Source organism: Georgenia sp. EYE_87 (genome assembly GCF_023148685.1).
In the GTDB taxonomy this organism is placed as follows: domain Bacteria; phylum Actinomycetota; class Actinomycetes; order Actinomycetales; family Actinomycetaceae; genus Georgenia.
In genome coordinates this window covers 170950-228216 of the sequence record NZ_JAHXNL010000005.1, presented here as the reverse complement: position 1 = coordinate 228216, position 57267 = coordinate 170950, and the positions used below count along the sequence as shown (strand labels likewise).

The window sequence follows — 57267 nt, the reverse complement described above, 5'->3', positions numbered from 1 at the left end:
TGGACGTGCTGTGTCTGCCCACCCTGCGCGAGGGCATGCCCAACGTGTGCCTGGAGGCGGCGGCCATGGAGATCCCCGTGGTCACCACCACGGCCACCGGCGCGGTCGACAGCATCGCCGACGGCGAGACCGGCCTGCTCGTCCCGCCCGGGGACGCCGCCGAGCTGGCCCGGGCGCTGCGCGCCGTCCACCACGACCCGGTGTTGGCCCGGCGCATGGGCGCCGCCGGCCGCCGCTGGGCCAGCACCCACTTCTCCCGCCCAGACCTGTGGGCCGGGCACGACAGATACCTGCGGCGCCAGCTGCCGAAGGAAGGACGCGACCGATGAGCGAGCACATCTTCCTCTCCCCGCCCGACTGCGGCCCCGCCGAGGCGCAGGCGGTCCAGCGGGCCCTGGCCTCCGGGTGGGTCGCCCCGCTCGGTCCCGAGGTGGACGCCTTCGAGGCCGAGGTGGCAGCCCGGACCGGCCGGCGCCACGCCGTCGCGCTGTCCAGCGGCACCGCCGCCCTGCACCTGGCGCTCCTGGGCGTGGGGGTCCGGCCCGGGGACGTCGTCCTCACCTCGACGCTGACGTTCGTGGCGACGGCGAGCGCGGTGCGCTACTGCGGGGCCGAGCCCGTCTTCGTCGACAGCGACGAGAGCGGGAACATGGACCCGGCCCTCCTCGACCGCGCGGTCACGGACCAGCGCCGGCGCCGCCGTCGCATCGGCGCCGTGCTGCCGGTGGACCTCCTCGGGAAGGTCGCCGCCTACGAGGAGCTGCTGACGGTGGCCGCCGAGTCGGGCATCCCCCTCGTCTCCGACGCCGCCGAGTCCTTCGGCGCCGTGCGCCGCGGCCGGCCGGCCGGGTCCTTCGGCCGCGCGGCGGCGATCTCCTTCAACGGCAACAAGATCATGACCACCTCCGGCGGCGGGGCCCTCGTCACCGACGACGGCGCCGTGGCCGCCCGCGCCCGGTACCTCGCCACCCAGGCCCGCCAGCCCGTGGCGCACTACGAGCACACCGAGATCGGCTACAACTACCGGCTCTCGAACCTGCTCGCCGCGCTCGGCCGGGCCCAGCTCGCCCGGCTCGACGAGATGATCGAGCGGCGCCGCGCCCTCCGGCTGCTCTACCGCGAGCTGTTCGCCGGCACCCCGGGCGTGGAGGTGCTCGGCGCCCCCGACGGCTCCGACGTCGACCTGGCGGCGCTCCACCGGACCGGGCACCAGCGCGCCGTCACGCGCGACAACTTCTGGCTGACCACGGTGCTCGTCGACGCCGCGGTGACCGGGTGGGCGCCGGCGGACCTCATCGCCGCCCTCGCCCGCGCGGACATCGAGGCGCGCCCCATGTGGAAGCCGCTGCACCGCCAGCCCGTCTTCGCCCGCAGCACCGTCTACGGCGGGGCGACGGCGGAGCGCCTCTTCGCCCGCGGCGTCGCGCTCCCGTCGGGCTCGGCGCTGGACGCGGCCGGGTGGGCGCGCGTGGCGGAGACGGTCCGGACGTTCCTCGAGCGGCGGGCGCCCCTGTCCGAGCCGGCCGCCCGTCCGCTGCCCGGCCGGCCGCTGTCCGGTCGGCCGCTGCCCACCCGGGTGCCGGCGGGCAGCCGGCCCCTGCGTGCGGCGGGTGCGCGATGACCGCCGGGGCGGGCGGCGGGCCGGTGACCGTGGTCATCGGCTCGGCGGGCCGGCGGCTGTACCTGATCGAGTGGTTCCGCGACGCGTTCGCACGGCTGGGGCTCGACGGCGAGGTGGTCGCGACCGAGCACGACGCCACCAGCGCGAGCTTCGGCTTCGCCGACCGCGGCGTGGTGATGCCGGCCTACAGCGACGCCGAGTACGCCCCGGCGATGCTCGAGCTCTTCCGCCGCGACCGGCCGACCCTGTTCCTCTCGGTCAACGACTACGAGCTCCAGGTGCTGTCCGAGGGCCTGGCCGACGAGCTGCGGGCGACGGGCTGCGCCGTGCTCGGCCTGCCCCGCGCCGGCCAGGAGCAGGCGACGGACAAGTACCTCATGTCCCGGCTGCTGAGCCGCGCCGGCGTCGCGGTGCCGCGCACCGTGCTGGGCTCGCGGTGGGAGACGCTCGTGGCGGACGACGGCGCCCCGGGCACCCAGTACGTCGTGAAGCACCGCTTCGGCTCCGGCTCGTCCGGGCTGCGGCTGACCGACGCCGACGGCCTGGCCGCCGCCGTGGACGAGGCCTCCGGCTCGGCCACCGACCTCCACGGCCGCCCCGCGCTGCGGGCGCGCGACGCCGTCGTCGTCCAGCCGCGGCTGATCGGCCAGGAGTTCGGAATCGACGGCGTCTTCGGCCTCGGCCACCCGTCCGGGGTCCTCCGCGGCACGCTCGCCCGCCGCAAGGTCCGCATGCGCTCGGGGGAGACGGACAAGGCGGTGACCGTGGACCCGGCGCCGTTCGCGCCCGTCGTCGCCCGGCTCGGGGCGGCACTGCGCCCGGTCGGCGTCGTGGACCTGGACCTGATCCGCGACCGCGAGGGCCTGCTGTGGGTCATCGACGTCAACCCGCGCTTCGGGGGCGGCTACCCGTTCATGCACGTCGCCGGGGCCGACGCGCCGACCTACCTGCTCGCCTCCGCCCTCGGGCAGCGCCCGGACCCGGCGCTGCTGCGCTACGAGACCGGGGTGGTGGGGGCCAAGTACGAGTCGATCCGGCGGACCGGCGCGCTGGTCGAGCCGACGGCGGGCGGTGCATGAGGTGACGTCGACGGGGCGGGGGGCGCACCGCTGCACGGCGCTGCCGGTGCTGGTCCTCGCGCTGTGCCTCGCCACCGTGCCGTCCGCCGCCGCGGGCGGGTCGGTGGCGCTGACCGGCGCCGCCGTCGCGCTCAGCGCCGTGGCCGCCACCGTGGTCGCCGTCCACCTGCGCCTGTCCCTGGTGGAGCTGACCGTGATCGCGCTGCCGGTCCACTTCTACCCGCCCGGGCAGGGGTCGCTGGTCAACCTCTCGCTCGCCGACGCCGTGCTCGCGCTGCTGCTGCTCGCCGCCGCCGTGCCCGAGTGGCGGCGCGGCCGGGCGGCCGCCGGCCCGGCGCGGCCCACCTGGCCGCTCCTGCTCGGCTACGCCCTCGCGCTGCAGCTGGTGCTGTGGGCCTCCCTCGTCGAGCCCGTGCTCGGCGGCGGCGCGGACTTCCTCGGCGGCGCCGTCGCCGCCGCGAAGATCGCCCTGGCGTGCGGGTACCTGCTGCTGCTCTACTCCGCGGCGGCGCCCCGCCTGCGGGCCGGGGACCACCGCCTCCTGGACGTCTGGGCCGCCACCGCCACCGCGAGCGCCCTGATCGGCATCGGCGCCAGCGCCCTGTACGCCGTCGGCGTCGACCTGGGCCTGTCCTACTTCTGGCGCGCGTCCGGCACGTTCGAGGACCCGAACGCGTTCAGCGTCTACCTGCTGCTCTCCCTGGGCGTCGTCATCGCGGCCCACCGCCTGCGCACCGGGCGGCCGTGGTCCCTCAGCGTCGTCGTCATCGTCGTGGCCGTCCTGCTCTCCGGCTCGCGCGCCGCGCTCGCGGCGATGGCGCTGGCCGCCGTCGTCACGGTCCTGCTCACGCTCGGCACCCGGGCCGGCGTCGCGTTCCGGCGCCTCGCCGCGGTCACCGCCCTGCTCGGCGTCCTCGCGGTCCTCGTCCTGCCGGACCAGTGGGTCGGCGACGTCCTGGAGCGCGCGACGAGCGTCTTCACCCCGGACGACGGCGCCGCCCCCGACGCGCGGTTCGAGCTGTGGTCCGTGGCCCTGCAGCAGTGGGCGTCCAGCCCCGTGCTCGGCGTCGGCGCCGGGCAGTACATCCCGGTGGCTCAGCAGATGCTCGGGCCGCAGATGGACACGGTCCCGCACAACACCTACCTCGGGTTCCTCGCCCAGACGGGCACCGTCGGGCTGCTGGTCTTCCTGCTCGTGCCCGCCCTGGTCGTGGTGCGCACGCTGCGCGCCGCCTGGGCCGGCGACGCGGGCGCGCCGTACCTGCTCTTCTCCGTGCTGTGCCTGCTGGTGCAGGCCTTCACGCTCAGCCTGGAGAACGCCCGCCCGATGTGGGCCGTGCTCGGGCTGGTCCTGGCGATGTACGACCCGGCCGCCCCCGGTCCGGAGAAACCCCACCATCCCGCCACCCCGCACGGGCGTGGTCTGCCACACTCGAGTCCCGCCCGAAGGGGTCTGCGATGGAGCTGAACGGAATCCTGCGCGTGCTGCGCAAGCGGTGGACGAGCGTGCTCGTCACCCTTGCGGTGGCGGTGCTGCTCGCCGTCGTCGTCACCGCCCTCATGCCGGCCCGGTACACCGCCACGGCCAAGATGTTCTTCTCCGCCCGCGCCGGCCAGTCGATCACCGAGCTGAACGAGAGCAGCACGTTCGCCGCGAGCCAGATGAGCTCGCTCGCGGACATCGCCACCTCCCCGCTGGTCCTCGAGCCGGTCATCGAGGACCTCGAGCTGGACACCACGCCGCCCGAGCTGGCCGAGTCGTTGAGCATCACCGTCCCCGAGGGCACGGCGATCCTGCAGATCGCCGCCACGGCGCCGACCGCCGAGGGGGCCGCCGACCTCGTCAACGCGGTCGCCGGCGAGCTCTCCGACGCCGCCGACGGGCTCTTCCCCGCGGCCGAGGACGGCGCCGAGGCGGTGCGCGCGACCATCCACACCCCGGGCGCGGTGCCGACCGAGCCGTCCGTGCCGAACGCCCCGGTCAACCTCGTCCTGGGCGTCGTGCTGGGGCTGCTGGTCGGCGTCGGCGTCGCCGCCCTGCGCGAGGCGCGGGACACCCGGGTGCGCGGCGAGCGCGACCTCGCCGACGTCACCGACGCCACCGTCCTGGCCCGTCTCGGCCGGGCGGACGAGGGCGACTCCCCGGTGTTCATGCAGACGGACCCGAACGGCCAGCGCGCCGAGGCCGTGCGCGCGCTGCGCACCAACCTGCACTTCCTGACCGCCACCGGCTCGACGCGCACGATCGTCGTCACCTCCGCCACCGCGGGGGAGGGCAAGACCACCACGGCGGTCAACCTCGCCGTCGCGCTCGCGGACACCGGCAGCTCCGTGCTCCTGGTCGACGCCGACATGCGCCGCCCCGCCGTCGCGCGGACCCTCGGCCTGGAGGGCCGCGCCGGGCTGTCCACGGTGCTCATCGGCCAGGCGAACCTCGAGGACCTCGCCCAGCGGTGGGGGGACCGGCCGCTCGACGTCCTGCCCGCCGGGCAGGTGCCCCCGAACCCGAGCGAGCTGCTCTCCTCGCTGCCGATGGCGGACCTGCTCGCCGAGGCGGCCGGGCGCTACGACGTGGTCATCGTGGACAGCCCGCCCGTGCTGGCAGTCACCGACCCGACGGTCCTCAGCACGCTCGCCGGCGGGACGCTGATGGTGGTGGCCACCGGCCGGCGGCGCAAGACCGAGCTGCGCGAGGCGCTCGACCGCCTCGACCACGTCGGCGCGCGGGTGCTGGGCCTGGTGCTCAACCGGGCCGACGTGGGCAAGGAGGACACGCGCCGGTACGAGGAGTACGTCGAGGACGGCTCGGCCGCCCGGGGCCGTATGGGCGCGGGGTGGGGCGCTATCGACCCCGCGCTCGCCGGCAGCGACGCGACGCCGGTCCTGGGCGACGCCGGGTCGGTCCGCCGCGACGCCCGTCCCGCGTCCGGCGCACCGGCCGCCGGCACGGGCGGGCCCGCGGGGTCCGCGGCCGTCGCCTCGCCGGCGGCGCCCAGCGCGACCCCGGAGGGCGAGGCCCCGCCGGCGCTCGCCGACACCGCGGACACGCCCGGTGACCCGGGCGACCAGTGGTGGGCCGACGCCGACGCCGAGTTCATGTCCGCCGAGGAGCTGGCAGCCCCGGGCGACCGGGCGCCGGACGACGACGCGGGGCGTGGCCGCAGCAACGGCCTGCCTCCCCGCTCGGACGACCAGAGCCGACGACCTGCGCCGTGGGGCGCCTGACGGAGGAGGCGCTGTGGGGGACAGACCCGTCAGGGTGGGCCTGATCAGCACGACCCCGCACGTCACCACCTACACCAAGGGCCTCATCGACTGGGCCGCCCGCCAGGACGACGTCGAGGTCACCCACCTCGTCCTGGCCGCCGCCCCCGCGGCCGACAACGCCCCCGCGCGCGCTTGCCTGCCGCTGACGCTGCGGGCGCTGACCGCGCTCGAGTCGGCCGTGCTGCGCCGTCTGCGCGGCTTCCGCGACCACGGCCGGGTCGTGGACCTCGGCGAGCTGGTGCCGCGGGTGACCCTGCAGGCCGAGGCAGGCCCGGACGGCACCCTCGCGTTCGACGACGCCGCCGCCCGGACCGTGCGGGCTCTCGGGCTCGACGTGCTCGTCGCCAACGGCACCCGGCTGCGCGGGCCGGTCCTCGACGCCCCTCGGCTGGGCACGCTGGCCGTGCAGCACGAGGTCGACCCGCTCGGGCCCCCGGGGTTCTGGGAGGTGCTGCACGGCCGCGCCTCGACGGGGTACTCCATCCGCCGGCTCACGGCCGACGGCGGGAGCGTCGTGATCCGCCGCGGACGCACCTGGACCGGGCTGTTCGCCGAGCTCAACCACGCGATCGTCATGCAGCGCTGCTACCACCACCTCCAGCTGCTCCTGAAGGAGCTCGCGCGCCACGGCGCCCCGGCGGTCGAGCCCCGACCCCGGGCCGCCGCGCCCCCCGAGCCCGGCGAGGGACGGTCCGGGCCCGAGCCGGCCACCACCGTCGACTCCTTCCGGTACGCCGCCCGGGTGGCCGGCACGGTGACCCCCAAGCTCATCGACAAGGCGCTGGGACGGCCCCGGTGGAACGTCGCCTGGGTCCGCGCGCCGTGGCGCGAGGCCGGCACCGCCCCCGCCACGGAGCTGCCGCGCCGGCGCGGCCACTTCTACGCCGACCCGTTCGTGGTGGCCCGGGACGGGCGGCACTTCCTCTTCACCGAGGACTACGAGCGCGCGGTCGGCCGGGGCCGGATCTTCGTGCACGAGATCGCCGAGGGCCGCAGCCGCGAGGTGGGGGTGGCCCTCGCCGAGCCCTTCCACCTCTCCTTCCCGTACCTCTTCGAGCACGACGGCGAGCTGTACCTGGTACCCGAGAGCGCGGAGGACCTCTCGATCCGGATCTACCGGTGCACGCGGTTCCCGCTCGGCTGGGAGCTGGTGCGCGTGGCCATGCGCGACGTCGACGCCGTCGACACCCTGATCTTCCCGTTCGGCGGGCGCTGGTGGCTGCTGACCTCGATCGCACCCCCGGGCACTGGCGACTACTCCGCCGAGCTCTTCGCGTTCCACGCCGCCTCGCCGCTCGCCCAGGAGTGGCACCCGCACGCGGCCAACCCTCTCGTCATGGACCCCCGGCGCGCCCGCAACGGCGGCATCGTCCTCGACGGCGGCGCCGTGTACCGGGTCAACCAGCGCCACGGGTTCGGCACCTACGGCGAGGGGGCGGCGGTCAACCGCATCGTCGAGCTGACCCCGACCACGTTCGTCGAGGAGCCGGTCACCGGCATCTCGCCGAACGCCTCGCGGCACGTGCGGCGCACCCACCAGCTGCACACCGACGGCGAGTACACCGTGTTCGACTACGTGCGCACGCCGCGCCTGCGCCCGCCCGTCGTCCGCCGCCCCGCGTCCCGCCCGCGCCCCGACGGGCTCGTCCGCCTCGCGGACCCGGGCGCCTGACCGGCACGGGTGCGGCGCGGCCGGCGGGCCTGGGCGCGGCGGTCGCGGGGCGAGGCGCGAGCCGGTTCGCGGGCGTCGCGCACACCCGTTCCGGTCACGCGGGGAAAGCCGTCCGTATAACCTCGGCCCATGGGGGCCGCGGGGGTGCTGAGCGCGCGGGTGCCCGCGCGTCGCACCCAGGGCGACCACCTCAGCATCTTCGTCCGCCAGCTGCCGTTCGCGGCGGTGACCCTCGTGATCATCCTCGCCGTCGCCGTCTTCGACAACGAGCTCCTCGGGGACGACCGGTTCTTCGCCGCCGTCGTCCTCACCGTCACCGCCACGGCCCTCTCCCTGCTCCTGCCGTGGAGCCGGCTGCCACGCTGGAGCACCCTCGCCGTCCCGGTCATGGACATCTGGGCCGTGGCCTTCGCGGAGGCCGCCGGCTTCGAGTCCTACGTCCTCGTCCTCCTGCCGGCGCTGTGGATGGCCACCCGCTTCGGCCGCACCGGCGTCGCGATCAGCATCGGCCTCGGGACGGTGGCGGCGTGGGGGCCGGAGCTCCTCGCCGGGGCCGAGCTCGCGGTCACCGACCTCAACCGTCAGGTGCTCGGCCCGGCCGTCCTGACCGCGGCGGGGATCTACCTGCACCTCTCCGAGAAGCGCTCGACCGCCCGGCGGCACCTGCTCGCCCGCCAGAGCGCCCTGATCGAGGAGACCCTCCGCGACGCGCGGGCCCAGCAGCTCCTGCTCGGCGGGATCCTCAACACGATCGACGTCGGCGTCGTCGCCATGGACGCGAACGGGCGGGTGACCCACATCAACCGCGCCCACGCCAGGGTCATCGCCGGGCGGTACCGGGTGGGCGACCCGGTCGAGGTGCACGCCGGTATCGACGGCTACCGCGCCGACGGCGTCACCCCGCTCGGGCGCGACGGCTCCCCGCTGGTGCGGGCGAGCCGCGGGGAGAGCATCGACCGCGAGCTGACGTTCTGGGAGGAGGGCGACGGCAGCCGCCGCGCGTTCCGGGTCTCGGCCGCCCCGCTGCTGGACGAGGACGGGAACTGGGCGGGGGCCGTCGTCGCCTATCAGGACCTCACCGCCGAGACGAGCGCCCTGGCCCAGCGCGAGGACTTCGTCTCCTCCGTCTCGCACGAGCTGCGCACCCCGCTGACGTCGGTCCTGGGCTACCTCGAGCTGTCCCTCGAGGAGCCCGGCGTGCCCGAGACCGTCCGCGGCCACCTGCGGGTGGTGGAGCGCAACACCGAACGGCTCCAGCGCCTCATCGGCGACCTTCTCACCGCCGCCCAGACCCGGGCCGGCGAGATCGCGCTGACGGCGGTGTCGGTGGACCTGCGGGAGGTGGTGGCCGAGGCGGTGCAGAGCCAGGGGCTGCGTGCCGCCAACCGGGGCGTGCTGCTCGAGAACCGGGCCACGGCGCCGTGCGTGGTCCACGGGGACCGCATCCGACTGAACCAGGTGACGGACAATCTCGTCTCCAACGCCATCAAGTACACCGAGCGCGGTGGGACCGTGACGGTGACGCTCGGCGTCGAGGGCGACGAGGCGCACCTGTCCGTGCAGGACACCGGCATCGGGATCTCCGCGGACGACCAGGAGCACATCTTCGACCGGTTCTACCGGGCTGCGACGGTGCGGCGCGGCGCCGTGCCGGGGACGGGGCTCGGGCTGCACATCTCGCGGCAGCTCGTCGAGGCGCACGGCGGGCGGATCGAGCTCACCAGCGCCGCCGGGAAGGGGACCACCATGGACGTGTACCTGCCCAGGGAGCGGCGATGAACCTGGACATGACAACCCTGCTCGTCGTCTCCTCCCTCGTCATCACCGTCACCTCGGTGCTGTTCATCGTCGAGGCGAGGTCCCGCGACGGCGACGAGGTGGACCGGCTCTGGTCCCTCGCCTTCGCCGCCGCCCTGACGACCGGCCTGTCCTACCTGGCCTCCGCCGTCGTCCCGGAGCTGTGGTGGGCGAACGCGGTCGGCAACGTCGGCAGCGTCCTGACCACCGGTGCCATGTGGAACGGCATCCGTGCCCTGCAGGGGCGCCGGTCGCTCGTCCAGGTCTCGGCCGGGGCGGCCGGGCTCGCCGGGCTCGTCGTCGTCGTCGCGGGGCCCGACGGCGGGGCCTGGGCCGGCGGGGCCGTCATGCTGGCAGGCACCGCGCTCGGGGCGCTGGCGGGCGGCGCGACCATCCTGAGCAGCGGCCCGGAACGGCGCATCCGGGCGGCCGTGCTGCTCGGGACGGTGCTGGTCGTGGCCGGGGTGTTCTACGCCTTCCGGTTCGTGGTTTTCGTGGCTGCCGGTCCGGAGTCGCCCCTCTTCCGCACCTACGCGGGCACCGAGGTGAGCACCCTCGTGGTGGTGCTGCTGATCACCGGGGCCGCGTTCTCCATGGTGGTGGTGCGCGGGACCCAGGCCCGCGCCCGGCAGGACGAGGCCCACAACTTTGACCCCATGACTGGGGCGCGAACCGGTGTCTCCTTCATCCCGCGGGCCACGGCCCTGCTCCGGGCGCACGAGGTGGGGAGCGCACCGGTGGCGCTCGCGGCAGTGACGCCTGAGGGGATCGACGAGATCGCCGTCGCGTTCGGCCGCGAGCACGCCGACCGGGCGCTCGTGGTCTGCGGCGAGGCCGTGCAGGTGCTCCTGCCGAAGCGGGCGCTCATGGGCCGCGACGCGATGGACGGCCGAGCGTTCCAGGTGCTGCTGCCCGGCTGGACGGCGGAGGAGGCCACGGCGTGGGCCACCGAGGTGCGCAAGGAGATCCTCGAGTCCCCGCTGGAAGTGCCGGGCAGCCGGCTGCGGCTGGCCGTGAGCATCGGCATCACCACCGCCCGCACGAACGGCTACGACCTCGACGGGCTCTGTGACGTCTCGCGGAAGCTCTCGCGCGGCGCGGTCGACGGGGGCGGGAACCGGGTGGTGGCCGAGGGCGCGAGGAGCGAGGTCCGCTAGCTCGCCCGGCCGGGCTCGGCCGTGAGGACCGCCATCTGTGCTGAGAACCGCTGCACGGAACGGGGTCCTCACCTCCGATGGTGGTCCTCGGGTGGCAACGCCTGCCAGGCGGGGACCTGCCGACGGGCTACCAAGTGCCCAGGTGCACAAGCGGACATGCGGCGATGCGGGCAATGCGGCTATGCGGTGATGCGGTGATGCGGCCATGGGGCCGACGTGGATCGGGATCTTGAGGCTTTCTTGAGGTGACATGAAGGTGCACTGAACGGTCGGTTGAGGTTGACGGAGGAATCTCCTCTTCGGCAGGTACGGCAGACCCTGTGCCGAGATTCCGGATCGACGTCGACAAGGACTTTCCATTTCATGAGTAGCAACGCCGAGGCCCCACGCTCCCGCTCCAAGCTCACCAAGGCGCTCGTCGCCACCGGCGTGGGCGTCGCCCTCCTGGCCGGCGGGGGTGGCACCTTCGCCACTTGGTACGACTCGACCACGACCCAGGGCACGACGATCACGTCGGGTGACCTCGGCCTTGGAGCCGGTGAAGGCGACTGGTTCAACTCGAGCAACGAGGCCATCGACATCGACCAGTACCGCGTGGTTCCCGGCGAGAAGCTCGTCTTCAGGCAGATCGTGACCATCCACGCTACGGGTGACCAGCTGACGGCCGTGCTCAAGCCCAGCTTCTCCAACCGAATTGACGGAGGCAACGAACTCTCGAAGCAGCTCGAGGCGACCGCGAAGTTCGCTGTGGGCACTGATATCGCGCCGACAACGGGGCGAATCATCACGGCTGCGGACGACGGTGCGACCCTAGCGGTCACGTTGGAGGTCACCTTCCTGGACCTCGGTCCGCGAGCCAACGGCACCACGGCTCAGGAGCAGTCGGCCGCGCTTCAGAACATCACGATCGAGCTTGAGCAGACCGCACTGACCGCCGACCCCGCGGCGACTGCGGCGCCTGGCGTCTGACGCCCATAAGCCCTCCGCGGGGCCGTCCCCCGACTCCGCGGAGCATGCCTCCTCGGGGCTCCCCCCAGCCCCGAGGAGGCCCCCCTTCTCGGTCCACCGAGCGCTCTCCTCGGAGCGACCCCCTGCGATTCCGAGAGAGCGATCTCTTCCTCCAGTGATGAAGGCCCAACAGATGACGACCGCCCGGCTCTTCAGCGCAACCGCCGCCGTCGCGGCCGGTCTGGCGCTGCTCAGCTCGGGCGGCGGCAGCGTCGCGGGCTGGTACGACGAGCTGGAGATCCCCGGCGTTGCGGTCAGCAGCGGCGAGCTCTGGGTCGAGGAGGTCAGCACCTCCGCGACCATGGTCGGCACCACGGTCGTCGTCGAGGCCACCTCGAAGCTTCACGTGGGCGGTGACGCGCTGGCAGCGGACCTTGCGCTGGACGTCGTCGGCCTCACCAAGCTCGACGGCACTTCCGCAGACCTCACCGTGGTCACGGACCCGGCCGGCCGGCTCAGCGCCTCGGCTGCCGGCCCGTGGCGGGTCGACGAGAGTTCCGACGAGCTGACGATCACGGCCCGGATGACACTGCCGGTCGCCGACGCGAAGGCCCTCACCGGCCAGCCACGGGTGATCTGGACCCTGGAGCAGACGGCGCCCGGCGAGGGGTGGTACTCCGAGGCGGTGCACGACGTTTCTCTTGCCGGGCTGTGGCCGTCGGCGCCCGTCTTCCCCGAACTGGGGTGCACGCCCGGCGCCAACGGCTACATCACTCTCACCTGGACGTGGGCAGGTGCCGAGCCGGACTACTGGGAGGTCGTCAGCCGCAACAGCCCGGGCAACAACCCGGACGTCGTCCGGACCATCGACGCCGACGGCCGAGTCACCTACACCGTGACCGTGCCGACGCAGAACGAGAACTGGGTCTACTCCGTCCGTGCGACGTACCAGGACGGCACCACGGAGGAGACCAGACCTGTGGTCCGCACCTGCGCCGTCGCGAACCAGAACGGAGGCTGAGATGACAACCACGCTGCGCCGTGCCCGCAGTGCGCTGCTCTGGCTGGTCCTCGGCCTCCTCGCAACGCTCGCCCTCGCGATCGTCGTCGTGCCGCGCGTCATGGGCTGGGTCCCGCTGACCATCCTCAGCGGCTCGATGGAGCCAACCATCCCCACCGGGAGCCAGGTGGTCGTCGCGCCGGTCGAGGGCGACGAGGACGCGCAGACGCTCCAGATCGGCGACGTCGTGACGTTCATGCCCTACCCGGACGACCAGACGCTGGTCACCCACCGCATCGTCAGCCGCTCCGTCGGCACGGACGGCTCGGTCTCGTTCACCACCCAGGGCGACGCCAACGGCGCGGCCGACCCCTGGGAGCTCACCGCCACCCAGCTGCGCGGCGAGGTCAGGTACCACGTCCCGTACGCCGGCCACGTGGCGACCCTGCTGGACGGGAATCAGAAGAGCACGGGCATCGTCGCGGTCGCCGCCATCCTCTTCGGCTACGCCGCCCTACAGTTGGTGACGGCGATAAAGGACGCGCGCCGGTCGAAAGAGCACTCGACGCTGGACGATGCTCCGACGACGGACAAGGCCGAGAACGACGAGCGCCCGGTCACGCACCGGGCCGAGAACGACGAGCACCCGGTCACCGACCGGGCCGAGGAGGAGGTTCGCCCGTGAGTGCCATCCTCGATCCCGTGGCGCTCCGCGCGCTCGAGTCCGACCTCGGGCCCGACGCCGCCCGGGACTTCGCCGGCCGGTACCTCGCGGAGCTCCCGGCCCGCGTCGCCCGCCTGCACCGCGCCGTGCGCGACGGCGACATCGAGGACGGGTACGCGGCCGCGCTGAGCCTGAGCTCCACGTCCGGGATGGTCGGGGCCGTCGTCGTCGCCCGGCTGGCGCGCCGGTTCGCCGCCGCGGCGCGGCACGGTCTGGGCTGGCCGGCCGTCCGCACGCTGGGCGACCTCTCCGCCGCCGCGAGGGTGACCCGCACCGAGCTCACGGCCACACTCGACGTCCCCGGCCCACCCTCCCGGGCGGTCTACCGCCTCCCGGGGTGAGGCAGCCGGTCACCCAAGGATCAACCGGTGGCGTACTGCCCTGGGGCCACGCGAAGGTGTGTGCTTCCTGTTACGGGAGAGGAGGCGTCATGACGCCGCTGCACACGCTCCACGACATGGCCGCCGACCTCGGCGCGGATGTCGCCAGGGACTTCGCGGACCTCTACCTCGCCGCGCTCGACGGCCGGATCGTCCGGCTGCGCGACGCACTCCTCTCCGACGACGCGGCCGGCGCCTACACCGCGGCCGTGAGCCTGTACACGGCCAGCTGGATGGTCGGTGCGCAGGACCTTGCCGACGCGGCGCACGACCTCGCCGAGTCCGCCCGCAGCGGCGACCTCGAGGGCGCGCGCTCCGGGCTGCCGCCCGTAGAGTCCCGCGTCGAGCCCGCCGTGGCCGCGATCCGGGCCGCGGTCAGCGAGCTGGAGTCAGCCGGTACCCGACACCGCGCACGGTCTCGATGAACCGCGGCGAGGACGCGTCCTCGCCGAGCTTGCGTCGCAGGTTCGCCACGTGCACTTCCACGGTGCGGCGGTCGGCGCCCGCCACCTCCGCCCCCGTGGAGTAGTCCTCGCCCCACAGCCGGCGCACCAGCTCGTTCTTCGACACCACGCGGTTGGGGGCCGCGAGCAGCGCCGCCAGCAGGTCGAACTCGCTGCGCGTGAGGTGGACCGGGGCGCCGTCGAGCTCGACGATCCGGGCGTCGACGTCCAGGCGCAGGCCGCCGTGCTCGAGCACGCGGTTCGGCGTCCGGACGGGCGACGTGCCGTCCCTCTTCGCCTCCCGCCCGGCGGAGGACGGCGATCCCGCCGTCGTCCCTGCCTGCGGTCCCGCCGCGTCGGGGGACGCGGCCACGGCGGGCGACGTCGTGGACGGCGCGGCGAGGGTGCGCGGGCGCCGCAACATCGCCTCGATCCGCGCCCGCAGCTCGCGGGGGCGGAAGGGCTTGGTGACGTAGTCGTCGGCCCCGGCGTCCAGGCCGAGCAGGGTGTCGATCTCCTCGGCCCGGCCGGTGAGCATGACGAGGTAGGTGCTCGAGAAGGTGCGGATGCGGCGGGCGACCTCGAAGCCGTCGATGTCCGGCAGCGAGATGTCCAGCGTGGTGACCAGCGGCTGGTGGGCCCGGACCAGCTCGACCCCCGCGGTGCCGTTCCCGGCGGCGTGCACGGCAAAGCCGGCCTGCCCGAGGGTCGCCTCGAGCAGGAACCGGATGTCGGCGTCGTCCTCGATGACGACCGCCGTCCGCACGTCGGTATCGGTCACCCTGTGAAAATAACAACAATCACCGACATTCGGGCGCGAGCCGTCGACAAATCTCGCCCGCGCGTCGAAAAGTCACCGCCACCCGGTCGACGGACGCCCCGGCTCGCGTCCGGTGACCGGTGCGTGAACCGGGACCGTGACCGGTCTGCCGCCGCGGGATGATGGCGGCACCATGCCTGATCATCACCCCCGCGGCGCGCGTCCCACGGACCCGTCCGACGCCCCGATGTTCCCCCTGCGCACCGTGGTGCTCGGCGCCTTCGTGCCCTCCCTGGTGTTCGAGATCGGCATCGGCGCGATGCTGCCGATCATCGCCCCGACGGCGGTCGGGCTTGGTGCCGACCTCGCGCTCGCCGGCGTGCTCGCCGCTCTGCTGCCGGTCGGCCAGATCGTCGCCGACCTCCCGGCCGGCTCCCTCGCGGCCCGGGTCGGCGACCGGTACGCGATGATCCTGGCCGGCGCCGTCGCCGCGCTGGCCTTCGCCGGGGCGGCGTTCGCGCCCGGGCTGGCCACCCTGGCCGTCGCGGTGCTCGCCACCGGCGCCGCCTCGGCGGTGTTCAACCTGGCGCGGCACTCCTACCTCACCGAGATCACCCCGCCGCTGCGGCGCGCACGCGTGCTCTCCACCCTCGCCGGCGTGCACCGCATCGGGCAGTTCCTCGGGCCGTTCGTCGGTGCGCTCGTCATCCACGGCGGTGACGTCCGCAACGCCTACCTGCTCGGCGTGGTGACCGCGGCGGCCGCGACCCTCACCCTGGTGCTCGTCCCGGAGACCGCGCGGGGGGAGCGGCCGGCGGCCGGGTCGCTGCGGGCCCGGGCGGCGGCGCGGCGGGCGGCGCGACTGGCGGCGGGCCCCGGCCCGACGATGGGCCAGGTGCTGCGCGAGCACCGGCGGGTGTTCACCACGCTCGGCGCCGCGGTGCTGCTGGTCGGCGCGGTGCGCGGCGCCCGCCAGACCGTCATCCCGCTGTGGGGCGAGCACCTCGACCTCGACCCCGCCACCACCTCGCTGATCTTCGGCCTCGCCGGCGCGGTCGACATGCTGCTCTTCTACCCCGCCGGCAAGGTCATGGACCGGCTCGGCCGGCTGTGGATCGGCGTGCCCTCGATGATCGTCCTGGGCGCCGCCATGCTCGCGCTGCCGTTCACGGACTCGGTGGCGAGCATGTCCGTCGTCGCCGGCCTCATGGGGCTCGGCAACGGGATGAGCTCGGGGATCCTCATGACCCTCGGCTCCGACGTCGCGCCCTCGTCCGGCCGCGCCCAGTTCCTCGGGATGTGGCGGGTGCTCCAGGACTCCGGCGGCGCGCTCGGGCCGCTCATCGCGTCCGCGGGCGCGGCCCTCGGGTCGCTGGCCGCGGGCATCTGGGTGACGGGGGCGCTCGGCGGGGCGGCGGCCGCGGCGCTGGCGCGGTGGGTACCGCGGTGGTCGGTGCACGCCAACCGCACGACCCGGCGCCGGGCGGGCCTGCTGCCCTGACGGCGGCCGCGGTACCAGGCCGGGCGCGTGGTCGGCGGCGGACCGGGCCGCGGCCTCAGAACAGGGACGTGGTGATGAGGTACCCGTAGTGGCGGCCCTCGACGGGCCGGAGCGGGTCGCCCTGGTAGCCGTGGTCCTGGTGCTGGCGGTTGTGGCTCTCGATCAGCGCCCGGAACCGCGCGACGCTCAGGCGCCCGTCGTCCTCCGGGCACCGGCCGCTCTGCAGGCACAGCGCCACCGCGCCGGCGGTGACCGGGCTGGCGAAGCTGGTCCCGTGGCGGGCCGCCGAGTACAGGCCGCCGGGCGAGGTGGTGGTGATGCAGGCCCCGGGCGCGGCCACGGTGCGGGCCCGGTCCGCGGCGCTGGTGGCCCAGCTGGAGAAGGAGGCGACGGCGTCGTCCGTGATCGCCAGGGGCGACGGCGGGCACTCGTCCGGGCCCGCCCCGCCCGGCCGGCCGTCTGTGTCCGCGACGGCCGTCACGGCGAGGACCTCGTCGTAGCCGGCGGGGATCGACCGGGCGAGGTCCTGCGCGCCGTTGCCGGCCGCGACGACGTAGCTCACCCCGGCGCGGACCGAGCCGCAGATCGCGGCGTGCAGGGCGTCCTCTGAGGTGCTGCCGCACCGGCCGTCGTCCGTGCCGCCGCCCGCGATGGAGATGTTGGCGACCGCGATGTCGTTGCCCGGGTCGGCGTCCGTGCGCGTGCCGGTGATCCAGTCGACCGCGCACACCAGGCTGGAGATGGTGATGCTGCCGCCGGCGTCCGTCACCTTCACCGACCACAGCGGTGCGCCCGGCGCGGTGCCGACCACGCCGAAGCCGTTGTCCCGCGCGGCGGCGACGCCGGCCACCGCCGTGCCGTGGCCGGTGGTGTCGGTCAGCGCGGCGCCGGGGGAGAGCGGCCGGCCGCCCGAGCAGTCCACGCCGCCGCGCACGTTCAGGTCCGGGTGGGCGCGGTCGATCCCGGAGTCGACGATCGCGATGTTGACCCCGACGTCGCCGCCGCCGTCGCCGGCCTGCGTCGAGGACGCCGGCCCGTCGACGCGCCGGACGTGGTTGCCGACCAGCTGGGAGGCGGCCGTGGCGGCCTCCTCGGCCGGCTCGACGGCGGCGAGCACGCGGTCCTCGGTGACGAAGGCGACCGCGGGGTCGGCCGCGAGCCGCTCCGCCTCCGCGGCGCTCATGGTGGCGGTGAAGCCGTCGACCGCCGCGTCGAACGTCTGAGTGGCCGCGGCCCCGTGCTGGCCGGCCGCGGCGGCCGGGTCCCCGGCCGCGTCGTCGAGGACGACGACGTACCGCGCCTCGTCCGTCTCGCCCGCGGCCGCCGCGGGGAGCCCTGTGCCGGCGAGCAGCGCGGCGAGCGCGGCGACGAGCGGACCGGGGTGGGCTCGCGGGCGCGGCTTCGTGGACTGCACTCTTCGCTCCTTCGCGAACGGGCGAGGGCCGGTCCTCCTGACGGTAGGGCCGGCGCCGACGGCGTCACAACCCCCTCGACCCCCCTCCCGCTCACTACGGGGGGCCGGGCGTTAGGGGATCGTGGGGCCGAGCGTGCGGGTGCCGGTCGGACGCCCCGAGGACGCCCGGACCACCCAGGGCGGTGAAGGGCCGCAGCCTCTTGTGTGACCCAGGTCTCACTGCTACGTTTTGTGAGCGCTCACATCCGCCTCGCGACGAAGCAGGTGATCTGTCCAGTGCCATCCCCAGACTCCGACCACACCCCGCTGCTCCAGGTGCGTTCCGTCTCCAAGTCCTTCCCCGGCGTCAAGGCGCTGGACAACGTCTCCCTCGAGCTGCGCCGGGGGGAGGTGCTGGGGGTCTGCGGCGAGAACGGTGCCGGCAAGTCGACGCTGATGAAGATCCTCACCGGCATCCACGACCCCGACCCGGGCGGGGAGGTGCTGCTCGACGGCAAGCCGTCGACGGTGACCAACCCGCACGAGGCGCAGGCGGCCGGGCTGGCGATCATCCACCAGGAGTTCCAGCTCGTGCCGGACCAGACCGTCGCCCAGAACATCTACATGGGCCGCGAGCGGCGCCGCTTCCTCGGCCAGGTCATCGACGACCGCAAGCAGGAGCGCGACGCCCGCGCCCTGCTGCGCAGCCTCAAGATCGACATCGACCCAGGCCGGCGCATCCGCGACCTCACGGTGGCGCAGCAGCAGATGGTGGAGATCGCCAAGGCGCTCTCGTTCAACGCCCGCATCCTGATTATGGACGAGCCCACCGCGGCACTGACGGACTCCGAGATCGAGACGTTGTTCCGGCTCATCCGCGACTTCGTCTCGCCGAGCACCGGCGTCATCTACATCTCCCACCGGATGCCGGAGATCAAGGAGATCACCGACCGGGTCTCGGTGATCCGCGACGGCACGTACGTCGGCACCGTGCCGACGGCGGAGACGGACGTCGCGCAGATCATCTCGATGATGGTGGGGCGCGAGCTCTCCACCGACCTCCGGCCCCCGGAGCGCGTCACCGGGGAGCCGGTGCTGGAGGTCGAGGGCCTGAGCACCCGGCACCTGCTCCGGGACATCAGCTTCACCCTGCACCGCGGGGAGATCCTCGGTTTCGCCGGGCTCATGGGCGCCGGACGCACCGAGGTCGCCCGGGCCGTCGTCGGCGCGGACCCCACGACCGCCGGGACGATCAGGGTCAACGGCCGGCCGGCCACCATCCGCACGCCCGCGGACGCGGTCGCGCTGGGGGTCGGCTACCTCTCCGAGGACCGCAAGCGCTACGGGCTCCTGCTCGACCAGTCGGTGCGCGCGAACATCGGACTCTCCTCCCTCCGGAGGTTCAGCTCGGGGCTCGGGTTCGTGCGCGAGCGCGGCATCACCGCCGAGGCCGAGAAGCAGGTCAAGGCCCTGCGGATCAAGACCCCGTCGGTGCACCAGCTCGCCCGCAACCTCTCGGGCGGCAACCAGCAGAAGGCGATCATCGGCAAGTGGCTCACCCGCGACTGTGACGTGCTGATCGTCGACGAACCGACCCGCGGCATCGACGTCGGGGCCAAGGACGAGATCTACGCCCTGCTCAACGAGCTCGTCCGGAACGGCAAGTCCATCATCGTCATCTCCTCCGAGCTTCCCGAGGTGCTGCGCCTGGCCGACCGCGTCGCGGTCATGTGCGAGGGCCGCATCACCGGGTTCCTCGACAAGGACGAAATCACGCAGGAAAGGATCATGGAGTTGGCCACCCTCTTCCGCACCGAGACGATGGGAGCGGCGTCGTGAGCGCCGCGGTCCCGGCCGCCCGGCCGGAGGCGACGGCGCCCGAGACGCCGATCGCCCGACGGCGGTCCGTCAGCGTCCAGCAGTTCCTCGCCTTCGGCGCCCTCATCGCCCTGTTCGCCTTCTTCGCCGTCGCGAGCTCGAACTTCCTCAGCACCTCCAACGTCTTCGGCATCCTGCTCGCGGCGTCGGTGACCGGGATCCTCGCGCTCGGGGCGACGTTCATCATCGCCACCGGCGGCATCGACCTCTCGGTCGGCACCGCCATGACCCTGTGCTCCGTCATGACCGCGGTGTTCGCCACCGAGGCCTTCCTCGGCCTGCCCATGCCGCTGGCGGTGGTGCTCGGCGTCGCGTTCGGCGCCCTCCTCGGTCTGATCAACGGTCTCAACGTCGCGGTGCTCGGCATCCCGCCCTTCATCGCGACGCTGGCCATGATGATGGCCGCGGCCGGCCTCTCCCTCGTCATCTCCGGGGCGACGCCGCTGTACTTCACCTCGGTGCCCGGCTTCGGCCAGATCGCCCTGGGCACGCTGATCCCCAGGGTGCCCAACGCGGTGCTCATCTTCCTCGTGCTCGCGGTCGTCGCGGGCGTCCTCCTCAACAAGTCGCTCATCGGGCGCTACGCGCTCTCGATCGGCTCCAACGAGGAGGCCACGCGGATGTCCGGGATCAACACCCGCTCGTGGCTCATCAAGATCTACGTGCTCGCCGGCGTCTTCACCGGCATCGGCGGCGTGATCATGGCCTCCCGGCTCAACTCCGCCCAGCCGGCCCTGGGCCTGGGCTACGAGCTCGAGGCGATCGCCGCCGTCGTCATCGGCGGCACGTCCCTCTCCGGGGGCCGGGCCTCCGTCCTCGGCACGATCATCGGCGCCATCCTCATGGCCACCCTGAACAACGGCCTGCAGATCATGGCGATCCCGCAGGAGTGGCAGAAGGTCGCCGTCGGTGTCGTCATCCTCGTGGCCGTGTTCGCCGACAACGTGCGGCGGCGTCGCGAGTCCCGCGTGTAAGCACGCGAGTCCCGCGTGCAGCAGCTGAACCTCCACCCCATCCGTACGAAGGAGTACCCGATGCGCAAGACCACACTGGCCACCACGATCGTGCTCTCGTCCCTCGCCCTCGCCCTCGGCGCCTGTTCCGACGGCGGCGGCGGGGACGGGGGTGGGGGTGGGGCCACCGCGGGCGGCGGCGGGACCGCCGGGGGCGGCGGCGGCGACGAGCTGTACGTGGCGCTGATCTCCAAGGGCTTCCAGCACCAGTTCTGGCAGGCCGTGCGGCAGGGCGCCGAGGACGCCGCCGACGAGCTCGGCGTGCGGGTCACCTTCGACGGGCCGGACACGGAGGCCGACGTCGAGCAGCAGCTCCAGCAGCTCCAGACCGCGCTCTCCGGCAACCCCGACGCGGTCGGCTTCGCCGCCCTCGACTCCGAGGCCTCCATCCCGCTGCTCACCCAGATCGACGGGCAGGGCATCCCGGTGGTCGCGTTCGACTCCGGCGTCGAGTCCGACATCCCGGTCTCGACCGTCGCGACCGACAACTACGCGGCCGCCGCGGAGGCCGCGACGAAGATGATCGAGCTCACCGGCGGCAGCGGCGACGTCGCGGTGATCTGCCACGACCAGACCTCGCTGACCGGCATCGAACGCCGGGACGGCTTCGTCGAGACCATCGAGGAGGACGGCGGCCTCAACGTCGTCGACATCCAGTACGGCGGCGGCGACCAGCTCCGCTCCACCGACATCACCAAGGCCATCCTGCAGGCCAACCCGGACCTCGCCGGCATCTACGGCTGCAACGAGGGCTCGGCGATCGGCGTCATCAACGGCGTGCGCGAGCTCGGCCGCGCCGAGGACATGGCGGTCATCGGCTTCGACTCCGGCAAGGGCCAGATCGAGGCCATCATGGACGGCACCATGGACGGCGCCATCACCCAGGACCCGTACCAGATCGGCTACCAGACCGTGGAGACGGCCGTGAAGGCGGTCAACGGCGAGGACGTCGAGGAGGTCGTCGACACCGGCTTCTACTGGTACGACGAGACCAACATGGAGGACGAGGAGATCGCCCGCGCCCTCTACGAGTGAGCCAGGCCGTCGCCGGCCCGCACGGACCGGGCCGGCGACGCCGCACCAGACCCGACCAGCACCACGCTCGGACCGGCCGGCCGGCCGGTCCGGCCGACCACGCGCGCCCGCCCACCAGCGGGAGGAGGGAGTAGCCCCGATGGGAGCGACCACGACCGTCGCGGCGGTGGACCTCGGGTCCAGCTCCGGCCGCGTGGTGGCCGGGCGGTTCGACGGCGCCGCCGTGCGTCTGGACGAGGTGCACCGGTTCGCGGTGCACGTGCAGGAGTCCGACGGCGCGCTGTGGTGGGACGTCGAGGCCATCCTCGCCGAGGTGCGCCACGGCCTCGCCCGCGCCACGCGGCAGGGCGCCCTCGCCGCCGTCTCGGTCGACGGCTGGGGCGTCGACCACGCCCTGCTGCGCGCCGACGGGACCCTCGCCGCTCCCGTGCGCGCCTACCGCGACCCGCGCACCGCGGACGTCCCCGCCCAGCTCGCCGCCCGCGCCCCCGCCGAGCTGCTGTGGCGGCTGACCGGGGTGCGGCCCGACCCGATCAACACCACCCACCAGCTCGTCGCCGCCCTGCGCGACGACCCCGCCCTGCGGGACGAGATCGACGCCGTCCTCATGCTCCCGGACTACGTCGCCCACCGGCTCGGCGGCGAGCGCGGGTGGAGCCGGGCCATCTGCTCCACCTCCGGCCTGTGCGCCCCGGGCGCCCGGGAGTGGTCCGCCGAGGTGCTGGACCTCCTCGGCCTCGACGCCGCCTGGTTCGGCCCGCTGAGCGACGAGCGCACCGCCGTCGGCACCCTCGCCGAGGACCCCCGGACCCCGCTGCTGCGCGCCGGCAGCCACGACACCGCCTGCGCCGTGCACGCCCTGCCGCCCGGCGACGGCGAGCGCGCCTTCCTCTCCTCCGGGAGCTGGTCGCTGGTGGGCGTCGAGCGGGACGAGGCGCTGCTCGACCCCGCCGTCCTCGAGGCCGGGTTTACCAACGAGGTCCGCACCGACGGCGGCGTCCGGCTGCTGAAGAACCTCACCGGGCTCTGGATCCTCCAGGAGTGCCAGCGCCAGTGGCTGGCCGAGGGGCTCCGGGCCGAGCCGGCCGAGCTCGTGGCGGAGGCGCGCGCGGCGGACTCGCTCGGCGTCGTCCTCGACCCCGCCCACCCGGACTTCGCCCGCCCGGGGCCCATGGCCGACCGGGTCACGGAGCACCTCCGCGCGCGCGGCGCCGCCCCCGCCGGCCGGGCGCAGCTCGTCCGGACCGTCCTGGAGTCTCTCGCCGCCGCGTACGCCCGCGCCGTCGACCAGCTCGCCCGCCTCACCGGGACCCGGCCGGGCCACCTCGTGGTGGTCGGCGGCGGCGCGCGCAACTCCCTGCTCTCGGAGATGACGGCGGCCGCCTGCCGGATCCCGGTGCTGGTCGGCCCGGTCGAGGCCTCCGCCGCCGGCTCCGTGCTGGCCCAGCTGGAGGCCCTCGGCCACCTCGCCGGCCGCGACGACGGCGCCCGCGCGCTCGCCGCCTCCGCCCCGCCCACCCTCATCGACCCCGGCGACGTCGACCCGGCCCTGCGCCGGCTCGCCGACCTCGCCGCCCGCTGACGACCGGAAGGATCAACAGACATGACGCCCGAGGAGAAGGACCTGCGCGAGCAGATCTGCGACGTGGGCCGCAACCTGTGGCAGCGGCAGATGGTCGCCGCGAACGACGGCAACATCAGCGCCCGGCTGACGACCGGGGAGATCCTGTGCACCCCGGCGTCGGTGTCGAAGGGCTCCCTGACGCCGGAGAAGATCGCCAAGGTCGACGCCGCCGGGGAGGTCCTCGAGGTCACCGCGCCGTACCGGCCCTCGACCGAGGTGCGGATGCACCTGAAGGTCTACGAGGCCGACCCCGGCGTGCGGGCCGTGGTCCACGCCCACCCCATGTACGGCACCGTCTTCGCCGTCAAGGGCGAGGCGCTGACGCTGAAGATGCTGCCGGAGTCGGTCATCCACATGCCCGAGATCCCGCTCGCGCCCTACGCCACGCCGTCCACGGACGCGCTCGGGGAGGTCGTGGTGCCCTTCGTGCCCACCCACCACGGGTGCCTGCTCGAGCAGCACGGCGCCCTCACCTGGGGCGCCGACCTCAACGACGCCTACCTCGCGATGGAGCGGCTGGAGTACACGGCCAAGGTGACGTACCTGCTGCGGCTGATCGACGGCGAGCGGGAGCTCCCCGAGGAGGCGGTCGCCACGCTCGTCGGGCTGCGCTCCCAGTACGGGCGATGAGCGCCGGGACGCGGACGCGAGAGGGAGGTGCCGGGGGAGTGACGCCGAAGCACGTCGTGATGGCCGACGTCGCCCGCGCGGCGGGCGTGTCCCTCCAGACCGTGAGCCGGGTGCTCAACGGGTCGACGGCGGTGCGCGAGTCCACCCGCACGACGGTGCTGCGCCTCGTCGACGAGCTCGGCTACCGGCCCAACCTCCAGGCACGCTCCCTCGCCTCCCGCCGCACGAACCTCATCGGGGTCCTGGTGGTCGGCACCGTCTACCACGGGCTCGCCTCGACGCTGCTGGCCGTCGAGGAGGCCGCCCGCCGCGCCGGGCTGCTGGTCACCATCACCCGGGTGGCCGCGGACGACGCGGTCGGCGTCGCGGGCGCGATGACGCGCATCGCGACCCAGCGGCCGGAGTGCATGATCGTGCTCGCCCAGCACGGCGCCACGGTCCCCGAGCTCCTCGCCCACCACGACGGCATCCCCATGGTCCTGCTCCTCTCCGGCCAGCACGACCTGCCCGGGGTCGCGACGGTCTCCATCGACCAGGAGTCGGGCGTCCGGGCGGTCCTGGAGCACCTGCGCGAGCGCGGCTGCCGCACGGTCACGCACGTCGCCGGGCCCCGCAGCTGGACCGACGCCACGTCCCGCGCGGAGATCGTCGAGCGGCTGGCCCCCACGCTGGGGATGGTCGCCAACGTCGTCGACGCCCACTCCTGGGACGCGGAGGACGGTCACCGCGTCGGGCGGCGGCTCGCCGCCGGGCCGCTGCCGGACGCCGTCGTCGCCTCCAACGACCTCCTCGCCCTCGGCGTCCTCGCCGCCCTCCGTGAGGCCGGGGTCCGGGTGCCGGAGGACGTCGTCGTCACCGGCTTCGACGACGTCCCGGGCGCCGGGTTCTTCGACCCGCCGCTGACCACGGTCCGGCAGGACTTCGCCGCCCTCGGTGCCGGCGCGGTGCGCTGCGCCCGCGAGCTGTGCGACGGCGGACCCACCCGGGACCTCCGGATCGCGCCCCAGCTCGTGGTCCGGGCCAGCACGGGACGGGCGACATGAGCCTCGTCGTCGCCCACGACCTGGGCACCAGCGCGGACAAGGCGTCCCTGCACGACGCCGGCGGCCGGCTCCTCGGGTCCGTCACCGTGCCCTACCCCACCGCCCACGGGCCGGCGGGGGAGGCGGAGCAGGACCCGCACGACTGGACCGGCGCCGTCGCCGCCGCCACCCGGGACCTGCTCGCCGCGACCGGCCGCGGGCCCGACGAGGTGGACGGCATCGTGGTGTCCGGCCACATGCAGGGCGCGGTCCTCACCGACGAGCAGCTCGAGCCGGTGCGCCCCGCGCTGATCTGGGCGGACCGGCGCAGCACCGCCCAGGCCGCGCGCGCCGCCAAGCTGGTCGCCCCGGCCGAGGTCTACGCCCGCACCGGGCACCGGCTCTCCGAGAGCTACACCCTCACCAAGGCGATGTGGGTGGCCGAGGAGGAGCCGGCGGCGTTCGCCCGCGCCGCGCACCTGCTCCAGGCCAAGGACTACGTCGTCGCCCGGCTCACCGGCACGGTCCGGACCGACCCCTCGGACGCCTCCGGCACGAACCTGTACCTGCTGGCGGAGGGGCGCTGGTGGACCGAGCTCGCCGAGGCCGCCGGGCTGCCCACGCGCCTGCTGCCCGAGATCGTCCCCTCGACCACCGTGGTGGGCGGCCTCACCGCCGCCGCGGCCGAGGCCACCGGGCTGCGGGCCGGCACCCCCGTCGTGCTCGGCGGCGGGGACGGGCCCGTCGCCTCGGTCGGCGCCGGGTCCCTCGGCCCCGACGACGACCCCTACCTGTGCCTCGGCTCCTCGGCCTGGATCGCGCTCGCCGCCGACCGCCCGGCCCTGGACCCGTCCCGCCGGACCATGACCTTCGCCCACGTCGTCCCCGGCCGGTTCGTGCCCATCGCGACGATGCAGGCCGCCGGCGCGGCCCTGTCCTGGCTCGCGGCCGCCGTCGGCGACGACGTGGCGCGGCTGCTCGACGACGCCGCCGGGGTGCGGGCCGCGGAGGAGGGGCTGTTCTTCCTGCCGCACCTGATGGGCGAGCGCGCCCCGCTGTGGACCCCGCACGCCCGGGGCGCCTTCGTCGGCCTCGCCCCGCACCACGGCCGCGCCCACCTCACCCGCGCGGTGCTCGAGGGCGTCGCGCACAACCTGCGCAGCTGCCGCGCCGCGCTCCGGGCCGCCGGGCAGCGGGTGGACCGCCTGCAGGTGATCGGCGGCGGCTCGCGCTCGGGCGTGTGGCTCCAAGTCCTCGCGGACGTCCTCGGCGTGCCGGTGCTGCGCCGCAGCGTCGACGCGGAGGCGGGCAGCCTCGGCGCCGCCGTCACCGGCCTCGTGGGCCTGGGCGCCCTGCCGGACTTCGCCGCCGCCCGCACGCTGAGCGAGCTCACCGACGTGCTGGAGCCGGGGCGCGACCCGGGGCTGGCGCACGACCTGCACGACCGGTTCGAGGCCGCCCGGGACGCCCTGCTGCCCTGGTTCGAGGCGGGCGCCGCCGGTGCGGCCGCCGCGGGCGCCCACCCGCCTGACCGCGCCCGCCCGCCCCTTCCCACCAAGAGCCCCGGAGGCTGACCGTGCTCGACCTCTTCCTCGACAGCGCCGACCTCGCCCAGGTCGAGCCGCTGCTCGCGACCGGCGTCTTCGCCGGCGTCACCACCAACCCCACCCTGCTCGCCCGCGCGGGCGTCAGCTCGGCGGACCTGCCCGCCGTCGTCGACCGCATGCGGGCCGCCGGCGCCCGCACCCTCTTCGTCCAGACCTGGGGCGCGACCGCCGAGGACCTGCTCGGCAACGCGCGCGAGATCCGGGAGCGGTGCGGCGACGTCGGGATCAAGATCCCGGTCACCGCGGCCGGCCTCGCCGCCACCCGCGCGCTGACCGACCAGGGCGTCGTCACGCTCGTCACCGCGGTCTACAACCACGTGCAGGTGCTCCCAGCGATCGCCGCCGGGGCGACGTTCGTGGCCCCCTACGTCGGCCGGATGACCGACAACGGCCGCGACGGCGTCGGCGAGGTCCTCACCATGCAGCGGATCATCGACGCGGTCGGGGCCACGACGCGGCTCCTCGTCGCGTCCCTGCGGTCACCGGCCGACGTCGCGCGCCTCGCCGCCGGGGGCGTCGACTGCTTCACCATCGCCCCGGCCATGTGGGGGCAGCTGCTCGAGGAGCCGCTGACCACCGAGGCCGTGCGCGTGTTCGAGGACGACGTCGCCCGGACCCGCGCCCCCCGCGCCGGGCACCACTGACCACCCCAGGAGGAACCCCGTGCTACTCGGACCGCTCACCCACCCCGGCCTCGTGCACGCCCTCGCCGGCGCGGGCCACGGCGCCCAGGTGCTGCTCGCCGACGGCAACTACCCACACTCCACCGGCGCCGCCCCCGGCGTCCCGCGGATCCACCTCAACCTCGCCCCCGGCCTGCTCGACGTCGACCAGGTGCTGCAGGTGCTCCGGGCCGCCGTCCCGGTCGAGGCGGCCGCGGTGATGACCCCCGGGCGCGGCGAGCCCGTCCCCGCGCACGAGGGCTACCGGGCGCAGCTCGGCGAGACGGTCGAGTGGCGCGAGCTGGGGCGGATGGAGTTCTACGAGGCCTGCCACGGGCCCGACCTCGCCGCCCTCGTCGCCACCGGCGACCAGCGCCTGTACGCCAACCTGCTGCTCACGCTCGGCGTGCGCGAGCCCGGGGCCTGAGGGGGAGCCGTGGCACAGCCAGCCGTCTTCGGGATCGACATCGGAACCTCCAGCACCAAGGCCGTCCTGGTGGACCTCGACGGCGAGGTCCTGCGCACCGGGGTCCGCGAGCACCCGGTGGACCGGCCCCACCCCGGACACGTGGAGATGGACGCGGAGGTCTGGTGGGACGAGCTCGCCTCGCTCGCCGAGGAGCTCACGGGCGACGGCGCCCACGAGGTGGTCGCCGTCGGCGTCTCGGGGATGGGGCCGTGCGTCCTGCTCGTCGACGACGACGACCAACCCGTCCGGCCCGCCATCCTCTACGGCGTCGACACCCGCGCGGGCGAGGAGATCGCCCTGCTCGGGGAACGGCTGGGGGCCGAGCAGATCTACGCGCGCACCGGCACCGCCCTGTCGAGCCAGGCCGCCGGGCCCAAGATCCTGTGGGTCTCCCGCCAGGAGCCAGACCGGTACGCCCGGGCCCGGCGGCTCCTCATGCCCGCGTCCTACCTGGTGCGGCGCCTCACCGGCGAGTACGTCCTCGACCACCACTCCGCCAGCCAGTGCACCCCGATGTACGACCCGCACGCCGCCGGCTGGCTCGAGGAGTGGGCGGCGGTGTGCGCCCCGGGGCTCGAGCTGCCGCGGCTGCTGTGGCCCGGGGACGTGGCCGGCCGGACGACGACGGCGCTCGCCGGCATCCCCGCGGGCGTCCCGGTGGTGGCCGGGACGATCGACGCCTGGACCGAGGCGGTCAGCGTCGGCGCCCAGCGCCCGGGCGACCTGTTCCTCATGTACGGCACCACGATGTTTCTCATCTGCACCACCGACGCCGTGGTCACCCACCCGGTGATGTGGTCCACCGCCGGGGCCTTCCCCGGCACCCACTGCCTGGCCGGCGGCATGGCCACCTCCGGCGCGATCACCGCCTGGCTCCGCGACCTCACCGGCACCCCGGACTTCGGCGCGCTCGTCGAGGAGGCCCGCTCGTCCGGCCCCGGCGCCCGCGGGCTGCTCGTCCTGCCCTACTTCGCCGGCGAGCGCACCCCCGTGCAGGACCCCGACGCGCGCGGCGCCATCCTCGGCCTGACGGTCTCGCACACCCGCGGCGACCTCTACCGCGCCGTCCTCGAGGCCACCGCCCTGGCGGTGCGGCACAACGTCGAGGTCATGCGCGAGGCGGGCGCCCGCATCGACCGCGTGGTCGCCGCGGGCGGCGGGACCCAGGGCGACCTGTGGCCGCAGATCGTCTCCGACGTCACCGGGCTGGACCAGGTGCTGCCCCGCACCACGGTGGGCGCGAGCCTCGGCGCCGCGTTCCTCGCCGCGGCCGCCGTCGCCGAGGCCGACATCGACGCCTGGAACCCCCCGCGCGCCACCGTCACGCCCCACCCCGAGCTGACCGCCCGCTACGACGAGCTGTACGCCCTCTACCGCGCCGCCTACCCGGCGACCGCCGACATCTCGCACGCGCTGGCCCGGGTCCAGCGCGCCGCCGGCTGACCCGCCGCCCACCGAAGGAGAACCAGTCATGACCAGCACCACGTACGAGTTCCCCGCCCCGGCCGCCGTGCCGGAGGCGCCGGAGAAGGTCGTCTACCTCACCACCAGCGGCGACCTGCGCGAGCCGGCCAACCAGGCCGGGTGGCCGACGCAGGAGGCGTTCGAGTCCCTGCTGCGCGCGGCGGTGGAGCGGGAGGGGTGGACGCTGCGCCGCGCCTTCGACGTCGACCCGGTCAAGGGGCACGGGTTCGTCACCAGCCAGCGGCAGGGCATCGAGACGTTCCGGGCCGTCCCGCCGGACGCGCCGGTCGTCGTCGCCACCACGATCTGGCAGTACTCCCACCACGTGCTGCCCGGGCTGCGCACCCACCGCGGGCCCATCCTCACCGTCGCGAACTTCGCTCCCGACTGGCCCGGCCTGGTGGGGCTGCTCAACCTCAACGCCTCGCTGACCAAGGCCCAGGTCCCGTACTCGTCCCTGTGGACCGTCGACGGCACGGACGAGTGGTTCCTCGGCGCCCTGCGCACCTGGCTGGAGACCGGCACCGTCGAGCACGACACCTCCCACGTGCGCGACCTGCCGGCCCTGCCCGACTCCGAGGAGGCCCGGCTCGGCCGGGCCCTGGCCGAGCAGCTGCGCACCGAGAAGGCGATCGTCGGCGTCTTCGACGAGGGCTGCATGGGCATGTACAACGCGATCATCGACGACGAGCTGCTCAACCCGCTGGGGATCTACAAGGAGCGGCTCTCCCAGTCCGAGCTGTTCGCGCAGATGCAGACCGTGCCCGACGACGAGGCCCGGGCCGTGGGGAAGTGGCTCACCGACGCGGGCATGACGTTCCGGTTCGGCACCGACCCGGACACCGAGCTCACCGAGGACCAGGTGATGTGGCAGTACAAGATGTACGTCGCCGCCCTGCGCCTCTCCGACGACTTCGGCCTCGACGCCGTCGGCATCCAGTACCAGCAGGGGCTGAAGAACGTCTGCCCCGCCTCCGACCTCGTCGAGGGGCTGCTCAACAACGTCGAGCGGCCCCCGGTGACCAGCCGGGACGGCTCCCGCGTGCTGTACGAGGGCAAGGCGCTGCCGCACTTCAACGAGGTGGACGAGGGGGTCGCCGTCGACGCCCTCATCACCAACCGGGTGTGGACCGCGATGGGGCTGGACCCCGCCACCACCCTGCACGACGTGCGCTGGGGCGAGGACCACGACGGGCGGTTCGTGTGGGTCTACGAGATCTCCGGGTCCGTCCCGCCGTCGCACTTCGCGAACGGCTACGCCGACGCCGAGGGCTGGCGGCAGAGCCCGGTGTTCTTCCCCCAGGGCGGCGCCACCATCAAGGGCGTCTCCAAGCCGGGCGAGATCGTCTGGTCGCGCGTCTACGTCGAGGGCGGGGAGCTGCACGTCGACCTCGGCCGCGCCGACGTCGTCGAGCTGCCGGCCGAGGAGACCGAACGCCGCTCGCGGCTGACCAACCCCGAGTGGCCCATCGCCCACGTCGTCCTGCGCGGCATCACCCGCGACCAGTTCATGGCCCGCCACAAGGCCAACCACGCCCAGCTCGTCTACGCCCCCGACGCCGCCACCGCCGACAGGGCGCTGGTGGCCAAGGCCGCCATGTTCGACGCCCTGGGCGTCCACGTCCACCTGTGCGGCGACGTCGCCGTCTGAGAGGAAGCACCATGACCACCGAAAGCACCACGCCGCTCGAGGGGCGCGTCGCCGTCATCACCGGAGCCAGCTCCGGGATCGGCGCCGCCCTCGCCGCCCAGCTTTACGCCCAGGGGGTGCGGCTGGGCCTGCTCTCCCGCGCCGGGTCCGACCTCGGCCTCGCCGGCGCGCTCGGGATCGCCTGCGACGTCCGCTCCGCCGACGCGGTCGAGGACGCCGTCGCCCGGGTGGCCGCCGAGCTCGGCGTTCCCGACATCGTCGTCGCCAACGCCGGGGTCGGCCACTACGCCGACTTCGTCGACACCCCGCTCGAGCGCTCCGTGGAGATGATCGAGACCAACCTGCTGGGCACCGTCCACCTGTACCGCTCGACGGTGCCGCGCCTGCTCGACGCCGGCGTGCAGGGCGACCTCGTCACGGTCGCCAGCGAGGCGGGCCGGCGGGGCTTCCCCGGCGAGGCCGTCTACTGCGCCTCCAAGTTCGGGCAGGTGGGGCTGAGCCGGGCGCTCGACGGCGAGCTGCGCGAGAAGGGCATCCGCGTCACCGTGCTGTGCCCCGGCGGCGTGCACACCGAGTTCGCGGTCGGGGACGGGCGCGGCCGCAGCCACGACGACCCCACGGTGCAGTCCATGATGACGGCCGAGGACGTCGCGAACCTCGCCGTCTACGCCGTGACCCGGCCGCGCGGCATGCGCCTGACCGAGCTCGCCCTGCGGCCGATGTCCGAGGCCATCTGGGGCTGACCCCACCCGTTCGCGCGACGTCAACTCACCGAGGACTCACACCTGAGAGAGGTCCGCATGGCATCCGTACCCGAGCAGCTCGTCGCCCGGTCCAACCGGCTGGGCGCCGACCCCCGCAACACCAACTACGCCGGCGGCAACACCTCCGCCAAGGGCACCGACACCGACCCGGTCACCGGCCAGGACGTCGAGCTGCTCTGGGTGAAGGGCTCCGGCGGCGACCTGGGCACCCTCACCGAGAAGGGCCTGGCCGTCCTGCGTCTGGACCGGATGCGCGCCCTGGTCGGGGTGTACCCCGGGGTCGAGCGCGAGGACGAGATGGTCGCCGCGTTCGACTACTGCCTGCACGGCCGGGGCGGCGCGGCGCCGTCGATCGACACCGCGATGCACGGGCTGGTCGACGCCCCGCACGTGGACCACCTCCACCCCGACTCGGGCATCGCCGTCGCCACCGCCGCCGACGGTGAGCGGCTGACCGAGGAGATCTTCGGCGACCGCGTGGTGTGGGTGCCGTGGCGCCGACCGGGTTTCCAGCTCGGGCTGGACATCGCGGCGATCAAGGAGGCCAACCCGGACGCGATCGGCTGCGTGCTGGGCGGGCACGGCATCACCGCGTGGGCGGACACCTCCGAGGAGTGCGAGGCCCGCTCGCTGGAGATCATCCGCACCGCGGAGGAGTTCATCACCCGGCGCACCGCCGCGCTCGAGCTCGAGGGGCGCCACCCGTTCGGGGCCGTCCGCCCCGGCTTCGACCCGCTGCCCGACGACGAGCGGCGCGCCCGGGCCGCCCGGCTCGCCCCGGTCGTCCGGGGCCTGGCGTCCACCGACGCCCCGCAGGTCGGCCACTTCACCGACTCCGCCGTCGTCCTGGACTTCCTTGCCCGCGAGAAGCTCGGCCCGCTGGCCGAGCTGGGCACCTCCTGCCCGGACCACTTCCTGCGCACCAAGGTCCGGCCGCTCGTGCTCGACCTGCCGGCCACCGCGTCCGTCGAGGACGCGACCGCCCGGCTGCGCGAGCTGCACGAGGCCTACCGCGCCGACTACGCCGCCTACTACGACCGGCACGCCGGCCCCGGCTCCCCGCCCATGCGGGGCGCCGACCCGGCCATCGTGCTCGTCCCCGGGGTGGGCATGTTCTCCTTCGGCAAGAACAAGCAGACCGCCCGGGTGGCGGGGGAGTTCTACGTCAACGCGATCAACGTCATGCGCGGCGCGGAGGCGATCTCGACCTACACGCCCATCGACGAGGCCGAGAAGTTCCGCATCGAGTACTGGGCGCTGGAGGAGGCCAAGCTGCGCCGGCTGCCCGCGCCCAGGCCGCTGGCCACCCGCGTCGCGCTGGTCACCGGGGCGGCGTCCGGGATCGGGCGGGCGACGGCGGAGCGGCTCGCCGCGGAGGGGGCGTGCGTCGTCGTCGCCGACCTGGACCAGGCCAAGGCCCAGGAGGTGGTGGACGCCCTCGGCGGGCCCGACGTCGCCGTCGCCGTCCGGGCGGACGTGACGAGCGAGGAGGACGTCGCGGCCGCCGTCGACGCCGCCTGCCTCTCCTTCGGCGGGGTGGACCTCGTGGTGAACAACGCCGGGCTGTCCATCTCCAAGCCGCTGCTGGAGACGACGACGGCGGACTGGGACCTCCAGCACGACGTCATGGCGCGCGGGTCGTTCCTCGTCTCGCGCGAGGCGGCGCGGGCGATGATCGCGCAGGAGATGGGCGGGGACATCGTCTACATCGCGTCCAAGAACTCCCTGTTCGCGGGGCCGAACAACATCGCCTACTCCGCCACCAAGGCCGACCAGGCGCACCAGGTGCGCCTGCTCGCCGCCGAGCTGGGCGAGCACGGCATCCGGGTCAACGGCATCAACCCCGACGGGGTGGTCCGCGGGTCCGGCATCTTCGCCGGCGGATGGGGCGCGCAGCGGGCGAAGGTCTACGGCGTGGAGGAGGCGGAGCTGGGGAAGTATTACGCCCAGCGCACGCTGCTCAAGCGCGAGGTGCTGCCCGAGCACGTGGCGGCCGCGGTGTTCGCGCTCACCGGCCCGGACCTGGTCCAGACGACCGGCCTGCACGTGCCGGTGGACTCCGGGGTGGCGGCGGCGTTCCTGCGCTGAGCGCTCCGGTGGGAGCGGCCGGTGAGGGCGGGATCGGCTGAGCGGCGACGGCGGAACGGGACGAACAGGACGTTCCGCCGTCGCTGCGGCGCGTCCTGGGGCGGCCTACCCAAGGCCCCTAACCCCGAGGGGCGCGTGACCCCATCACCCTGACCAGGGGCGGGGGTGAGAGAAATGGATCACCCCGTATTCAGCGGGGGGAGCCGGTCCTGAACGGGGGCATTGCTGCTGGAGTGGTCACTTCACCAGATCGACCACACCGGGGCAGGAGCGGCGATGCTGAAGCGCGTATCACGGCCCGGACCCCTCATGGCCCCGCGTCCCGCCGGGCACGCGACCATGGACCGCGTCCTGACCACCACCGCACGGATGCTGCGCGCGGTGCCCGACCTGGACGAGCCGCGCACCCGCGCGGCGCGGGCGGCCGGCACCCGGGCCGTCTGGCTGTGGATGTGGCCGGCGCTCGTCCCCGACCCGGGCGGCCCCTGGGACCGCCGCTACCGCGCCGTGCTGGCGCTGACCGACCTGGTCCTGGTGGTCCTGGCGCTGCGGGTGGCCGCGCTGACGCGGTTCGGCAGCAACCCGGACAACCTCGAGCTGGGCCCGCTGGACGTGGGGTACGACGCCGTCGGGGCGCTGATCGCCGTCGTCTGGTTCCTCAGCCTCAGCGCGTTCGACACCCGCAAGCGGCGCCTGATCGGCGCCGGGCTGGAGGAGTACCGCCGCGTCCTGGTGGCCACCCTGGCGGCGTTCGGCGGGATCGCCATCGTCTCCTACCTCGGCCCGATCGAGCTCTCGCGGGGCGTCTTCGTCGTCGCGCTCCCCGTCGGGCTCGTGCTCGTGCTCGCGGGCCGGCTGGCGTGGCGGAAGTGCCTCTCCCGCGTGCGCAAGCAGGGCCGGGCGCTGACCGGCACCGTGGTGGTCGGGGACGCCGACGAGGTGGCGTGCGCCGTCGACAGGATGCTCAAGCACCCCGAGGCCGGGTACGCGCCGGTGGCGGTCTCCCTGACGGGCTCCGAGCTGGGCGGGCTGACCGGGACGCCGCCGGTGCCGGAGCTGCCGCGCGTCTCCCTCGACGAGCTCCGGCTGGCCGCCCGCGACCCCCGCCTCGGCGCGGTGCTGATCGCTGGCAGGATGCCGTCCAACGAGGTCAAGGAGCTCGCCTGGGAGCTGGAGGAGGGGGCGGCCGAGCTGCTGCTGGTCTCCCAGCTCACCGACGTCGCGGGGCCCCGGATCCACCAGAGCCCGGTCGACGGGCTGCCGGTCGTCCACGTCGACCTCCCGCGGTTCTCCGGGGCCGAGCACGTGATCAAGCGGACCGTGGACCTGGTCGTCGCCACCACGGCCCTGGTCCTGCTCGCCCCCCTGTACGCCGCCGTCGCGCTGGCGATCAAGCTCGACGACGGCGGGCCCGTCTTCTTCCGCCAGGAGCGGGTGGGGCAGAACGGCCGCCCGTTCCACATGCACAAGTTCCGCTCGATGGCGGTCGACGCCGAGGCCCGGCTCGCCGATCTCATGGACCGCGGCCTGGGCGACGGCGTGCTGTTCAAGCTCGCCGACGACCCGCGGATCACCCGGGTGGGCCAGTTCCTGCGCCGGCACTCCCTCGACGAGTTCCCCCAGTTCTGGGACGTGCTGCGCGGGCGGATGAGCGTGGTGGGTCCGCGGCCGCCGCTGCCCCACGAGGTGGCGCAGTACGAGCGGCACGTCCACCGCCGGCTGCTCATCAAGCCCGGCGTGACCGGGCTGTGGCAGGTCTCGGGCCGCTCCGACCTCTCGTGGGAGGAGAGCGTGCGGCTGGACCTCAGCTACGTCGAGAACTGGTCGCTGAGCGGGGACCTGATCCTCATCCTCAAGACGGTGCGCGAGGTCTTCAAGGGCCGCGGCGCGTACTGAGCGGCGCCGCACGCCGCGCGCGCGGCCCCGTTTCGCACGTGCGCCGTGACAGGCGCCTCCTTCTTTATTCGGTCGTAGTTATTGTGCAACTGCGGCCCGCAATGCGAACATCGATGAGCCCGGCTCTCTCCCGGAACGAGGCTCATCATGCGTCCCCGCATCTTCACCCGTGCGCTGGCCGGGTCGGCCGCCGCGGTCGTCCTCGCCGTCGGCGTCCAGGCGCCCGCCGCTGCGGCGCAGCCGCTGGACGACTACGACCGGAAGATGGTCGAGCTGATCAACGCCGAGCGGACGAGCCGGGGCCTTGCCGCGCTGCAGTACTTCTCGCCCCTGCGCGCCGGCTCGGTGGAGCACTCGGGGTGGATGTCCGCGACCGGCGCGTTCGTGCACGACGCCGGGCTGGCGTCGGACACCGCCGCCGCGGGCTGCGGCGGCGGGTGGGGCGAGAACATCTACACCTCGTACAACATGGGTGCGGACGCCGCCCAGGCGATGCGGTCCTACATGGGCTCGCCGGGTCACCGTGCGAACATCCTCGACCCCGCGTTCCGCTATGTCGCGACCGGGACGGTGCTCGACGGCGACCGGCTGCACAACACGCAGCGCTTCGCCCGCACGTGCTCCGGCGGCTCGGCCGAGCCGGCCTCCGCGTTCTACCTCTCGAACGTGTTCTCCTCCAGGGCGGACACGGTCTTCAGCTTCGGCCGCAGCGGGGACGGCGTGCTCGTGGGGGACTGGGACGGTGACGGTGTCGACACCGTCGCGGTGCGCCGGGACCGGACGTTCTACGTCAACGACGGCCACGACGGCACGGCGGACCGGGTGTTCGAGTACGGCCGCCCGGGCGACGTGGTGCTCGTGGGCGACTGGGACGGTGACGGCGTGGACACCCTGGCGGTGCGCCGGGGCGCCGAGTACCACCTGAAGAACTCCATCGGTTCCGGGGCCGCCGACAAGGTCATCGTCTACGGCCGGCCGGGCGACCAGGTGTTCGTGGGGGACTGGAACGCGGACGAGGCCGACTCCTTCGCCGTCCGGCGCGGCGCCGTCTACTACGTGCGGAACTCGATCAGCACCGGCGTCGCCGACAAGGTCGTCCGGTACGGGCGCGACGGCGACACGACGCTCGTCGGCGACTGGGACGGTGACGGGACCGACACCCTGGCCGTGCGCCGCGGCTCCGAGTACCACATCAAGAACAGCATCAGCGCGGGGGCGGCGGACCGGGTGGTCGTGTACGGCCGGGAGTCGGACGACGTGCTGGTGGGTGACTGGAACGGTGACGGCGTCGACTCGCTCGGCGTCCGCCGCGCCGCGTGAGCGCGGAGGCCGCCCGTTCCCGGTTTCGGGTGGGCGCGCGGAGGGCGGAAGAATGGCCGGGTGCCCTCGTACCGCGTGCGCCTGATCGTCGGCCTCCTCCACCCGGGCGTCCCGCCTGAGCTGCTGCTGCCCGAGGCGGCCGACGCGGCCGCCGCGACCACCACCGTCGAGGCGAAGGACGTGGGGATCGTGGGCGGCCGGCCGCAGATCACCGTGCGCTTCACCGCCGCGGACGACGGCGAGGCGCGCCTCGTGGCGGCGCGCGTCCACAAGACGGCACGCGGCCTGGCCGAGGTGAGCGGGCCGGCACTGACCCAGCGCGTGGGCGGGCGCTGGCGGGACGTGTAGCTGTTCGCACCGTGGCGCGAGGCGCCGCAGCACGGTCGCCGTGACCGCGCCCGCGGCCCGCCGGCCCCCCGGAGGTGGGACCGACGAGCCGCGACCGCGGTCAGCGCCCTCCGGCTCAGGCGGCGAGTCGGCGGCTGATGGCCGCCCCGCCCGCGAGGAGCAGGGCCGCGAGACCGGCGAGGGCGGTCGGGCTGATCCCCGTGTCGGCGAGCTCGTCGCGCTCGGAGCCGGCCGGCACCGCCGCCGCGGAGGTCGTCCCGGTCGCGGTGACGGCTCCCGCGGAGCTGACCATCTCGGAGCCGACCCCGAGACCGGCGCCGACGCCGAAGCGGCCGCCGGCGGTGATGCCGGGTGAGAGCACCTCGGAGTTGTTCGACACCTCAGACGTTGCAGGTACCTGCGGGTCGCCGGGAGCCGCCGGGTCGGTCGGCACCGCCGGGCCGCTCGGCGTGCTCGGCACGGCGGGGCCGCTCGGCGTGCTCGGCACGGCCGGCACGATCGGCGCGAGCTCGTTCGAGCTGGCCGCACCGCCGACGCTCACGGCGACGCCGCTGACCGTCACCGGTGTGGTGATCGGGGCGACGACGTCGGTGCCGGTCAGGACGTCCCCGACCAGCTCGGGGCGCGCGGCGCCGTCCTCGGTCGAGACGTCGGTGACCGTGACGTCCGGCGAGGTGGTGGTCGGCGCCCCGTCGCAGTCGGCGTCGGCGTCACCGGCGACGGCGACGGTGGTGCACCCGACCGTCACCGGTGCGGTGACGGGTGCGACCACGGTGGTGTCGTCCGCGATGTCGCCGACCAGCGCCCCGTTCTCACCGGACGGCTCGTCGGCTGGGGCGTCGGTCACGGTGACCTGAGGGGCCTGCGAGGCGGGTGCGGCCTGTCCGGACCCGGTGGCGGCGTCGCCCAGGACGCTGACGGCGACGCCGTCGACGGTGACCGGTGCGGTGACGGGTGCGACCACGGTGGTGTCGTCCGCGATGTCGCCGACCACACCGTCGGTGACCGCGTGCGCCGCGGCGGTGCCGGCGACCATGAGAGCGCCGGTCAGAAGCGCTGTGCGCAGCGCTCGGCGAAGGTGGGTACGCATGGGAGTTCCTCCTGGCTGATGGGTTTGTGCGCGCGACCGCGCGCCTGTCGGCATGACGGCCGAGGGCCGCCACGCCCCCGTCAGTCAGGGGCTACGGAGATCTCGAGCAGGACCTCGAGGACGGCCGACGGCGGAGCCGTGGCGCGGGAGAGGCTGAGGTCGTTCGCGGGCACGGCGAGCCCGCGCGCCAGGTCGGCGTCAGGTGAGCCGGCCCCGTGCGACGTGCTGAGGGAGCTCGACGACGCCGGAGCGCTCGCGGGCAGGCCGGACGGCGTGGTGGAGCGGTCGCCCGTCGCGGCGGCGAGGTCCGGCGCCGCACCGGTGCCCGCCGAGAGCAGCGGGGACTCCGGGGGCATGGCGACGGGGAGCGATCGGCCCGCCTCGCTCGAGACGTCGTCGTCCGGCGACGCGCCGACCGGCCCGACGTCGGTCTCCGGCGCCAGGCCCAGGCCGGGTTCCGAGGCGTCCACGGCGGCGGCCACCGTCTCCACCACGGGGGCGACGTCCTGGATCGCCGGCGCGACGACGTCGCGCACGACCGGCTCGACCACCGCAGCGGCGGGCACTGCCGCTTCCCGGACCGCAGGTGCGACGACATCGCGCACGACCGGCTCGACCACCGCAGCGGCGGGCTCGGCGGCCTCGGAGGCCACCGGGACGACGACGTCGCGCACGACCGGCTCGACCGTCTGCTGAACGATCGGCTCCGCCTCGCGCGAGACCGGGGCGGTGACGTCGGCGACGGGCGCCTCCTGCGGCACGGCGACGGCCTCAGGAGCCGCGGCCTCGACCGTGCCGGCGATCCCGTCGACCACCTCGCCGACCAGGGTCTCGCCGTCGTCGGCGGACGCGGAGGCGGCGAACCCGGCGGAGGCGAGCACGACGAGCCCGGTGCCGCCGAGGGTCATGAGGCCGCGCGTGACCCAGCGTGCGAGGCGGGTCGTCCCACCGTCGCGGTGCCGATCACGAGCCAGCGCCATGGTCGTCCCCCGAGAGAGAAGTCGACCTCAAGATACCGACGGTGTCCGGATGGTGCGACCGGAGAGCGACCGGCGCAGGAGACGGCCTACGGGTTCCCGCCGTCCCCGCCGCCGTCGAGGTCCCACCGGGCGTAGCGGCCGTCGTCCTGGTAGTTGCCGGGCTGGTGCGTCTGGCTTCCGGGACGCGCCCGGCCCGACCCGCGTACCGAGACGACCAGGCCGAGGACGAGGAGAACCACGATGACGGCGGCCATGATCCACAACGTGAGCGTCATGGCGAGCTCCCTTGCTCGACACTGAGATCAGTGTGACACCCCGCGTCGAGCGCGGGTAGGGGCCGGACGCGCAGGGATCCGGACGAATCGCGCCGTCGATAGCACCCGGGGTGACCTCGCGATTTCGCCCACCCATCACCGTCGGGCTTGCGCGTCGCCGAGGGCGGGCCGTGGTGTGCTGGTGCGACCAGTCACCCGCGAGGACCGCACAGGCTGCACCGTCGCCCTGAAACCGGGCGACGCGTGCGTCGAGCTATGTGGCCAGGGGAGGGGGACTGGGCGCGGGGCGGGCGGCGCAGGGGGTCGGCCCGCCCCGCGATCAGCGGCCACGCCCCGGAATCCCGAGCCGCACCCGTCAGCCGGCCGGCGCGTCTAGCCTGGACGCAGGAGGTCCGCCGTGGCAGCGCAGCCCACCCTGATCCACTCCGTCGTCCGGGCGCTGAACCTGCTCGACGCCGTCGGCGCGGCCGGCGGCCCGGTGCCCGCCAAGCGGCTCGCCCGCACCGTGGGCCTGCCGCTGGCCACCACGTACCACCTGCTGCGCACCCTGGTGCACGAGGGGTACCTGGCCCGGACGCCGGACGGCTACGTCCTCGGCGAGCGGGTGGACGCCCTCGCGGCGGGCGCGCCGCCGCCCCGGCGCCCGCAGGAGCCCCCGCGGCTGGTCGCCCTCGCGGGCGGGAGGTGAGCCGGCGGGCGTCAGCCCCTCCGGACGACCTCCACCGTGGCGTCCAGGTGCGTCACGTGCAGGAGGAAGCGCACGACCTCCGCAGGCTCGATGAAGGTGACGCGGTGCGGCGACGCGACGGTGAGCGAGCTCAGGGCGCCGATGCCGGCGGAGTCCATGAACGTGACGTGCCGGGTGTCGATCTCGACGGGCAGCCCGGTGCGCACCGTCTCGGAGACCGCCTCCTCCAGCTCGGCCACGCACAGCTGGTCGATCGACCCGGCCAGCACGAGCCGGACGCGGCCCTGGTCCGTCAGGACCGCGAACGTCGCGGTGTCGTTCTGCGTGCGCGAGTCCCTGCCGGTCAGCGTGGCCATGGTGCCACCTCCCTGTGCCGTGCGCCCCAGCGCGCGTGGACGGGATCGAACGCGTCTCGCGGCGCCTGGGCCCCGCCTGCGGGGGCCGCCGACGACCGTTCGGCGTGTGGGCGAGTCTGCACCCGGGGTCGAGCACTTGTCGAGAGCTTCGGGGCCGGCACTTTCGACGCCCGAGACGGGCGGTTGCGGTCCGCTATCACCATCTGAAATACCGGCCGTTGCCCCGGTCGGGCGCCCGAACAAGAGTGAGGGGCACGGACATCGAGCCAACGGAGGCAACCATGTCGACAGACACGTCCCAGCCGGCACCCGTGCCGGCACGCACCGACGCCGGGTCGCCGGCGCCCGAGCTCCCCGACGGGGTCCGGCTCGGGCTCTACGAGACGATGGTGCTCTCGCGCACCTTCGAGGAGGCCATCCTCCGCGAGTACCACGCGGACAAGGGCCCCGGCTTCGACATCGGCAAGGGGCTGGTCCCCGGGGAGATGCACCTCTCCGCCGGCCAAGAGCCCGTCGCCGCCGGCGTGTGCGCGCACCTCACGCGCGACGACGCCGTCACCGCCACTCACCGCCCGCACCACTTCGCCGTCGCCCACGGCGTCGACCTGAGGAAGATGACCGCCGAGATCTTCGGCCGCGAGACCGGCCTGGGGCGGGGCCGCGGCGGGCACATGCACCTCTTCGACCCGGAGACGCACTTCTCCTGCTCGGGCATCATCGCCGAGGGCTACCCGCCCGCGCTGGGCATGGCGTTCGCGTTCAAGCGGCGCGGGACGGGCGGGATCGCCGTCGCCGTCACCGGCGAGGGCGCCGCGAACCAGGGCGCCTTCCACGAGTCCCTCAACCTGGCGGCGCTGTGGCGGCTGCCAGTGGTCTTCGTGGTCGAGGACAACGAGTGGGGCATCTCGGTGGCGCGCACCGCCTCGACCGCCGTCACCTCCAACGCCGAGCGGGCCGCCGGCTACGGCATCCCCGGTGAGCGGGTGGAGGACAACGACGTCGACGCCGTCTACGCCGCCGCCCGCCGCGCCGTCGCCCGCGCCCGCGCGGGGGAGGGGCCGAGCCTGCTCGAGGTCGCCACCCTGCGGATGTGGGGCCACTTCGAGGGCGACGCCCAGGGCTACCGCCCCGGGCTCGCGGACCTGCCCAAGCTGGACCCGATCCCGCGCTACGAGACGCGCCTGCGCGAGGCGGGCGTCCTCGACGACGGCGCGGTCGCCCGCATCAAGGAGGAGGCCTCCGAGAAGGTCGAGTCCGCCGTCGCCTTCGCCAAGGACAGCCCCGTGCCCGACGTCGCCGACGTCATGAAGTACGTCTTCGCCGAGGAGAACCGATGACCACCACAGCCCCCACCCAGCCGGCGACCCGCCGGCTCAACACCTCCAAGGCCATGGTCGAGGCCATCGCGCAGGAGATGGAGCGCGACGAGACCGTGGTCTACCTCGGGGAGGACGTCGGCGCGTACGGCGGCATCTTCTCCTCCACCACCGGGCTGCTCGAGAAGTTCGGCAAGGACCGGGTCATCGACACCCCGATCTCCGAGACGGCGTTCATCGGCCTGGGCATCGGCGCCGCCACCGAGGGCATGCGCCCGATCGTCGAGCTCATGTTCGCCGACTTCATGGGCGTGTGCCTGGACCAGATCTACAACCACATGGCGAAGATCCACTACTTCTCCGGCGGGAACGTCAAGGTGCCGATGGTGCTGACGACGGCGGTCGGCGGCGGGTACTCCGACGGCGGCCAGCACTCGCAGTGCCTGTGGGGCACGTTCGCGCACCTGCCCGGGATGAAGGTGGTCGTCCCGTCCAACCCGGCCGACGCCAAGGGCCTGATGACCGCGGCCATCCGCGACGACAGCCCCGTGGTCTACATGTTCCACAAGGGCATCATGGGCCTGCCCTGGATGGCGAAGAACCGGCGCTCGGTCGACGTCGTCCCCGAGGGCGAGCACGTCGTGGAGATCGGCAGGGCCAACGTGGTCCGCGAGGGCAGCGACGTGTCGGTCGTGACGCTCTCGCTGTCCGTCCACCACGCGCTCGACGTCGCCGAGAAGCTCGACGGCGAGGGCGTCAGCGCCGAGGTCCTCGACCTGCGCTCGCTCGTGCCGCTCGACCGCGAGGCGATCCTGACGTCGGTGAGGAAGACGGGCCGGCTCGTCGTGGTCGACGAGGACTACCTGTCCTTCGGCGTCTCGGGCGAGGTGGCCGCGACGATCACCGACGAGGACCCGTCCATGCTGAGGGCGCCCGTGCAGCGGGTGACCATGCCGGACGTCCCGATCCCGTACGCGCACGCCCTGGAGTACGCGGTGCTGCCGCTCCAGGAGCGCATCGAGGCCGCGGTCCGGCGGGTGCTGGCATGACCGACGTGCTCTTCCCGCCCCTCGACGAGACCCGGCCGGACACCGAGGGGGTGCTCGCCACCTGGTACGTGGCCGACGGCGAGCAGGTCACCGAGGGCCAGCTGCTCGGCGAGGTGCAGGTGGACAAGGTCGACGCCGAGGTGACCGCCCCGGCGGCCGGGACCGTGCGGCTCCTGGTCGCCGAGGACGACGCCGTCAGGCAGGGGGCGCCGATCGCGCGGATCGAGTAGCTCGTCGATGGCGGCGCGCCCACCGGTCCACCCGGTGGGCGCGTCGCGCGCGCGGTGCGCGTGGTGCGCGGTGGCCGGCCGGCCGCGCCGTGACCCCGTCAGGAGGGCAGGCCGGTGACCGAGGACGGGACGGTGAAGAGGAGGAACGCCCGGGCCGCCGGGCTGAGCTCGACCTCGCGGTGGACGATGAAGACCTCCAGGTGCTCCTCGGTCACCAGGTCGTGCACGATCAGGCCGGCCTCCCGGGCGAGGCTGCGCCACGCCTCGGCGATGACCGCGATCCCGGTCCCCTCGAGCACCATGGGCAGGATCGCCTCCCGGTGCTCGGTCTCGACCACCGCGATCGTCGAGCGGTTGGCGGCGATGACCTGGTCGGCGACGCGGCGCATCCCCGTGCCCGGCTGACCGATGATCAGCCGCTGCCCCTCGAGCTGCTGGTAGGTCAGGGGGCCCCGGGCCGGCAGGTGCGCCTCCCTCGAGGAGATCACGATGAAGCTCTGCCGCCCCATCGGGTGGACCACCAGGCCCTCGGTGTCCACCTGGGAGGTCACCGCCATGACACCGAGCTCCACCCCGCCCGAGCGGATCAGCGACATCACGTCCTGCGGCGTGCCGGCCGAGCGGATCGAGATCTGCACGAGCGGGTACCGGGTGACGAAGCGGTCGATGACCGTGGGCAGCGGGTGGACCGCCTGGGAGGGCATCGTGGCGATCACCAGCCGACCCGTGCGCAGCCCGTTGACCGCCTCCACGTGGGCCCGGGAGAGGTCCAGCCAGTGCAGCACCTGGCGCGCCGGCGCGATCAGCGCCTCGCCGGCGGCCGTCAGCTGCAGCCGCCGCCCGGTGCGGGTGAAGAGCTCGGCGCCCAGGTCACGCTGGAGCGCCCGCAACGACTGCGACACCGACGGCTGGGCCACGAAGAGCTTCTCGGCCGCGGCATGGACACCGCCCTCGTCCACGACGGCGAGGAAGTACTGGAGCTGACGCGCGTCCACGCCCACACGGTAGACCGCGGTCCGCCGTCGCCATCGGCCGCCGGGGACCGTTATCGCATCGATACCTATGGAAGAGACCCGTCCCGGGGCGGAGGTGCAGATCAGATCGCTGATCGTGGCCCCGTCGATAGGGCGCACCTATCGGAGGTATCGGAGGTTGGTCTTGGACACCCGGGCGTCGGGTGAGTTCACTCGCGGGTAAAGCGCACGTCTCTCTGGAGTGAACACATGACCAGCACCGCCCCGCACGACGGCAGGACCTTCCGCATCGCGACCATCCCCGGCGACGGCGTCGGGCGCGAGGTCGTCGACGCCGGCCGCGCCGTGCTCGACGAGGTGGCGCGCCGGTCCGGCTTCAGCCTCCGTTGGGAGGAGCTGCCCTGGGGGTCCGAGTACTTCGGCGAGACGGGCCGCATGATGCCGGCGGACGGCCTGGAGGTGCTCAAGGGATTCGACGCCATCTACTTCGGCGCCGTGGGTTGGCCCGGGGTGCCGGACCACGTCAGCCTCTGGGGGCTCCGTCTGGCCATCTGCCAGGGGTTCGACCAGTGGGCGAACGTGCGGCCCGTTCGCTTCCACCCCGGCGTCACCAGCCCGCTGCGGAAGGCCGACTCCACCGAGCTGGACTGGGTGGTCGTGCGCGAGAACAGCGAGGGCGAGTACGCGGGTCTCGGCGGCCGGAACCTCTCGGCGCGCGAGGGCGGCGAGGTCGCCGTCCAGACCTCGCTCTTCACGGAGGTCGGCTGCGAGCGCATCATCCGGTTCGCGTTCGACCTCGCCCGCTCCCGGGACCGGAAGTCCCTCGTCAGCGTCACCAAGTCCAACGCCCAGCAGTACGGCATGGTCCTGTGGGACGAGGTCTTCCGCCGCGTCGCCGCGGACTACCCGGACGTGGAGACCGAGAGCGTCCTGGTGGACGCGATGGCGGCCCGCTTCGTGCTCCGCCCGGAGACGCTCTCGGTGGTCGTCGCCTCCAACCTCAACGCCGACATCCTCTCCGACCTCGGCAGCGCGCTCGCGGGCAGCCTCGGACTGGCGGCCTCCGCGAACCTCAACCCCGAGCGCCGGTTCCCCTCGATGTTCGAGCCGGTCCACGGCTCCGCCCCCGACATCGCCGGGCAGGGGATCGCCAACCCGATCGGCGCGGTCGCCAGCGGCGCGCTCATGCTCGACCACCTGGGCGAGCCGGAGGCCGCGGAGATGGTCCGGTCCGCGATCGACACCGTGACGGCGTCGGGCACCCTCACCCGGGACCTCGGCGGCACGGCCACGACGGCGGAGGTCACCGCGGCCCTCGTGGCGGCACTGGACACCGCGTCCCGGCGCGCCGACCGGGAGGAGATCCCCGCGACCAGCTAGCTCCACCGCTTGATACCCGGCACGCTCCCGATACCGATCCAACGGAGGATCACCATGAAGCGAACTGCCAAGATCGCCCTTCCGCTCATCGCCCTGAGCGCCATGCTCGCCGCCTGCGGGGGCGACGAGCCGGCGGGGTCCGGCGACACCGCCGACGTCGCCGAGAGCTACCCCGAGCGCCCGGTCGACTACATCATCGCGTTCGACCCGGGCGGCGAGTCGGACATCACCGCCCGCCTGCAGCAGGAGCCGCTCCAGGAGGTCCTCGGCACGGACGTCACCATCTCGTACAAGCCGGGCGGCGGCGGGGCGCTGGCCTGGTCGGAGCTGACCCGCACCGAGCCGGACGGCCACACGATCATGGGGCACAACCTCCCGCACATCATCCTGCAGCCGATGATGCGCGAGGACGCCGGGTACGAGACCGACCAGCTCAAGCAGGTCTACATCTTCCAGAGCACGCCGAACATCCTGGCGGTGCCGGCCGACAGCGACATCCAGACCCTCGACGACTTCATCGCCGCCGCCAAGGAGAACCCGGGCGCGATGTCGGTCGGCGGCAGCGGCGACTTCAGCGCCAACCACGTCGGCACCCTCCTGCTCAACGACGAGGCCGGCATCGAGACCACCTACACGCCGTTCTCCGGGACCGGCGCCGCGGTGCCCGCCCTCCTCGGCGGCCACGTCGACGCGCTGATGACCTACACGCCCATGATCAGCCAGCTCGGCGACCAGATCCGCACCCTGGCGGTGGCCACCGACGAGCGCCTCCCCGGGCTCGAGGACTACCCGACGTTCACGGAGCAGGGCATCGACCTCGTCGACGGCGCCTACCGCGGCGTGGCGGTCCCGCCCGAGACGCCGGACGCGATCGTCGAGAAGCTCGCGGGCGTGTTCGCCGAGGTCAACGAGGACCCCGAGCTCGCGCAGCAGTTCGAGGAGCAGGGCTTCGTGCTGGAGAACATGGGCCCGGAGGAGGCCACCGAGTTCACCGCCGAGCGCACGGAGGTCTACCAGGACCTCTTCGAGCGGCTCGGGATGCTGTGACCGAGGTGACCCCGCCCCCGACGCAGGCGGGCGCGGCAGGACCGGAAAGGAGCTCCGATGCTCGACCTCCTCGGTAGCGGCGTCGTCGCCAACCTCGCACCCTCGATGCTGCTGCTCGTCCTCGTCGGGACGGCGGCGGGCATGGCGATCGGCGCCATGCCCGGGCTCAGCGCGACGATGGGGCTGGCGCTGCTCGTGCCGTTCACCTTCGTCATGGAGCCGACCCGCGCCCTCGTGCTCCTCGGCGCCTTCTACATGGGCGCCATCTACGGCGGCGCCTTCACGGCGATCCTCGTCAACGCCCCGGGCACGCCGTCCTCCATCGCCACCGCGCTGGAGGGGTACCAGATGACGAAGAAGGGCCGCAGCGAGTTCGCGGTCGTCGGCGCCACGATGGGGTCGCTCGTCGGCGGCCTCGTCGGCGTCGTCGCGCTCATCCTGTTCGCGCCGCCGCTCGCCGACTTCTCCCTGCGGTTCGGCCCCCAGGAGTACTTCTGGGTCGCCGTCTTCGGCCTGACGATCATCGTCAGCATGGCCAGCGGGTCGCTGCTCAAGGGGCTCATCGGAGGCGTGATCGGGCTCCTCCTCGCGACGGTGGGCATCGCCCCCGTCGGCGGCGAGGTCCGGTTCACCTTCGGCGAGCCCATGCTCCAGGGCGGCGTCCCCCTGGTGCCGGCCATGGTCGGGCTGTTCACCATCCCCGAGGTCATCCGGCTCGTGGCCCGCAAGGGTCGTGAGGCGCAGATGATCGACGAGCGGGAGCGGCGCCAGAGCCTGTGGCAGATGGTCCGGGACATCTTCAGCCGGCCGGTCAACCTGCTGAGGTCCAGCGTCATCGGCACCGTCGTCGGCATCCTGCCCGGGGCCGGCGGCAGCATCGCCAACCTTGTGGCGTACAACGAGGCGAAGCGGTCCTCCAAGCACCCCGAGACCTACGGCAAGGGGGAGGTGGACGGCGTGGTGGCGGCCGAGTCGGCCAACAACGCCACCGTCGGGGCGGGGATGATCCCCACCCTGACGATCGGGGTGCCCGGCACCCCGCCGGACGCCATCATCCTCGGCGTCCTGCTGCTGCACGGCCTGCGCCCGGGCGCCGAGCTCTTCGCCACCTCCGGCGACCTGGTCTACACGTTCGTCATCGCCCTGGCCGTCTCGGCGGTGATGATGGTGCCCGTCGGGCTCGTCGCCGGCCGTGCGCTGCAGCGGGGAGTCATCGCGCTGCCCGCCCGGTACCTCGCGCCCGGGATCACCGTGCTGACGATCGTCGGCGCGTACGCCGTCCGCTCCTCGGTGGTCGACGTCTTCGTCATGCTGATCCTCGGCGTCCTGGCCTACTTCCTCAGCCTGGCCGGGATCAGCTCGGCCCCGATCGTGCTCGGGCTCATCCTCGGCAGCATCGCCGAGACCGGGCTGGTGCAGGGCCTGCTCACCTCGCAGGGCCAGGCGATGCCCTGGACGACGTTCTTCACCCGGCCGCTGAGCCTGGTGCTCATCGCGATGACGGTGCTGTCCCTGCTGTGGCCGCTCGTGCGGCAGTGGCGGCTGCGGCGGGCGGCCGCGGGCACCCCGGGCGGCCCCCCGACCGACGCCATGGTCGCCGGCGACACCCTGAGGAAGGACTGACATGGCCGCCGCCCTAGCCTCCGCGAGCCGGGTCAACGTCGTCGTCGGCGCCCTCACCCTCGCCGTCGCCGCCCTCTTCTGGTTCCAGCGCGACTACACCACGCAGCACGGCGGGACGTTCGCCGACCCGGTGATCATCGTCCTGGGCGTCCTCGGCCTGGTCCTCCTCGTGCTCGGCGCCCTCGGGCGACGCGTGGGGGCGGACACCGAGGAGCTGGAGCGGATGCCGCTGCGCGGGCTGCTGCTCGCCGTCGGGCTCCTCGTCGCCTGGACCGTGGCGCTGCCGTACCTCGGCTACCTCGTCGGCGGGATCCTGTTCTTCGCGCTCATGTCGCTGCTCATGCGCACCGAGCGCCCGACCCTCAAGGGCGTCGTCCTCGACGTCGCCATCGCGGCCGTCGTGGTGGGCGCCTTCTACCTGGTGTTCACCGAGGTCCTCTACGTGCGGCTGCCCGAGCTCGGCCTGTGACACCCGCTTCTGAGGAACCGCACCCGCCCGGCCGGTCCCGACCGGCGAGCACACCATTCAATGGAGATGACATGGACACGACGTACCGGATCGCCGCCATCCCGGGCGACGGCATCGGCAAGGAGGTGATGCCCGCGGCCCAGGCGGTGCTCGACCGCGTCGGCGGCAGGTTCGGCATCCGCTTCGAGTGGAACGAGCTGGAGTGGTCGTGCGAGTACTACGCCCGCACCGGCCGGATGATGCCGCCGGACGGGCTCGACCGGCTGCGGGAGTTCGACCAGATCTTCCTCGGGGCCGTGGGGTACCCGGGTGTGCCGGACCACGTCTCGCTCTGGGGGCTGCTCATCCCGATCCGCCGGGCGTTCCGCCAGTACATCAACCTCCGTCCGGTGACGCTACTGCCCGGCATCGACAGCCCGCTGAGGGACGTCCCGGCCTCCGGCATCGACTTCGTCGTGGTGCGCGAGAACAACGAGGGCGAGTACTCCGAGACCGGCGGGCGGATGTACCGCGGGACCCCGGACGAGCTCGCCATCCAGGAGTCCGTCTTCACCCGCCGGGGCGTCGAACGGGCCATGCGCTACGCCTACGGGCTGGCCCAGGGCCGCGGCAAGCGGCTGGCCTCGGCGACGAAGTCCAACGGGATCATCCACACCATGCCGTTCTGGGACGAGATCTTCCGCGAGCTCGCGGGGGAGTACCCGGACGTCGTGCCGAGCGAGTACCACATCGACGCGCTCGCGGGCCTGTTCGTGCTCGACCCGGCGCGGTTCGACGTCGTCGTCGCCTCGAACCTCTTCGGCGACATCCTCACGGACCTCGGCGCGGCGATCATCGGCAGCATCGGCATCGCCCCGTCGGGGAACATCAACCCGGAGGGCGAGTTCCCGTCGATGTTCGAGCCGGTGCACGGGTCCGCGCCCGACATCGCGGGCCAGCGCCGGGCCAACCCGCTCGGGCAGGTGTGGGCCGGGGCCATGATGCTCGACCACCTCGGCCACGAGGACGCCGCCGCGGCGGTCATGGACGGGATCTCGCACGTCCTCGCCGCCACCGGGGTGCGCACCCCCGATCTCGGCGGTACCGCCTCGACCCAGGAGGTCACCGACGAGCTGCTCGCCGCGGTGGACCGCGAGGTCGCCCGGTGAGGATCGTCGACGTCCGGGAGCAGACCTTCCCCATCAGCTCGCCGATCCGCAACGCCTACATCGACTTCAGCCGGATGACGCTGAGCCTGGTCGCCGTCGTCACCGACGTGGTCAGGGACGGCCGTCCCGTCGTCGGGTACGGGTTCAACTCCAACGGCCGCTACGGGCAGGGCGCGATGATGCGGGAGCGGTTCATCCCCCGCGTGCTCGAGGCGGACCCGACGGCGCTGCTCGACGAGACCGGGGACAACCTCGACCCCGCGGCCGTGTGGCGGACCATGATGACCAACGAGAAGCCGGGGGGCCACGGCGAACGCTCGGTCGCCGTCGGCACCATCGACATGGCCGTCTGGGACGCCGTCGCGAAGATCGAGGGCAAGCCCCTCTTCCAGCTGCTCGCGGACCGCTACGGCGACGGCCGGCCGGAGCGGCGGATCTTCGTCTACGCCGCCGGCGGGTACTACCACCCCGGGCAGGACCTCGCCGCGCTCCGGGACGAGATGCGCAGCTACCTGGACCGCGGGTACACGGTGGTGAAGAAGAAGATCGGCGGCGCGGACCTGGACACGGACCGCCGGCGGATCGAGGCGGTCCTCGACGTCCTCGGCCCCGGCCAGCGGCTGGCGGTGGACGCCAACGGACGGTTCGACCGCGAGACCGCTCTGCGCTACGCCCGGATGCTGTCCGAGTACGACCTGTTCTGGTACGAGGAGCCCGGCGACCCGCTCGACTACGAGCTGCAGGCCGAGATCGCGGCCGCGTACGAGCCCCCGCTGGCCACGGGGGAGGACCTGTTCTCCATGCAGGACGCGCGCAACCTCATCCGGTACGGCGGCCTGCGGCGCGACAGGGACTGGCTGCAGTTCGACTGCGCGCTGAGCTACGGGCTGGTGGAGTACCTGCGCACCCTGGACATGCTCCGCGAGCACGACTGGTCGCCCGGCCGGTGCATCCCGCACGGCGGCCACCAGATGTCCCTCAACATCGCGGCCGGCCTCGGCCTTGGCGGCAACGAGTCATACCCCGACCTGTTCCAGCCGTTCGGCGGCTTCCCCGACGGGGTGCAGGTCGAGGACGGATACATCACCATGCCGGACCTGCCCGGCATCGGGTTCGAGGGGAAGAAGGACCTCTTCACCGTGATGGCGGGCCTCGGCGGGTGAGCGCGGTGCTGGTGGTCCCGTGAGCCTCGCGCTGCTGCCGCTGGCCGTCCTCGCCGTCGTCCTCGGATGCATCCTGCAGCGGGTCAGCGGAATGGGCACCGGCCTCGTGGTGGCCCCGGCGCTGGCGCTGATGATCGGGCCGGTCACGGGCGTGATGCTGACGAACGCGACGACCATCGTGTCCGCCCTGCTGCTGACGCTGGCCGCGCGGGCCGACATCGACTGGCGCCGGTACGCCGCCGTCGCGCCGGTGATCGTCCTGGGCTCGGCGCCCGCGGCCCTGCTGGTCCGGGAGGCCGACCAGGGCCTGCTCGAGGTGATCATCGGGACGGTGGTGCTCGCCGGCCTGGGCGGGGCCGCGCTGTGGCGGCGGATGCCGCTCGCCCCGAGCCGGGCGGCCGGGCTGGCCGCGGGGGTCGCCGGCGGGTTCCTCAACACCGCCGTCGGGGTGGCCGCGCCGGCCATGCTGATCTACGCGCGGGCCACTGACTGGGAGCAGCGGCCCTTCGCCGCCACCCTGCAGCCGCTCTTTCTCACGATGGGCACGATCTCGCTCACCACCAAGCTCGCCGTCGGCGCCGCGGGCACGCAGGGTCTGCCGGCGGGGTGGCTGGTGGCCGGCGTGGTGGCCGCCGTGCCGGTCGGGGTCGCGCTCGGCGGACGCGTGGCGGGGCGGGTCTCGCCGCGCGCGGCCCGTCGCCTCGCCGTCGTGGTCGTGTCGGTGGGAGCGGTCGGGACGCTGGTGCGCGGGGTCGCGCGGATGGCGTCGGCGGCCGGCTGAGCACGCCGGCTGATGCCGGCGTCGTGGCGGCCTGGCCAGGACAGCGCGACCACGGCTGAGCCAGCCGCGGCCGGCGCGCTGCCGAAGCGTGCGCGGGGCACCATTCGGTGGCCACAGAGAGACGCGACCTTGGGCCGGCGCGCCCCGCATCGTTCGTGCCCACCCTTGTGACCGGATCGTTATCCCCGATGATCGTCCAAACCACTTCCCTTGCGGACGGGTTAGCCCTACGGTGTGAGCAATCGCTCAGGCGATGATCAGATGCTCACAGGGTCGTGGAGGGTCAGTCCGTGTTGCAGAGCAGCAGCAGCCAGGGTCGCGGAGATCCGGTCGCCGTCGTGGACGGCCTGTGGAAGTCGTACGGCGGAGTTCCCGTCCTCAAGGGTGTCGACATCGATGTGCAGCCCGGCGAGATCCACGCCCTCGTCGGCGGCAACGGCGCAGGCAAGTCAACACTGATGAAAGCCATCACGGGCGTGGTCTCGCCCGACGCCGGTCGGATCGAGATCGGCGGCCGGGAGGTCAGGAACCTCTCCCCGAGAGCGGCCCACGCCAACGCCGTCTACATGGTCCCCCAGGAGCCGCAGCTCTTCCCGAACCTCTCGGTGCTCGAGAACGTCACCCTCTCCCTGGGCGGGCGGAAGGTCGGCCGGCGGCGAGTGCAGGAGGTCCTCGACTCGCTCGCGCACCCCATCGACCTCGACGCGAGGGCCGGGGAGCTGTCCATCTCCGACCAGCAGCTCATCGAGATCGTCCGGGGCATCCTCCGCGAGGCGCGCCTGCTGATCGTGGACGAGCCGACCGCCGCGCTCACCGCCCGCGAGGTGGACCAGCTGTTCACCAGGCTCCGCTCGCTGGCCGACGGCGGCGTGGGCATCTTCTACGTCTCGCACCGCATGTCCGAGATCTTCGCGCTGTGCGACCGCGTCACCGTCCTCCGGGACGGGGCCATGGTGCTCCAGGCGCGGACCGACGAGGTCTCCGTCGACGACCTCGTCCGGGCGATGGTCCCCGACGCCGTCCGGCACGAGGGAACCGTCCGGGCAAAGGCGGTCGCGCGGAAAGGGGCACAGGCGGCGCTCGAGTTGCGGGCGCTGACCGGCCAGGGGTTCGCGGACGTCGACCTCGAGGTTCACCCCGGCGAGGTGCTGGGCATCGCGGGCGTGGTGGGCACGGGACGGACCGAGCTGGCCGAGACGGTGTTCGGGCTGCGGCCCGGCACGGGGTCCGTGGTCCTCGACGGCGAGGAGTACGACTCCCGGTCGCCGCGCCGCTCGCTGGCCCGCGGGCTCTCCTACGTCCCGGAGGACCGGCACGCGCACGGCGTGTTCCTGCTCGGCACCATCGTCGACAACTGCAGCTCGACCGTCCTGGACCGGATCACCCGCGGCGGCCTCATCCGCACCGAGCTCGACCACCAGGTCACCGACCGGTTCGCGAAGGACCTGGCCCTCCAGCAGGGCAGCCGCGGGCGGAAGGTGGCCAACCTCTCCGGCGGCAACCAGCAGAAGGTCTCCCTGGCCAAGGCGCTCGCACCCGAGCCGAAGGTCATCATCCTCGACGAGCCCTCCCGCGGCGTCGACGTCGCCGCGCGCGCCGACCTGTACCGCCTGGTGAGCGACCTCGCGGAGCGCGGCCTGGCCGTCGTCCTCATCTCCTCCGACTTCGAGGAGATCGTCGAGCTCAGCACCCGCGTCCTCGTGATGCGCGACGGCCGGGTCACGGGCCAGCTCTCCGGTGAGCGCATCACCCTGGCCGCCGTGCGCGACGGCGCGTTCGGCACGATCGGGGAGGTCGCCTGATGAAGCAGCTGCTCAAGCACCGCGAGGCGGTCACCGTCCTCGGCGTCGTCCTGCTCTTCGCCCTCGTGGCCCTGGTCCACCCGAGCTTCGTCTCCGGCGGCAACCTCGCCCGGATCGCGAACTCGACCGTGATCCTCGCGCTCCTCGCCGCCGGCAGCGCGATCGTCATCATCACCCGCAACATCGACGTCTCGGTCGGGTCGACGCTCGCCCTGTCCGGCATCGTCGGCGGGCTCCTGCTCCGCGACGGCGTGCCGATCGTCGTCGCGGTGCTCGCGGTCCTCGCCCTGGGCGCCGTGCTCGGGGCGATCAACGGGCTGGGCGTGACCTACGGCCACGTGCCCTCCATCGTCATGACCCTCGGCACCCTCGCCGCCTACCGAGGGATCTCCTTCATGATCACCGGCGGCTACTCGGTGGAGAACATCCCGTCCGAGTACCGGCAGCTGGGCAGGCTCGAGCTGCTCGGTCTTCCGGTGCTGGTCTGGGGCGCTCTCCTCGTGCTCGCCGGCGTCGCCCTGGCGATGGGCCGGACCCGGATCGGCCGGCACGTGTACGCCACCGGCGACAACCACGGCGGCGCCCACCTCATCGGCGTCCGGACGAACGCCGTCGTCATCTTCGCCTACGCCGCCTCCGGGCTGCTCGCCGCGGCGGCGGCGCTGGTCTTCCTCGCCCAGATCGGCTCGATCAGCAACCAGGCCGGTCAGGGCATCGAGATGCGGGCGATCGCCGCCGCCGTCATCGGGGGCGTGGCCCTCACCGGCGGCGTGGGCACGATCGCCGGCGCGGTGGTCGGAGCGCTCTTCATCACGACGGCGACCAGCTCCCTGAGCTTCCTGGGCATCCCCGGGTTCTGGGCCGACACCGTCATCGGCGCCATCCTGCTGGTCGCTCTCTTCGCCGACGCGAGGGTCCGGGCGGCGCTCGACCGGCGCCGCCTGACCGACCGCTACCGAGCACGGCACACCGTCGCCCCGCAGCTCGCCGAGAGTGAGGCCCGCTGATGAACTCCGTCCTGACGCGACTGCGTGGCTCGATGCGCTGGGAGACCGCGCTCGTCGTGGTCCTGGTCGCCGAGCTCGCGATCTTCGGTGCGATGAACCCGCGCTTCCTCGACCCGGACCGGCTCCTGTTCGCGATGTCCGACTTCGTCTACCTCGGCATCGTCGCGCTGCCCCTGGCGGTGGTGATGATGACCGGAGGCATCGACATCAGCTTCGGCTCGGTGGCGTCGCTCGCCGCCATCGTGACGGGCGTGACGTTCCAGGCGGGCGTGGGCATCTGGACCGCGGCCCTCGTCGGCATGATCGCCGCGGCGATCGCCGGCCTCGTCAACGGCGCGGCCATCCTCATCACCGGCGCCCAGCCGATGGTGATCACACTCGGGTCCCAGTTCCTCTTCGCGGGGCTGGCGCTCGGGGCGTCCGGCCTCGGCGGCGTGTCCTCCTTCGAGGGCATCTCCGGACTGCCCGAGAGCTTCCTCGCCCTCGGCGGGGGGCGGACCCTCGGGCTGCCCAACATGCTGGTCGTCTTCGCGGTGCTCGCGGCGGTGTTCGCCGTGCTCCTGAGCCGGACCGCCTTCGGCCGGCAGGCCCGCCTCATCGGCGCGAACCCGCGCGCCGCCACGTACGCGGGCTTCCGCTCCGAGCGGGTCATCCTGCTCACCTACCTGCTCACCGCGCTCGCCGCCGGCCTCGTCGGACTCCTCCTCACCTCCTACGTGGGGTCCGCCCGGTCGGACATCGGCGCGGGCCTGCTGATGCCCGTGCTGACGCTGGTGGTCATCGGCGGGGTCTCGATGTACGGCGGCGAGGGCAGCATCGGCGGCGTCGTGATCGCCACCTTCGTCATCGGGTTCCTCCAGCAGGGCCTGAGGTTCATGGGCCTGTCGGAGAACCAGGTGGCGGTCGCCACCGGCGCCGCCCTCGTCATCGTCGCCAGCCTCCGCTGGTGGACGGGCCACTGGTCCGAGTCGTGGAGGAACCGGCGGGCGCGCCGCAGAGCCGGGGCGACCGCACCACGGCTCCACAAGGAAGAAGTCCCCGCACCCACCCCCTGAGAGGCCGCGGGGAGATCGCACGCACCGCATCGACGCGGGGCGTGCTCGCAGCAGCGAGCCGCAACGGCGGCGTCGCACGACGATTGGAAGGTTCGATGAGGAATCGCTCGCACATGGCAGCGGCAGTGCTCGCCGCCGCAGCGCTTGCCCTGACGGCGTGCTCGCAGGCCGACAGCACGGACGCCTCGACCGGCGGGTCCGGGGAAGACGCGGCGCAGGTCGCTTTCATCCCCAAGCTCACCGGGGTCGGCTTCTTCGAGGGCGGCGGCGCAGGTGCCGAGGCCGCCGGGCCGGAGCACGGCCTCGACGTCCAGTACCTCGGCTCGCCCGAGGCCTCCGTCGCCAAGCAGGTCGAACTGATCAACTCCTACACCCAGCAGGGTTACCAGAGCCTGATCGTCTCCTCCGTCTCCCCGGACGGCCTGTGCCAGTCGCTCAAGACGGCGATGGAGCAGGACGTCGTCGTCCTCACCTGGGACTCCGACACCAACCCCGAGTGCCGGCAGTTCTACATCAGCCAGGGCACGCCCGAGCAGCTCGGCTCGCTGCTGGTCGAGATGGTGACCGAGGAGCTCCCGGCCGACGAGGCCGCCCAGGTCGCGTTCCACTACTCCAGCCCCACCGTGACCGACCAGAACCAGTGGGCCGAGGTCGCCAAGGGGATCATCGCCGAGGACACCAGCTGGGAGATCGTCGACACCGTCTTCTCCGAGAACCAGACCGAGCTCGCCGTCCAGCAGGCCGAGGCGCTGATCAACGCCAACCCGGACCTCAAGGCGATCATCGCGCCCGACGCCAACGCGCTGCCCGGCACCGCCCAGGCGCTGGAGAACCTCGGCCGCGACGACATCATCCTCGTCGGGTTCTCGACGCCGAACGTGATGAAGGAGTACATCCACAACGGCACGCTGGACCGCTTCGCCCTCTGGGACGTGGAGCAGCAGGGCGCGCTCTCGGTCGCCGTCGCGGCGCACCTGCTCGAGGGCAACGAGCTCAACGTGGGCGACACCTTCGAGGCGGACGGCTTCGGCACGCTCGAGGTGCAGCCCAACTCGGTTCAGGGGTACGACTACGAGGCGGACGGCAACGGGATCATCGTGATGCCCGAGCGGACCGTCTTCACCGCGGAGAACATCGACGACTTCGACTTCTGACGGCGCCGGGGTGGGGCGCTGCGGCGTCCCACCCCGCCCGGCGGGAGCTCCGCGGACCCGCGGACGACAGGAAGGTGGGGGGCGTGCTCAAGAGAGCGGGCGAAGAGTGGGAGGCGGAGGAGCAGCTCCTCCGGGTCGCGTGGTACTACTACGTGGACCAGCTCACCCAGGACGAGATCGCCAAGAGGCTCGCGGTCTCGCGGCCGTCGGCCGGCCGGCTGCTGGAGCGGTGCCGCCAGAGCGGCATCGTGTCCTTCACCATCGGGTCGGACCACTTCGACGCCTTCAAGGTCGGGCGCAAGCTCAGGGAGACCTTCGGGCTGCGTGAGGCGCTGGTGCCGCCCGCCCTGGACGACGCCGAGCAGGACCAGAGCGGCATCAACCACCGGCTCGCACGCGGCGGCGCGCAGTATCTCCAGAACCACCTCAAGCCGGGCGAGATGCTCGCCATGGGATGGGGCGAGACC

General features: G+C 73.6%; 53 protein-coding genes (2 of these 53 cut by a window edge). 46 read left to right on the top strand and 7 right to left on the bottom strand.

What is annotated here, in order from left to right; translation table 11 throughout:
• The 13 genes from KZX45_RS10140 to KZX45_RS10080 form a co-directional block, all read left to right on the top strand.
• On the top strand, positions 1–329 hold the 3' portion of the coding sequence (locus tag KZX45_RS10140; protein WP_248257617.1) for a glycosyltransferase family 4 protein. It extends 931 nt beyond the left edge of the window; the window shows 329 of its 1260 coding nt (coding positions 932–1260); its start codon lies off the left edge, out of view; its stop codon occupies positions 327–329.
• On the top strand, positions 326–1621 hold the full coding sequence (locus tag KZX45_RS10135; protein ID WP_248257616.1) for a DegT/DnrJ/EryC1/StrS aminotransferase family protein: 1296 nt from the start codon (positions 326–328) through the stop codon (positions 1619–1621). Before KZX45_RS10140 ends, KZX45_RS10135 begins: the two co-directional genes overlap by 4 nt.
• The gene (locus KZX45_RS10130; protein WP_248257615.1) at positions 1618–2700 is read left to right on the top strand and encodes an ATP-grasp domain-containing protein; all 1083 of its coding nucleotides are present in this window, start codon (positions 1618–1620) and stop codon (positions 2698–2700) included. Before KZX45_RS10135 ends, KZX45_RS10130 begins: the two co-directional genes overlap by 4 nt.
• A 1-nt stretch (position 2701) precedes the next feature.
• The gene (locus tag KZX45_RS20255) at positions 2702–4168 is read left to right on the top strand and encodes an O-antigen ligase family protein (RefSeq protein WP_248257614.1); all 1467 of its coding nucleotides are present in this window, start codon (positions 2702–2704) and stop codon (positions 4166–4168) included.
• On the top strand, positions 4159–5925 hold the full coding sequence (locus tag KZX45_RS10120; protein WP_248257613.1) for a polysaccharide biosynthesis tyrosine autokinase: 1767 nt from the start codon (positions 4159–4161) through the stop codon (positions 5923–5925). Before KZX45_RS20255 ends, KZX45_RS10120 begins: the two co-directional genes overlap by 10 nt.
• A gap of 13 nt (positions 5926–5938) precedes the next feature.
• Positions 5939–7639, top strand: coding sequence for a hypothetical protein (locus KZX45_RS10115; protein ID WP_248257612.1), 1701 nt, complete (start codon positions 5939–5941; stop codon positions 7637–7639).
• Between the two features lie 129 nt (positions 7640–7768).
• Positions 7769–9418, top strand: coding sequence for a cell wall metabolism sensor histidine kinase WalK (locus KZX45_RS10110; RefSeq protein WP_248257611.1), 1650 nt, complete (start codon positions 7769–7771; stop codon positions 9416–9418).
• Positions 9415–10593, top strand: coding sequence for a GGDEF domain-containing protein (locus KZX45_RS10105; protein ID WP_248257610.1), 1179 nt, complete (start codon positions 9415–9417; stop codon positions 10591–10593). The genes KZX45_RS10110 and KZX45_RS10105 overlap by 4 nt, the downstream gene beginning before the upstream one ends.
• 363 nt (positions 10594–10956) lie before the next feature.
• Positions 10957–11562, top strand: coding sequence for an alternate-type signal peptide domain-containing protein (locus KZX45_RS10100; protein WP_248257609.1), 606 nt, complete (start codon positions 10957–10959; stop codon positions 11560–11562).
• A gap of 172 nt (positions 11563–11734) precedes the next feature.
• Positions 11735–12562, top strand: coding sequence for a hypothetical protein (locus KZX45_RS10095; RefSeq protein ID WP_248257608.1), 828 nt, complete (start codon positions 11735–11737; stop codon positions 12560–12562).
• 1 nt (position 12563) lies between these two features.
• Complete coding sequence (locus KZX45_RS10090; RefSeq protein ID WP_248257607.1) at positions 12564–13226, top strand: signal peptidase I; 663 nt, start codon at positions 12564–12566, stop codon at positions 13224–13226.
• Positions 13223–13606 carry an Hpt domain-containing protein gene (locus KZX45_RS10085; RefSeq protein WP_248257606.1) on the top strand — a complete coding sequence of 128 codons (384 nt, stop codon included), beginning with the start codon at positions 13223–13225 and terminating at the stop codon, positions 13604–13606. Before KZX45_RS10090 ends, KZX45_RS10085 begins: the two co-directional genes overlap by 4 nt.
• A gap of 89 nt (positions 13607–13695) precedes the next feature.
• On the top strand, positions 13696–14070 hold the full coding sequence (locus KZX45_RS10080; RefSeq protein ID WP_248257605.1) for a hypothetical protein: 375 nt from the start codon (positions 13696–13698) through the stop codon (positions 14068–14070).
• Here KZX45_RS10080 and KZX45_RS10075 read toward each other — a convergent pair.
• A complete protein-coding gene (locus KZX45_RS10075; RefSeq protein WP_248257604.1) occupies positions 14021–14869 on the bottom strand; it encodes a response regulator transcription factor in 849 nt (282 codons plus the stop codon). The genes KZX45_RS10080 and KZX45_RS10075 overlap by 50 nt on opposite strands.
• A 172-nt stretch (positions 14870–15041) precedes the next feature.
• On the opposite strand from KZX45_RS10075, the gene KZX45_RS10070 reads away from it, so the two are divergent.
• Positions 15042–16349, top strand: a complete 1308-nt coding sequence (locus tag KZX45_RS10070) for an MFS transporter (protein WP_248257603.1) — start codon at positions 15042–15044, stop codon at positions 16347–16349.
• 55 nt (positions 16350–16404) lie between these two features.
• Here KZX45_RS10070 and KZX45_RS10065 read toward each other — a convergent pair whose 3' ends face one another.
• Positions 16405–17763, bottom strand: a complete 1359-nt coding sequence (locus KZX45_RS10065; protein WP_248257602.1) for a S8 family serine peptidase — start codon at positions 17761–17763, stop codon at positions 16405–16407.
• A gap of 231 nt (positions 17764–17994) precedes the next feature.
• Here KZX45_RS10065 and KZX45_RS10060 point away from each other — a divergent pair, with 231 nt between their 5' ends.
• From KZX45_RS10060 to KZX45_RS09985, 16 genes are all read left to right on the top strand, one after another.
• On the top strand, positions 17995–19581 hold the full coding sequence (locus tag KZX45_RS10060) for a sugar ABC transporter ATP-binding protein (RefSeq protein ID WP_248257601.1): 1587 nt from the start codon (positions 17995–17997) through the stop codon (positions 19579–19581).
• Positions 19578–20594 (top strand): ABC transporter permease, encoded by a 1017-nt coding sequence (locus KZX45_RS10055; RefSeq protein WP_248257600.1) that lies wholly within the window; start codon positions 19578–19580, stop codon positions 20592–20594. The genes KZX45_RS10060 and KZX45_RS10055 overlap by 4 nt, the downstream gene beginning before the upstream one ends.
• 60 nt (positions 20595–20654) lie before the next feature.
• Positions 20655–21668 carry an ABC transporter substrate-binding protein gene (locus KZX45_RS10050; RefSeq protein WP_248257599.1) on the top strand — a complete coding sequence of 338 codons (1014 nt, stop codon included), beginning with the start codon at positions 20655–20657 and terminating at the stop codon, positions 21666–21668.
• A gap of 139 nt (positions 21669–21807) precedes the next feature.
• Positions 21808–23250: a rhamnulokinase family protein gene (locus tag KZX45_RS10045; protein ID WP_248257598.1), complete on the top strand. Its 1443-nt coding sequence runs from the start codon at positions 21808–21810 to the stop codon at positions 23248–23250.
• Between the two features lie 21 nt (positions 23251–23271).
• Entirely contained in the window at positions 23272–23922 is a 651-nt protein-coding gene (locus tag KZX45_RS10040; protein ID WP_248257597.1) for a class II aldolase/adducin family protein, read from the top strand.
• Between the two features lie 38 nt (positions 23923–23960).
• A complete protein-coding gene (locus KZX45_RS10035) occupies positions 23961–24965 on the top strand; it encodes a LacI family DNA-binding transcriptional regulator (RefSeq protein WP_248257596.1) in 1005 nt (334 codons plus the stop codon).
• The gene (locus tag KZX45_RS10030; RefSeq protein WP_248257595.1) at positions 24962–26518 is read left to right on the top strand and encodes an FGGY-family carbohydrate kinase; all 1557 of its coding nucleotides are present in this window, start codon (positions 24962–24964) and stop codon (positions 26516–26518) included. The genes KZX45_RS10035 and KZX45_RS10030 overlap by 4 nt, the downstream gene beginning before the upstream one ends.
• A 2-nt stretch (positions 26519–26520) precedes the next feature.
• The gene (locus tag KZX45_RS10025) at positions 26521–27195 is read left to right on the top strand and encodes a transaldolase family protein (RefSeq protein ID WP_248257594.1); all 675 of its coding nucleotides are present in this window, start codon (positions 26521–26523) and stop codon (positions 27193–27195) included.
• Positions 27196–27214: 19 nt separating this feature from the next.
• Entirely contained in the window at positions 27215–27640 is a 426-nt protein-coding gene (locus KZX45_RS10020) for an RbsD/FucU family protein (protein WP_248257593.1), read from the top strand.
• Between the two features lie 9 nt (positions 27641–27649).
• Positions 27650–29125 carry an FGGY family carbohydrate kinase gene (locus KZX45_RS10015; RefSeq protein ID WP_248257592.1) on the top strand — a complete coding sequence of 492 codons (1476 nt, stop codon included), beginning with the start codon at positions 27650–27652 and terminating at the stop codon, positions 29123–29125.
• Between the two features lie 28 nt (positions 29126–29153).
• Positions 29154–30797 carry a fucose isomerase gene (locus tag KZX45_RS10010; protein ID WP_248257591.1) on the top strand — a complete coding sequence of 548 codons (1644 nt, stop codon included), beginning with the start codon at positions 29154–29156 and terminating at the stop codon, positions 30795–30797.
• An 11-nt stretch (positions 30798–30808) separates the two neighbouring features.
• Complete coding sequence (locus KZX45_RS10005; protein ID WP_248257590.1) at positions 30809–31540, top strand: SDR family oxidoreductase; 732 nt, start codon at positions 30809–30811, stop codon at positions 31538–31540.
• 57 nt (positions 31541–31597) lie between these two features.
• On the top strand, positions 31598–33649 hold the full coding sequence (locus KZX45_RS10000) for a bifunctional aldolase/short-chain dehydrogenase (protein WP_248257589.1): 2052 nt from the start codon (positions 31598–31600) through the stop codon (positions 33647–33649).
• Between the two features lie 276 nt (positions 33650–33925).
• Positions 33926–35545 carry a sugar transferase gene (locus tag KZX45_RS09995; protein ID WP_248257588.1) on the top strand — a complete coding sequence of 540 codons (1620 nt, stop codon included), beginning with the start codon at positions 33926–33928 and terminating at the stop codon, positions 35543–35545.
• A 147-nt stretch (positions 35546–35692) separates the two neighbouring features.
• Positions 35693–36865, top strand: coding sequence for a CAP domain-containing protein (locus tag KZX45_RS09990; RefSeq protein WP_248257587.1), 1173 nt, complete (start codon positions 35693–35695; stop codon positions 36863–36865).
• Between the two features lie 60 nt (positions 36866–36925).
• Entirely contained in the window at positions 36926–37213 is a 288-nt protein-coding gene (locus KZX45_RS09985) for a hypothetical protein (RefSeq protein WP_248257586.1), read from the top strand.
• Positions 37214–37328: 115 nt separating this feature from the next.
• Here the strand turns inward: KZX45_RS09985 and KZX45_RS09980 are convergent, their stop codons facing one another.
• The 3 genes from KZX45_RS09980 to KZX45_RS09970 form a co-directional block, all read right to left on the bottom strand.
• Positions 37329–38303, bottom strand: coding sequence for a hypothetical protein (locus tag KZX45_RS09980; RefSeq protein ID WP_248257585.1), 975 nt, complete (start codon positions 38301–38303; stop codon positions 37329–37331).
• Positions 38304–38383: 80 nt separating this feature from the next.
• Positions 38384–39283, bottom strand: coding sequence for a hypothetical protein (locus KZX45_RS09975; protein ID WP_248257584.1), 900 nt, complete (start codon positions 39281–39283; stop codon positions 38384–38386).
• Between the two features lie 86 nt (positions 39284–39369).
• Complete coding sequence (locus KZX45_RS09970) at positions 39370–39558, bottom strand: hypothetical protein (protein ID WP_248257583.1); 189 nt, start codon at positions 39556–39558, stop codon at positions 39370–39372.
• A gap of 397 nt (positions 39559–39955) precedes the next feature.
• Here KZX45_RS09970 and KZX45_RS09965 point away from each other — a divergent pair, with 397 nt between their 5' ends.
• Positions 39956–40246: a helix-turn-helix domain-containing protein gene (locus KZX45_RS09965; protein WP_248257582.1), complete on the top strand. Its 291-nt coding sequence runs from the start codon at positions 39956–39958 to the stop codon at positions 40244–40246.
• Between the two features lie 11 nt (positions 40247–40257).
• Here the strand turns inward: KZX45_RS09965 and KZX45_RS09960 are convergent, their stop codons facing one another.
• A complete protein-coding gene (locus KZX45_RS09960; RefSeq protein ID WP_248257581.1) occupies positions 40258–40602 on the bottom strand; it encodes an STAS domain-containing protein in 345 nt (114 codons plus the stop codon).
• Positions 40603–40883: 281 nt separating this feature from the next.
• Between KZX45_RS09960 and KZX45_RS09955 the strand changes: the two genes are divergently transcribed.
• From KZX45_RS09955 to KZX45_RS09945, 3 genes are read left to right on the top strand one after another with little or no spacing between them, the layout of a single operon-like run.
• Positions 40884–41939, top strand: coding sequence for a thiamine pyrophosphate-dependent dehydrogenase E1 component subunit alpha (locus KZX45_RS09955; protein WP_248257580.1), 1056 nt, complete (start codon positions 40884–40886; stop codon positions 41937–41939).
• Positions 41936–42967, top strand: coding sequence for an alpha-ketoacid dehydrogenase subunit beta (locus KZX45_RS09950; RefSeq protein ID WP_248257579.1), 1032 nt, complete (start codon positions 41936–41938; stop codon positions 42965–42967). The genes KZX45_RS09955 and KZX45_RS09950 overlap by 4 nt, the downstream gene beginning before the upstream one ends.
• Complete coding sequence (locus KZX45_RS09945; RefSeq protein WP_248257578.1) at positions 42964–43197, top strand: lipoyl domain-containing protein; 234 nt, start codon at positions 42964–42966, stop codon at positions 43195–43197. The genes KZX45_RS09950 and KZX45_RS09945 overlap by 4 nt, the downstream gene beginning before the upstream one ends.
• Positions 43198–43295: 98 nt before the next feature.
• On the opposite strand, the gene KZX45_RS09940 is transcribed toward KZX45_RS09945, so the two are convergent.
• Positions 43296–44192, bottom strand: a complete 897-nt coding sequence (locus KZX45_RS09940) for a LysR family transcriptional regulator (protein ID WP_248257577.1) — start codon at positions 44190–44192, stop codon at positions 43296–43298.
• A 228-nt stretch (positions 44193–44420) separates the two neighbouring features.
• Between KZX45_RS09940 and KZX45_RS09935 the strand changes: the two genes are divergently transcribed.
• The 12 genes from KZX45_RS09935 to KZX45_RS09880 all read left to right on the top strand — a co-directional run.
• Positions 44421–45551 (top strand): tartrate dehydrogenase, encoded by a 1131-nt coding sequence (locus tag KZX45_RS09935; protein ID WP_248257576.1) that lies wholly within the window; start codon positions 44421–44423, stop codon positions 45549–45551.
• A 54-nt stretch (positions 45552–45605) separates the two neighbouring features.
• On the top strand, positions 45606–46598 hold the full coding sequence (locus tag KZX45_RS09930; RefSeq protein WP_248257575.1) for a tripartite tricarboxylate transporter substrate binding protein: 993 nt from the start codon (positions 45606–45608) through the stop codon (positions 46596–46598).
• Positions 46599–46655: 57 nt separating this feature from the next.
• Positions 46656–48221, top strand: a complete 1566-nt coding sequence (locus KZX45_RS09925; RefSeq protein ID WP_248257574.1) for a tripartite tricarboxylate transporter permease — start codon at positions 46656–46658, stop codon at positions 48219–48221.
• A 1-nt stretch (position 48222) separates the two neighbouring features.
• The gene (locus tag KZX45_RS09920; protein WP_248257573.1) at positions 48223–48690 is read left to right on the top strand and encodes a tripartite tricarboxylate transporter TctB family protein; all 468 of its coding nucleotides are present in this window, start codon (positions 48223–48225) and stop codon (positions 48688–48690) included.
• Between the two features lie 71 nt (positions 48691–48761).
• A complete protein-coding gene (locus KZX45_RS09915; RefSeq protein WP_248257572.1) occupies positions 48762–49838 on the top strand; it encodes a tartrate dehydrogenase in 1077 nt (358 codons plus the stop codon).
• Positions 49835–51001 (top strand): mandelate racemase/muconate lactonizing enzyme family protein, encoded by a 1167-nt coding sequence (locus tag KZX45_RS09910; protein ID WP_248257571.1) that lies wholly within the window; start codon positions 49835–49837, stop codon positions 50999–51001. Before KZX45_RS09915 ends, KZX45_RS09910 begins: the two co-directional genes overlap by 4 nt.
• Positions 51002–51020: 19 nt before the next feature.
• Entirely contained in the window at positions 51021–51782 is a 762-nt protein-coding gene (locus KZX45_RS09905) for a TSUP family transporter (protein WP_248257570.1), read from the top strand.
• A gap of 290 nt (positions 51783–52072) precedes the next feature.
• Entirely contained in the window at positions 52073–53584 is a 1512-nt protein-coding gene (locus tag KZX45_RS09900) for a sugar ABC transporter ATP-binding protein (RefSeq protein ID WP_248257569.1), read from the top strand.
• Positions 53584–54591 carry an ABC transporter permease gene (locus tag KZX45_RS09895; RefSeq protein WP_248257568.1) on the top strand — a complete coding sequence of 336 codons (1008 nt, stop codon included), beginning with the start codon at positions 53584–53586 and terminating at the stop codon, positions 54589–54591. The genes KZX45_RS09900 and KZX45_RS09895 overlap by 1 nt, the downstream gene beginning before the upstream one ends.
• Entirely contained in the window at positions 54591–55646 is a 1056-nt protein-coding gene (locus KZX45_RS09890) for an autoinducer 2 import system permease LsrD (protein ID WP_248257567.1), read from the top strand. The genes KZX45_RS09895 and KZX45_RS09890 overlap by 1 nt, the downstream gene beginning before the upstream one ends.
• 113 nt (positions 55647–55759) lie before the next feature.
• On the top strand, positions 55760–56800 hold the full coding sequence (gene lsrB / locus KZX45_RS09885; protein ID WP_248257566.1) for an autoinducer 2 ABC transporter substrate-binding protein LsrB: 1041 nt from the start codon (positions 55760–55762) through the stop codon (positions 56798–56800).
• Between the two features lie 83 nt (positions 56801–56883).
• Positions 56884–57267 carry the beginning of a sugar-binding transcriptional regulator gene (locus KZX45_RS09880; RefSeq protein ID WP_248257565.1) on the top strand. 591 nt of this gene lie beyond the right edge of the window, so 384 of the gene's 975 nt are visible here — the first part of the coding sequence; it begins with the start codon at positions 56884–56886; its stop codon lies beyond the right edge, outside the window.

What these genes read in the sequence shown, in the direction of transcription:
- KZX45_RS10080 (WP_248257605.1), top strand. Translation starts at nt 13,696, where the DNA reads ATGACGCCGCTGCACACGCTCCACGACATGGCCGCCGACCTCGGCGCG.
- KZX45_RS10095 (WP_248257608.1), top strand. Translation starts at nt 11,735, where the DNA reads ATGACGACCGCCCGGCTCTTCAGCGCAACCGCCGCCGTCGCGGCCGGT.
- KZX45_RS10010 (WP_248257591.1), top strand. Translation starts at nt 29,154, where the DNA reads ATGACCAGCACCACGTACGAGTTCCCCGCCCCGGCCGCCGTGCCGGAG.
- KZX45_RS09915 (WP_248257572.1), top strand. Translation starts at nt 48,762, where the DNA reads ATGGACACGACGTACCGGATCGCCGCCATCCCGGGCGACGGCATCGGC.
- KZX45_RS09930 (WP_248257575.1), top strand. Translation starts at nt 45,606, where the DNA reads ATGAAGCGAACTGCCAAGATCGCCCTTCCGCTCATCGCCCTGAGCGCC.
- KZX45_RS09935 (WP_248257576.1), top strand. Translation starts at nt 44,421, where the DNA reads ATGACCAGCACCGCCCCGCACGACGGCAGGACCTTCCGCATCGCGACC.
- KZX45_RS10105 (WP_248257610.1), top strand. Translation starts at nt 9,415, where the DNA reads ATGAACCTGGACATGACAACCCTGCTCGTCGTCTCCTCCCTCGTCATC.
- KZX45_RS09945 (WP_248257578.1), top strand. Translation starts at nt 42,964, where the DNA reads ATGACCGACGTGCTCTTCCCGCCCCTCGACGAGACCCGGCCGGACACC.
- KZX45_RS10100 (WP_248257609.1), top strand. Translation starts at nt 10,957, where the DNA reads ATGAGTAGCAACGCCGAGGCCCCACGCTCCCGCTCCAAGCTCACCAAG.
- KZX45_RS09955 (WP_248257580.1), top strand. Translation starts at nt 40,884, where the DNA reads ATGTCGACAGACACGTCCCAGCCGGCACCCGTGCCGGCACGCACCGAC.
- KZX45_RS10130 (WP_248257615.1), top strand. Translation starts at nt 1,618, where the DNA reads ATGACCGCCGGGGCGGGCGGCGGGCCGGTGACCGTGGTCATCGGCTCG.
- KZX45_RS09990 (WP_248257587.1), top strand. Translation starts at nt 35,693, where the DNA reads ATGCGTCCCCGCATCTTCACCCGTGCGCTGGCCGGGTCGGCCGCCGCG.
- KZX45_RS09895 (WP_248257568.1), top strand. Translation starts at nt 53,584, where the DNA reads ATGAAGCAGCTGCTCAAGCACCGCGAGGCGGTCACCGTCCTCGGCGTC.
- KZX45_RS10090 (WP_248257607.1), top strand. Translation starts at nt 12,564, where the DNA reads ATGACAACCACGCTGCGCCGTGCCCGCAGTGCGCTGCTCTGGCTGGTC.
- KZX45_RS09970 (WP_248257583.1), bottom strand. Translation starts at nt 39,558, where the DNA reads ATGACGCTCACGTTGTGGATCATGGCCGCCGTCATCGTGGTTCTCCTC.
- KZX45_RS10135 (WP_248257616.1), top strand. Translation starts at nt 326, where the DNA reads ATGAGCGAGCACATCTTCCTCTCCCCGCCCGACTGCGGCCCCGCCGAG.
- KZX45_RS10070 (WP_248257603.1), top strand. Translation starts at nt 15,042, where the DNA reads ATGCCTGATCATCACCCCCGCGGCGCGCGTCCCACGGACCCGTCCGAC.
- KZX45_RS09950 (WP_248257579.1), top strand. Translation starts at nt 41,936, where the DNA reads ATGACCACCACAGCCCCCACCCAGCCGGCGACCCGCCGGCTCAACACC.
- KZX45_RS10045 (WP_248257598.1), top strand. Translation starts at nt 21,808, where the DNA reads ATGGGAGCGACCACGACCGTCGCGGCGGTGGACCTCGGGTCCAGCTCC.
- KZX45_RS10005 (WP_248257590.1), top strand. Translation starts at nt 30,809, where the DNA reads ATGACCACCGAAAGCACCACGCCGCTCGAGGGGCGCGTCGCCGTCATC.
- KZX45_RS09960 (WP_248257581.1), bottom strand. Translation starts at nt 40,602, where the DNA reads ATGGCCACGCTGACCGGCAGGGACTCGCGCACGCAGAACGACACCGCG.
- KZX45_RS09925 (WP_248257574.1), top strand. Translation starts at nt 46,656, where the DNA reads ATGCTCGACCTCCTCGGTAGCGGCGTCGTCGCCAACCTCGCACCCTCG.
- KZX45_RS09975 (WP_248257584.1), bottom strand. Translation starts at nt 39,283, where the DNA reads ATGGCGCTGGCTCGTGATCGGCACCGCGACGGTGGGACGACCCGCCTC.
- KZX45_RS10030 (WP_248257595.1), top strand. Translation starts at nt 24,962, where the DNA reads ATGAGCCTCGTCGTCGCCCACGACCTGGGCACCAGCGCGGACAAGGCG.
- lsrB (WP_248257566.1), top strand. Translation starts at nt 55,760, where the DNA reads ATGGCAGCGGCAGTGCTCGCCGCCGCAGCGCTTGCCCTGACGGCGTGC.
- KZX45_RS09920 (WP_248257573.1), top strand. Translation starts at nt 48,223, where the DNA reads ATGGCCGCCGCCCTAGCCTCCGCGAGCCGGGTCAACGTCGTCGTCGGC.
- KZX45_RS10040 (WP_248257597.1), top strand. Translation starts at nt 23,272, where the DNA reads ATGACGCCCGAGGAGAAGGACCTGCGCGAGCAGATCTGCGACGTGGGC.
- KZX45_RS10120 (WP_248257613.1), top strand. Translation starts at nt 4,159, where the DNA reads ATGGAGCTGAACGGAATCCTGCGCGTGCTGCGCAAGCGGTGGACGAGC.
- KZX45_RS09890 (WP_248257567.1), top strand. Translation starts at nt 54,591, where the DNA reads ATGAACTCCGTCCTGACGCGACTGCGTGGCTCGATGCGCTGGGAGACC.
- KZX45_RS10000 (WP_248257589.1), top strand. Translation starts at nt 31,598, where the DNA reads ATGGCATCCGTACCCGAGCAGCTCGTCGCCCGGTCCAACCGGCTGGGC.
- KZX45_RS09980 (WP_248257585.1), bottom strand. Translation starts at nt 38,303, where the DNA reads ATGCGTACCCACCTTCGCCGAGCGCTGCGCACAGCGCTTCTGACCGGC.
- KZX45_RS09995 (WP_248257588.1), top strand. Translation starts at nt 33,926, where the DNA reads ATGCTGAAGCGCGTATCACGGCCCGGACCCCTCATGGCCCCGCGTCCC.
- KZX45_RS10110 (WP_248257611.1), top strand. Translation starts at nt 7,769, where the DNA reads ATGGGGGCCGCGGGGGTGCTGAGCGCGCGGGTGCCCGCGCGTCGCACC.
- KZX45_RS10050 (WP_248257599.1), top strand. Translation starts at nt 20,655, where the DNA reads ATGCGCAAGACCACACTGGCCACCACGATCGTGCTCTCGTCCCTCGCC.